The organism is Streptomyces monomycini (assembly GCF_022271435.1).
Classification (GTDB): domain Bacteria; phylum Actinomycetota; class Actinomycetes; order Streptomycetales; family Streptomycetaceae; genus Streptomyces; species Streptomyces monomycini.
Genome location: NZ_JAFIQY010000058.1, coordinates 1 through 44,373 on the forward strand (window position 1 = coordinate 1; position 44,373 = coordinate 44,373).

General features: G+C 71.9%; 34 protein-coding genes and 1 pseudogene. 19 read left to right on the forward strand and 16 right to left on the reverse strand.

The features are described from left to right. A partial coding sequence (locus JXZ78_RS37260) for a LamG-like jellyroll fold domain-containing protein (protein WP_238783642.1) occupies positions 1–2,426 on the reverse strand: 2,426 nt, incomplete at its 3' end. A 327-nt stretch (positions 2,427–2,753) separates the two neighbouring features. On the opposite strand from JXZ78_RS37260, the gene JXZ78_RS37265 reads away from it, so the two are divergent. Continuing rightward, entirely contained in the window at positions 2,754–2,999 is a 246-nt protein-coding gene (locus JXZ78_RS37265) for a hypothetical protein (protein WP_157851513.1), read from the forward strand. 50 nt (positions 3,000–3,049) lie between these two features. Here the strand turns inward: JXZ78_RS37265 and JXZ78_RS37270 are convergent. After that, a protein-coding gene (locus tag JXZ78_RS37270; protein ID WP_106968726.1) for an IS5 family transposase occupies positions 3,050–3,870 on the reverse strand; the annotation gives its coding sequence in 2 pieces (ribosomal slippage) (positions 3,050–3,408 and positions 3,408–3,870; 822 coding nt in all). A gap of 247 nt (positions 3,871–4,117) precedes the next feature. On the opposite strand from JXZ78_RS37270, the pseudogene JXZ78_RS37275 reads away from it, so the two are divergent. Then, positions 4,118–4,462 (forward strand): annotated as a pseudogene (locus JXZ78_RS37275) (pyridine nucleotide-disulfide oxidoreductase); the annotation flags it as partial. A gap of 36 nt (positions 4,463–4,498) precedes the next feature. Here JXZ78_RS37275 and JXZ78_RS37280 read toward each other — a convergent pair. Next, on the reverse strand, positions 4,499–4,906 hold the full coding sequence (locus JXZ78_RS37280; protein ID WP_078624103.1) for a hypothetical protein: 408 nt from the start codon (positions 4,904–4,906) through the stop codon (positions 4,499–4,501). Between the two features lie 122 nt (positions 4,907–5,028). Between JXZ78_RS37280 and sigJ the strand changes: the two genes are divergently transcribed. Beyond that, positions 5,029–5,994, forward strand: coding sequence for an RNA polymerase sigma factor SigJ (gene sigJ / locus JXZ78_RS37285; RefSeq protein ID WP_050502270.1), 966 nt, complete (start codon positions 5,029–5,031; stop codon positions 5,992–5,994). Here sigJ and JXZ78_RS37290 read toward each other — a convergent pair. Continuing rightward, positions 5,989–7,125 (reverse strand): FAD-dependent oxidoreductase, encoded by a 1,137-nt coding sequence (locus JXZ78_RS37290; RefSeq protein WP_030019092.1) that lies wholly within the window; start codon positions 7,123–7,125, stop codon positions 5,989–5,991. The two genes, sigJ and JXZ78_RS37290, sit on opposite strands and share 6 nt — an antisense overlap. 418 nt (positions 7,126–7,543) lie before the next feature. Between JXZ78_RS37290 and JXZ78_RS37295 the strand changes: the two genes are divergently transcribed. Continuing rightward, the gene (locus JXZ78_RS37295) at positions 7,544–10,729 is read left to right on the forward strand and encodes an ATP-binding protein (protein ID WP_078624102.1); all 3,186 of its coding nucleotides are present in this window, start codon (positions 7,544–7,546) and stop codon (positions 10,727–10,729) included. Between the two features lie 66 nt (positions 10,730–10,795). Here the strand turns inward: JXZ78_RS37295 and JXZ78_RS37300 are convergent, their stop codons facing one another. The 4 genes from JXZ78_RS37300 to JXZ78_RS37315 all read right to left on the reverse strand — a co-directional run bounded on the left by JXZ78_RS37300 (position 10,796) and on the right by JXZ78_RS37315 (position 16,003). After that, complete coding sequence (locus JXZ78_RS37300; RefSeq protein ID WP_030019090.1) at positions 10,796–12,457, reverse strand: PLL family lectin; 1,662 nt, start codon at positions 12,455–12,457, stop codon at positions 10,796–10,798. 129 nt (positions 12,458–12,586) lie between these two features. Then, positions 12,587–13,156, reverse strand: coding sequence for a DinB family protein (locus tag JXZ78_RS37305; protein WP_078624109.1), 570 nt, complete (start codon positions 13,154–13,156; stop codon positions 12,587–12,589). A 97-nt stretch (positions 13,157–13,253) separates the two neighbouring features. Further along, positions 13,254–13,823 (reverse strand): GNAT family N-acetyltransferase, encoded by a 570-nt coding sequence (locus tag JXZ78_RS37310; RefSeq protein ID WP_078624101.1) that lies wholly within the window; start codon positions 13,821–13,823, stop codon positions 13,254–13,256. A 566-nt stretch (positions 13,824–14,389) separates the two neighbouring features. Beyond that, positions 14,390–16,003 (reverse strand): amidase, encoded by a 1,614-nt coding sequence (locus JXZ78_RS37315; protein ID WP_030019087.1) that lies wholly within the window; start codon positions 16,001–16,003, stop codon positions 14,390–14,392. A 271-nt stretch (positions 16,004–16,274) separates the two neighbouring features. On the opposite strand from JXZ78_RS37315, the gene JXZ78_RS37320 reads away from it, so the two are divergent. Continuing rightward, a complete protein-coding gene (locus JXZ78_RS37320) occupies positions 16,275–17,462 on the forward strand; it encodes a serine hydrolase domain-containing protein (RefSeq protein WP_275128607.1) in 1,188 nt (395 codons plus the stop codon). Further along, positions 17,459–19,060, forward strand: coding sequence for an alpha/beta hydrolase (locus tag JXZ78_RS37325; RefSeq protein ID WP_078624099.1), 1,602 nt, complete (start codon positions 17,459–17,461; stop codon positions 19,058–19,060). Before JXZ78_RS37320 ends, JXZ78_RS37325 begins: the two co-directional genes overlap by 4 nt. 16 nt (positions 19,061–19,076) lie before the next feature. On the opposite strand, the gene JXZ78_RS37330 is transcribed toward JXZ78_RS37325, so the two are convergent. Further along, positions 19,077–19,703: a LysE family transporter gene (locus tag JXZ78_RS37330; protein WP_030019084.1), complete on the reverse strand. Its 627-nt coding sequence runs from the start codon at positions 19,701–19,703 to the stop codon at positions 19,077–19,079. A 109-nt stretch (positions 19,704–19,812) separates the two neighbouring features. On the opposite strand from JXZ78_RS37330, the gene JXZ78_RS37335 reads away from it, so the two are divergent. Beyond that, positions 19,813–20,211, forward strand: a complete 399-nt coding sequence (locus tag JXZ78_RS37335) for a hypothetical protein (RefSeq protein WP_030019083.1) — start codon at positions 19,813–19,815, stop codon at positions 20,209–20,211. 271 nt (positions 20,212–20,482) lie between these two features. Then, positions 20,483–21,046, forward strand: coding sequence for a GNAT family N-acetyltransferase (locus JXZ78_RS37340; RefSeq protein WP_030019082.1), 564 nt, complete (start codon positions 20,483–20,485; stop codon positions 21,044–21,046). 72 nt (positions 21,047–21,118) lie between these two features. Here the strand turns inward: JXZ78_RS37340 and JXZ78_RS37345 are convergent, their stop codons facing one another. Next, positions 21,119–22,156, reverse strand: a complete 1,038-nt coding sequence (locus tag JXZ78_RS37345) for a D-alanine--D-alanine ligase family protein (RefSeq protein ID WP_030019081.1) — start codon at positions 22,154–22,156, stop codon at positions 21,119–21,121. A gap of 232 nt (positions 22,157–22,388) precedes the next feature. Further along, on the reverse strand, positions 22,389–23,072 hold the full coding sequence (locus JXZ78_RS37350; RefSeq protein WP_030019080.1) for a hypothetical protein: 684 nt from the start codon (positions 23,070–23,072) through the stop codon (positions 22,389–22,391). Positions 23,073–23,409: 337 nt separating this feature from the next. On the opposite strand from JXZ78_RS37350, the gene JXZ78_RS37355 reads away from it, so the two are divergent. From JXZ78_RS37355 to JXZ78_RS37370, 4 genes are all read left to right on the forward strand, one after another. Then, positions 23,410–24,126, forward strand: a complete 717-nt coding sequence (locus tag JXZ78_RS37355) for a DUF4142 domain-containing protein (protein ID WP_050502269.1) — start codon at positions 23,410–23,412, stop codon at positions 24,124–24,126. A gap of 14 nt (positions 24,127–24,140) precedes the next feature. Continuing rightward, positions 24,141–25,583, forward strand: coding sequence for a DUF1996 domain-containing protein (locus JXZ78_RS37360; RefSeq protein WP_030019078.1), 1,443 nt, complete (start codon positions 24,141–24,143; stop codon positions 25,581–25,583). 17 nt (positions 25,584–25,600) lie between these two features. Continuing rightward, positions 25,601–26,065, forward strand: a complete 465-nt coding sequence (locus tag JXZ78_RS37365; protein WP_238783643.1) for a hypothetical protein — start codon at positions 25,601–25,603, stop codon at positions 26,063–26,065. A 257-nt stretch (positions 26,066–26,322) separates the two neighbouring features. Continuing rightward, positions 26,323–27,366 carry a methyltransferase gene (locus JXZ78_RS37370; RefSeq protein WP_078623969.1) on the forward strand — a complete coding sequence of 348 codons (1,044 nt, stop codon included), beginning with the start codon at positions 26,323–26,325 and terminating at the stop codon, positions 27,364–27,366. A gap of 91 nt (positions 27,367–27,457) precedes the next feature. On the opposite strand, the gene JXZ78_RS37375 is transcribed toward JXZ78_RS37370, so the two are convergent. Beyond that, positions 27,458–28,774 carry an MFS transporter gene (locus JXZ78_RS37375; protein ID WP_030017915.1) on the reverse strand — a complete coding sequence of 439 codons (1,317 nt, stop codon included), beginning with the start codon at positions 28,772–28,774 and terminating at the stop codon, positions 27,458–27,460. A gap of 123 nt (positions 28,775–28,897) precedes the next feature. Here JXZ78_RS37375 and JXZ78_RS37380 point away from each other — a divergent pair, with 123 nt between their 5' ends. The 4 genes from JXZ78_RS37380 (at position 28,898) to lacZ (ending at position 35,116) form a co-directional block, all read left to right on the forward strand. Beyond that, positions 28,898–29,704 carry a (Fe-S)-binding protein gene (locus JXZ78_RS37380; protein ID WP_050502062.1) on the forward strand — a complete coding sequence of 269 codons (807 nt, stop codon included), beginning with the start codon at positions 28,898–28,900 and terminating at the stop codon, positions 29,702–29,704. Then, complete coding sequence (locus JXZ78_RS37385) at positions 29,701–31,176, forward strand: lactate utilization protein B (RefSeq protein WP_030017912.1); 1,476 nt, start codon at positions 29,701–29,703, stop codon at positions 31,174–31,176. The genes JXZ78_RS37380 and JXZ78_RS37385 overlap by 4 nt, the downstream gene beginning before the upstream one ends. Beyond that, positions 31,173–31,820 carry a LutC/YkgG family protein gene (locus JXZ78_RS37390; protein WP_030017911.1) on the forward strand — a complete coding sequence of 216 codons (648 nt, stop codon included), beginning with the start codon at positions 31,173–31,175 and terminating at the stop codon, positions 31,818–31,820. Before JXZ78_RS37385 ends, JXZ78_RS37390 begins: the two co-directional genes overlap by 4 nt. Before the next feature lie 110 nt (positions 31,821–31,930). Then, entirely contained in the window at positions 31,931–35,116 is a 3,186-nt protein-coding gene (gene lacZ / locus JXZ78_RS37395) for a beta-galactosidase, LacZ type (RefSeq protein ID WP_030017910.1), read from the forward strand. A 66-nt stretch (positions 35,117–35,182) separates the two neighbouring features. Here lacZ and JXZ78_RS37400 read toward each other — a convergent pair whose 3' ends face one another. Beyond that, entirely contained in the window at positions 35,183–36,172 is a 990-nt protein-coding gene (locus JXZ78_RS37400) for a hypothetical protein (protein WP_063726020.1), read from the reverse strand. 302 nt (positions 36,173–36,474) lie between these two features. Between JXZ78_RS37400 and JXZ78_RS37405 the strand changes: the two genes are divergently transcribed. Continuing rightward, on the forward strand, positions 36,475–37,650 hold the full coding sequence (locus tag JXZ78_RS37405) for an SGNH/GDSL hydrolase family protein (protein WP_033037093.1): 1,176 nt from the start codon (positions 36,475–36,477) through the stop codon (positions 37,648–37,650). A gap of 27 nt (positions 37,651–37,677) precedes the next feature. On the opposite strand, the gene JXZ78_RS37410 is transcribed toward JXZ78_RS37405, so the two are convergent. From JXZ78_RS37410 to JXZ78_RS37420, 3 genes are all read right to left on the reverse strand, one after another. Then, positions 37,678–38,100: an ASCH domain-containing protein gene (locus tag JXZ78_RS37410; RefSeq protein ID WP_030017906.1), complete on the reverse strand. Its 423-nt coding sequence runs from the start codon at positions 38,098–38,100 to the stop codon at positions 37,678–37,680. 44 nt (positions 38,101–38,144) lie between these two features. Then, entirely contained in the window at positions 38,145–38,504 is a 360-nt protein-coding gene (locus JXZ78_RS37415; protein WP_030017904.1) for a DoxX family protein, read from the reverse strand. Positions 38,505–38,634: 130 nt separating this feature from the next. After that, complete coding sequence (locus JXZ78_RS37420; protein ID WP_030017903.1) at positions 38,635–40,491, reverse strand: ABC transporter ATP-binding protein; 1,857 nt, start codon at positions 40,489–40,491, stop codon at positions 38,635–38,637. 94 nt (positions 40,492–40,585) lie between these two features. Between JXZ78_RS37420 and JXZ78_RS37425 the strand changes: the two genes are divergently transcribed. Then, complete coding sequence (locus tag JXZ78_RS37425; RefSeq protein WP_078623968.1) at positions 40,586–41,161, forward strand: MarR family transcriptional regulator; 576 nt, start codon at positions 40,586–40,588, stop codon at positions 41,159–41,161. A 67-nt stretch (positions 41,162–41,228) separates the two neighbouring features. Then, the gene (locus tag JXZ78_RS37430; RefSeq protein ID WP_030017900.1) at positions 41,229–44,180 is read left to right on the forward strand and encodes an FAD-binding and (Fe-S)-binding domain-containing protein; all 2,952 of its coding nucleotides are present in this window, start codon (positions 41,229–41,231) and stop codon (positions 44,178–44,180) included. The last annotated feature ends 193 nt before the right edge of the window (positions 44,181–44,373 follow it).

Sequence of the window (44,373 nt, forward strand, 5' to 3'; positions counted from 1 at the left end):
GCCATGGCCACCACATCGCCCTCGGCCACCGGCGACTGCAGCGTCCGCACCTCATCAATCAGACCGTGCGCATACTCCTGCCAGGCTCCCTTGTAAAAGAGCCGGCCCAACTGCAGCCCGCCCTTGGCCCGCCACGGCGCCGTGAACTTCACCGACTCCTGCAACGTGCCGTTCACGAACAACGACAGCGTCTGAAGATCCGCGTCGTACGAACCCGCCAGATGCGTCCACTCACCCGCCTTCGCCACATCCTTGCTCACCGCACGGACAATCTTCGTGTCATCCGCATCAGAAGCATGACGGTTGAAGACCCACTTGTCATAAGCCTTCGAGTAATACACCTGAAAACCACTGGCACGGTCACCGGCCTGCGACAAGAACGTATAATTCCTGTCCTTGTCCTCCAGCCTGACCCACGCCGACACCGAAAACGACTTCGTCGTATCCACCACCGGACCGGCCGTCGCCGCAAACCCCGACGACCCGTTCAGACGCAGCGCAGAACCGGACTTCCCCGCGGCACCCAACTCGGCACCGCCACCCAACTCCGCGACGAACTCCCCCGGAACACCCCCCGACACTCGCCCCGAACCCACACCCTCATCCAAAGAGAAGGAAGCGAGCTCCTTGAGGTAGGTGGGCATTTCGCCGCGGGACATGGCCGCCACCTCGGTCTCGGCCACCGGCGACTGCAGCGTGCGCACCTCATCAATCAGACCGTGCGCGTACTCCTGCCAGGCTCCCTTGTAAAAGAGCCGGCCCAACTGCAGCCCGCCCTTGGCCCGCCACGGCGCCGTGAACTTCACCGACTCCTGCAACGTGCCGTTCACGAACAACGACAGCGTCTGAAGATCCGCGTCGTACGAACCCGCCAGATGCGTCCACTCACCCGCCTTCGCCACATCCTTGCTCACCGCACGGACAATCTTCGTGTCATCCGCATCAGAAGCATGACGGTTGAAGACCCACTTGTCGTAGCGCTGCGAGTAGTAGATCTGGAAACCGCTGGCGTGGTCACCGGCCTGCGACAGAAACGTGTAATTGCTGTCCTTGTTGTCCAGCTTGACCCACGCCGAGACCGAAAACGACTTCGTCGTGTCCACCACCGGGCCGGCCGTCGCCGCAAACCCCGACGCCCCGTTCAGACGCAGCGCGGAACCGGACTTCCCCGCGGCACCCAACTCGGCACCGCCGCCCAACTCCGCCACGAACTCCCTGGAAGCGCCTCCCGACACACGCCGCGAACCAGCTCTCTCATCCAGGCTGAACCGGTCCTTGCGGCTGGAGACACCCGCGTCGAGCCATTCGGTGATGTTGTCGGTCCGAGCCGCGGTCGCGGTGCTTCCCTCGCCGGGCTGCCCCAGGCAGCCTGCTTGGCCGGCACGGCTCTGCACTGCTGTGATGCGACCGCTGCCATCGACGACCGGCCCACCGGCGTCACCCTTGCACATGCGGCCGCCGGTCAGCTCCACCTCGGTGTCGGTGACCTTGGCCTGCGTCGTCTTGCTCGCGTGGGGGCCACGGGGTACCCAGGTGGTGTCGGAGCGGCCGTACCCAGCGGCCTCCAGTGCGGCCCCGTCAGCGGGAGCACTGCTGGTGAGCGTGGCGGGGGTGATGCCGGTGACAGGGGTGGCCAATCGGGCCAGCACGACATCGCGGTCGTCGCGCGGCACCAGGTAGTTGACCTTCACCGGAGCCTTTCCGGCGAAGGCCGCCGTGACGCTGTCCTTCGGCGCCCCTTCGCCCAGGGGCGACTTCGCGGCGGGTCCACCGATACAGCTGGCTGCTGTGAGAATCCAACTGCTGTCGACCAGGGCCGCGCTGCAGCTCCGACCGTCCTTGTGCCCCGGCTGGTTCACCGTGACGCGGGCCAGCCACGGGCGTGCGGAATCACCGGACAGGGCCGGGCCGGGCTTCCCCTGACCGACGTTGAGTTCCAGCAGGGTGGCGGAAAGTTTGGGATCGAGTCCCTCACCGACGGACTTCCACTTGCCGGGTTCCAGGTCGACCTTCTCGACCTTCGAGCCATTGGTTCGGGGGTCTTCGGTGCGAACAGTCGCCACGACATCGCCGTCATCGGACTTGGCGAGGTAGGCCCGCTCGATCTCCATGGACAGATAACCCGTGGCTCCGGAGACGGCAAAGCACACGTCCCCGCTGGTGCGGCTGTTGATACGCACCAGGCTGCCGTCACTTTTGCAGTCGGCCAGCGTGATATTGCCGTCACCCGATACCAGCTTCAGGCCCTTCTCGGCCAGCAGCTTGTCCCGGTCAGGGTAGGCGAAATCCTCCACGAGCGAATCCGAGCCATCCGCAGGCGCTGCCTGCGCCATTGCGGCCATCGGCCCGCCGATCCAGACAGACATCGCAACCGACGCTGCCAGCGTCACGGTTACCGGCCGGCCAAAGGTGTCACGCCATTTCATACACGAACTCCCAACGGTCAGACATGCCCGCACCACAATGGTTTCGAGCATGCTGAGGCTGGGCGCACGTCACGGCGTACTTGTGCCGATCCCCCCTGCCACGGCCCCCAATGCCATCGGCGCGCACCGAACATATATTCCCTTTGGCAATGGAGTGTCAAGTCTGCTTAAAGGCCACCCCAAGTCGATCTTCGGATCGGCGCGGCTCGGCCTTCCACCGAGGTACTCCGTCCGGCGGGGTGGGGTTCGCGCGGGCGGTCGACGCGGGACATCGCTCGATGAGCGACGTCCGCCTACGGCGGTCGTCGTCATGAGCGTCGGCGGAACATGCCCGACCCGGGCATGCAAAGGGCCCCTTACCTGCGCCGCGACTACCGGGACGCTCACCTCGCTCATGGAGGAGGGAAATACGTCATCGGCTCAGGTGAAGTCGCTGCCGACAACGGCGGCATCATGCAGGTCGACAACTCCGCAAAAACGGCGGGAGATTGGGCCGCACCGGAGCGTTTCTCGGGCGGCTGGAGTCCGCACGAGCGCCACTCCACCGAGCAGCCCCTCACCAAGAGAGGGTGAAAGCAGTATCTGGTACAGGCAGTTGACTAACAGTCAGCTAAGGCGTCATTTCATCTGGCCAGGCGGCGGTGGCATATGAGGGTCGCGGCGATGGCGGTGAAGGCTGCGAAGTGTTCCGGCTTGCGTGCGTAGCGGCGGTGCAGACGGCGGCAGCCGGACAACCAGGACACGGTCCGCTCTACGACCCAGCGGTGCCGGCCCAGGTGCCGGGATGACTCGATGCCTTTGCGGGCGAGGCGATGCCGGATGCCGCGGGAAGCGAGCCATCGGCGCAGGTGGCGGTTGTCGTAGCCCTTGTCCCCGTGCAGTTTGCCGGGCCGCCGACGTCGTGGGCCGCGACGGGAGCCTATGGGCGGGATGCCGCGGGCCAGCGGGACGAGGGCTTGGCTGTCGTGAAGGTTGGCAGCGGGATGCCGATCGACAGGGGCAGGCCCTGGCGGTCGACGATGAGGTGGATCTTCGATCCCTTCTTGCCACGGTCGGTCGGATTCGGTCCCGTCATCTGCCCCCCTTCGAGGGCCCGGACACTGACGGAGTCGATCGCGCACCGCGACCAGTCCAGCTCGCCCCGGGCACCGAGTTCGCCCAGGACCAGGCGATGGAGCTTGGCCCACACTCTGGCCTCGCTCCACTCGGTGAACCACCGGAAGGCGGACTCACCCGACAAGCCGAAGCCCGGCGGCAGTTGATTCCAGGTGCAGCCCGAGGTGGCCACGAAGATGATCGCGGCCAGCACTTCGCGGTTCCCACGCCGACGTCGGCCACCGCCCTGCGGTCGTTCCGGCGCCGGCGGCACCACGCGCTCGAACAGCTCCCACAGGCTGTCCGGCACCATCCGCTCGACAAGCTCGACAAGAGGGGCAGTCACCATCCCAGACTGCCGCAAGATCACACCAAACGAACTGGCGTCTTAGTTGTTGTGTGACTTCTGCTGCTGGTGCGTCAGTTCCTTGTCGGGGCCCGAAGCTGGAGCCGTTGCTGCTCTGCGATGAGGAGCGGGCGGTGTTGGAGCGGTGACCGCGCCGTGCGACATCAGCCCAGGCGGTGGCCCTGCGGGCCCGGATTGTTCTGGCGTGCGCGGGTGAGGATGTACCGCCGATTGTCGGGGGCCCCGGGACCTGCCGATGACCGAGGCCATGCGGCAGGCGCGCGAGCGCGGGGTGCTGGAGCGGCTGCCGCTGTTCGACCGCCTCACCGAGACCGGCGCGGTCTGGTCCGACGGCCGCACCGTCGAGGCCGACACCATTCTGTACGCCACCGGGTTCCGCGCCGCCATCGACCATCTGGCACCTCTCGGACTTCGCGAGCCCGGCGGCGGCATCCGCCTGGACGGAACCCGCGCCGTCCGGGACCCCCGTGTCCACCTCGTCGGCTACGGCCCCTCCGCCAGTACCATCGGCGCCAACCGCGCCGGACGCGCGGCCGTACGCGACATCCGGCAGCTCCTGCGGACGGACGACAGCGATCAGGTGCGACGGCCCGGCTCCGGCCGTCAGACTTCAGCGCCGGGCCAGCGCCAGCACGCTCAGGCCGAACATCAGGACGCCCAGCGGGAGATGGACCGACGAGACGTGCGCGATGCCGAGCACGACCTGGGCCGAGGCGAGTACGAGAAAGCCTGACGCGTGCCATACCGGCCGGGCCGGGCCGCCGCCCGGCTTCCACGCCAGTACCGCCGCGAGGACGTGGAGCATCGACGCCCCGTACATCACGCGGGCGCCGGCGCTGTGCAGCATCGCTCCGAAGGGTGAGGTCAGCAGCAGTCCGGCGGAGACTGCCTGGAGGAAGACGGTCAGGGTCTGAAGGGCTATCGCGACCCGCAGGAAGGAGGAGTGGCGCGATGTGTTCGCCGTTTCCGCTGTCGCTGCCGCTGTCTTCGTCTTCTTCGTCGTCGACTGAGTGGTCATGTCACAGTCCTCTTTCCCGTCCGCGGGCAGCAGGACCCCGTCCGCGGGCAGCAGGTCGATAAGGTCTCATCAGCTCGACGACGCGGGCTTGCGGAAGGTAAGGCGAGGGGGCGGCCGGGAGCATGGGGACTGCCGGGGCGGTCGGGGCCGGGGCGGACGGGGCGGTTGGCGAACGACGTCAACTGATCAATGTCGCCTACCGGTTGCTGGGTTCGGTGACCGAGGCCGAGGACGCCGTACAGGACGCCTACGGACGCTGGTACGGGCTGCCGCGGAACCGGCGGGAGGAGATCCGGTCCCCCGGTGCCTGGCTGACGACGGTGACCAGCCGCATCTGCCTGGACGTGCTCAGCTCCGCGCGGGCCCGTCGTGAACGCTATGTCGGCGCGTGGCTGCCCGAGCCGCTGCCCGACCGCGCCGAGTGGGGTCAGGCGGAGGGTGCCGGCACCGGCGGCGCGGACCCCGCCGACCAGATCGTGCTGGACGAGTCGGTGGCCATGGCCTTTCTCGTCGTCCTGGAGTCGATGACGCCCGCCGAGCGGGTGGCGTTCGTCCTGCACGACGTCTTCCGGTACCCGTTCGCCGAGATCGCCGGCGTTCTCGGCCGGACCCCCGCGGCCTGCAAGCAGCTGGCGGCCTCCGCCCGGCGGCGGGTGGGCGACGCGCGCACCGCGGGGCCCTCGGCGACCGGCCGGGCGGACGTGCTGAGGCGGGTCAAGGAGGCGTGGGAGGCCAAGGACATCGCGGCGCTCGTCGGTCTTCTCGATCCGGCTGCCGTGCTGACCGCCGACGGCGGCGGTCTGGCCGGCGCCGTCCCGCGCCCGGTCGAGGGCGGGGCGCGCATCGCCCGGTACCTGGCCGCCGTCGCGGACCAGGCTCCCGGGCTGGAACTCCTGGAGCGGTCGGTCAACGGGATGCCGGGCCTGGTGGCCCGGCGGGCCGGCGTCGTCGTGACCGTGGCCGCGTTCGACGTCCACGGCGGGCGCGTCACCCGGATCTGGGCGGTCCGCAACCCGGAGAAGCTACGGCCTTGGGCCCTGGAGAGCGGGCCGTGGACGGCCGCGCCCCGTGCACCTGGCGGCTCATGAGGCCTGCTGCTCGTCTTCCATGAACGCGGTGACGAGGCTGTGGGGCGCGTTGTCGCCGAAGAGGTATGCGTGGAGTCGGATGCCGTCGGCGGCGGCTTCGGCGGCGCGGGGGAACATGGCCTGCTCGTACGCGGTGAGGGCGGTCTCGACGGCGCCGGGGTGCGCGGCGAGGGCCGTGCCGAGTTCGGCGCCGTCGTACATGGCCAGGTTGGCGCCCTCGCCGTTCGGAGCCGAGAGGTGGGCGGCGTCGCCGAGCAGGGTCACTCCCGGGACCCGGTCCCACCGGTGGCCGATCGGCAGGGCGTGGACGGGGCGCAGGGTCGGCGCGGTGTCGCCGTCGGTGATCAGCGCGGTGACTTCCGGGGCCCAGCCGGCGAATTCCTGCGCGATCCGCGCGGCGGCCGCGGCGGGGTCGGTGAAATCGACGGCGGCGAACCAGTCCAGCGGCTCGGTGAGCACCACATAGGTGTGCAGGGTGCCGCCCCGCTCCCGGTGAGCCTGGATGCCCTTGCCCGGCGCGAGCACGAACAGCGACCCGCCGCCGACCGCCTTCGCGGTGGCCGGGTGCCGGTTGTCGCTGTCGAACAGACAGGTCTCGACGAAGGCCCTGCCGGTGTACTCGGGGGTGGCGTCGGAGAGCAGCGGCCGGACGCGTGACCAGGCGCCGTCCGCGCCGACCAGCAGGCTCGTGGTGACGGTGGTGCCGTCGGCGAAGGTCACCTCGTGGCGGCCCGCACCGAGTGCGCGGGCGCCGCTGACCTTGTGGCCCCAACGGACCGTGCCGGCCGGCAGCGAGTCGAGCAGGATCTGCCGCAGTTCGCCGCGCTGCACCTCGGGGCGCCCGCCCGTACCGTCGTCGGCCTTGTCGAACAGGGTGCTGCCGTCCCGGTCGAGGATCCGTATCGCCTGGCGGCCTTCCAGGACGAGTTCGCGGAACTCGTCGATCAGGCCCGCGGCCCGGAGGGCCGGTTGCCCGTTGTAGTCGTGGATGTCGAGCATGCCGCCCTGCGCGCGGGCCGTCGGGGACGGCTCCGCCTCGTAGACCGTGGCCGGGATGCCGTGGACGTGCAGGACGCGGGCCAGGGTGAGGCCGCCGAGGCCGGCGCCGATGATCGTGACATGAGTGGTCATGGGGCGTGTTCCTTGCGTGTCGCGTGGCTGCCGGACGGGCGCCCGGCGGGATCTCTGGAAGGGTGCCGGGCCCCGCTGACGGGGCGGGGACATCGGGCCGACAGCCCTGACAGGTGACCGACAACGGGCAGTGCACCGCCCTCTCCGGAAGCGCACCTGGAACCCCGTGCACTCGGGAAGGTGACTTCGGCCCGTAACACCGCGCGCCTTCCCGGCCTGCGGCTATCAAGGCAGTGACGGCATGGCACGGCATCCGGCTGTCCGGACACGGACGTACCGGGGGCCGGGAAGCCCGGGAGCCCGCTGGCCCGGAAGCCCGGGTCCGCAGGCCCGCAGGCCCGCAGGCCCGCAGGCCACGAGCTACGAGCCACGCACCGCCGTCCACGATCCGCGAACCCGCGCCCGGAAGGACGGCCCCATGGAAACCGCGCTGATCGGCCGGGAACACAGCGTGCGCATGCTGCGATCCCGTCTGGAGCGGGCGCGGGCCAGTCACGGTGGGCTGGTACTGGTCACGGGTGAGGCAGGCATCGGCAAGACGGCCTTGGTGCGCAGCGCGGTGGACGAGGCGCGGGAGCACGGCGACATGCTGGTGGTGCACGGGGCCTGCTGGGACTTTGACGGCACACCCGGCTTCTGGCCGTGGACGCAGGCGGTGCGGAGCTTGCGGCGCGGCGCGGCCGCCGGGGATTGGGAGGCCGCGGCGACGGCCGCCGGAGGAGCCCTGTCCGTGCTGCTGGGCGAAGGGGCGGGCGCCGGGGACGCGGTGCGCTTCGAGCTGTTCGACGCGGTGACCACCCTGCTGACCGTCATCTCACGGAGTCGTCCGGTGACCGTGGTGCTGGAGGATCTGCACTGGGCGGACACCGCGTCGCTGCGCCTGCTGGAGTTCACGGCACAGCACGCCTGGTTCGAGCGGCTGCTCGTGATCGGCACGTTCCGCGACGTGGAGGTGCAGCGGCCCGATCACCCGCTGCGGCCGCTGCTGCCCCGGCTGGCGGCGAAAGCCACCACCGTCGCGTTGGCGGGCCTGGCCCCGCCGCAGGTCGAGGAGCTGGTGGCGCGTACGGCCGGCAGCCGGCCCGACGCGGCCACGGCCGCCGAGGTGTGCGCGCGCACCGGCGGCAACCCGTACTTCGTGGAGGAGACAGCTCGCCTGTGGGCCGCCGGCCAGTCCGTGGCCGCCGTCGCCCCCGGGGTCCGTGCCGTGGTGCACCGGCGGCTGTCGCTGCTCGGCGGGCCCACGGTACGGCTGCTCGGTGCCGCCGCCGTGCTGGGCCGCCGCTTCGAGCCGGGAACGCTGGCCCGTACGGCCGGAACGCCGGAGCCCGACGCCGCCGTACTCCTCGGGGAGACGGTCGCGGCCGGGCTGCTGGAGCCGTCGGCGGCCGATACGTACGTCTTCACCCACGACCTGGTACGGGAGGCCCTGTACGACGGGCTGGCGGAGGACCGGCGCCGCCACCTGCACGCCGCCGCCGTCCGTGCGCTGCGGGACACAGCCGGCGCCGGGGACCGGGCGCGGCCGACCGACCTCGCCCGGCACGCCTACTTCGCCGGCCCGGACCTCGACGCCGGCGAGGCGGTCGACATCCTGGCGGCCGCGGCCCGGCACGCGGTGAGCAGGCTGGCCAGCGAAGAGGCGGTGGGGCACTACCGGCGCGCGCTGGAACGGCTCGGAACCGGCGATCCACGCCGCCACGTGCTGCTCGCCCTCGATCTCGGCGCCGAACTCCAACTCCTCGGCGAGCACGAGCGTTCCTGGCTGGTGTACGAAGGCGCCGCGACGCTGGCGTCCGGCACAGGCGACGCCGCGCTCGTGGGCCGCGTGGCGCTCACGCTGCACAGCGCGGACGGCCGGGGCGACGGGACCGGGCTCAAGTCCCGGGTGCTGCGGGAGGCACACCGCGTGCTGGTTAGCGGTACTCGTCCTGAGGGCGGCGGGGCCGGAGTCCCCGGGGCTCCTGGCGGTGCCGGGCCCGTGGAGGAGGTGGCCTGCCGTGTCGTGGCGGCCGCCCGCGCCGCCGGGGACGACGATGCCCTGCACCTGGGGCTGTGGGCGCGCCTGCACGCGGTGTGGGAGCCGCGCACGGCGGCACAGCGGGTCGCCGTCGCCGGGGAGTTGATGGAGGTGTCCCGCCGCCGGGCCGACGTCTGGATGGAGCACCTGGCGGCCTCCATGCGCTGGGTCGCCCTCCTCGAACTGGACGACCCCGCGTTCCTCCGGCAGTTCTACGCCATGGTGGCCGGCGCGGACGCCTGCGGGCTGCCCCGGACCAGCATGATCTCGGTCATCGACCGCAGCGTCGTCTACGCGTTCATGGGGCGCTTCCCCGAGGCCGACGCCCTGCTCGCCCGGACCTTGTCCCTCAGCGGCACCCACGCCAACTACTACCAGTACTTCATCGGCCACCACCGCTGGGCGCTCTCCCTCCTCCAGGGCAGCTTCCCGGAAGCGGAACGGGCCCACCACGCGACGCCGGGACATGACCCCCTGTACACCCACCTGCTGGCGGGCATCACCGCACTGGAGCGGGGCAGTGCCTCGGCCGGAGCGGTGCCCTGGCCCGGGGACGGCCCGCCCGGCGACAGCGTGCTGGAACGCGGTATCGCCCCGCTGCGGGTCCGGTTGCTGGCGCAGAGCGCGGCCGCGTCCCGGGACCCGGCGCGCTGCCGACAGGCGCACGCCGCGTTGGAGCCGTACCGAGGGCAGTGGCTGGTCTCCCTGTTCGGCTGGGACATCAGCGGCCCGGCCGCACTGTGGTCGGGGCTGCTGCACGCTGCGGAGGAGCGATGGGAAGCAGCGGTACGGGACCTCACCGCTGCCCGGCAGTCCGCCGACCGGCTCCATGGCCGCCCCTGGTCGGTACGCGCCCGTACGGAACTGGCCCGCGCCCTGCTCGCCCGCGCGGGTCCCGACGACGAGGACCGGGCCACCGCGCTGCTCCGCGACGCCGAGTGCGAGGCCCGCGAACTGGGCATGCCGCACATCGCCGACCGCTCCCGCAGCCTCCGCCCCGCGCCCACACCTACCCCGCCAACACAACCCGCTGCCCCAACAAAGGAGTTCGCGCGCAACGGCGCCGTGTGGCGTCTTCGCTACGCAGGCCGCACCGCCCACGTACCCGACGCCAAAGGACTGGCGGACCTGCACACGCTGCTCGGCCGTCCGGGCCAGGACGTCCCGGCCATGCGCCTGCTGTACCCGGACAGTGCGCCCATGGCTGCGGCTGCGGGCGCCCTCGGAAGCGACGCGGTCCTGGACGACGAGGCGAAGGCCCGCTACCGGCGTCGCCTGGAAGTTCTGGACGACGAGATCGACAGGGCAGCTGCCTGCGGCGACGACCGCACGGCCGCGGCATACGACCGCGAGCGGGAAGCCCTCCTCGCCGAACTCCGCAACGCCGCCGGGCTCGCCGGACGCCCCCGCCGCCTGGGTGACGAGACCGACCGCGCCCGCAAGAACGTGACCGCCCGCATCCGCGACAGCCTGCGCCGCCTGGCGGCCCACCACCCCGAACTCGCAGCTCACCTCCAGGCGTCCGTGTCGACCGGCGCGATGTGCCGCTACGCGCCGGCCGAGGAGGCCCGCTGGCACCTGTGAAGCCGCCGTACGGCCGCCCCGCACCCCCGTGTGCGCGGGACGGCCGTACGGCGGAGTCGGCGACGTCTATCCGGACGTCAGGGTGGGGAAGGGGGCGGTACCGAAGGCACCACCGGTTTCGGTCTCGGCGTGGGTCTCCATCTCAGCTCCGGCCCCGGCTGCGGCTCCGGTCCCGGCTGCGGCTCCGGCCTCCGCTGGGTCGTCGGACAGGTCGCCTTCCATGTCGACCCAGGTGTCGTTCCAGGCATAACCCTGTTCCGGCCCCCGCTGCCACGTGTGTGTGACACGGCCGTCCGGCCCCCGCCCGAAGACGGAGAGAGAACCGTGCGGGTTGAGCACGACGGCCGGATCGTTCACGAGGTGACCGTGCAAGGGGGCCCAGCCGGACCAAGGACCTCCGACACCGGTCTGCCAGCGGTGATGCATCCCATCGTCGGCACCCCGCGCGAACAGCACCATCCCACCGTCACGCCCCACCAGAACCGTGGGACGCCCGCGCACCGACCCCTCCATGTCCACCCACCCATCGTTCCACGCATGACCATGCTCCGGGCCACGCTGCCAGGTATGGGTGACGCGCCCACCGGGATCGCGAGCGAACACCGACAGCGCACCATGCGGACTCAGGATCACCGCCGGGTCACTCGCCAGACGCCCCTGCAACGGCGTCCACGCCGACCACGGCCCCCCCACACCCGTCTGCCAGCGGTGCTGCAACCCATCGTCGGCACCCCGCGCGAACAGCACCATCCCACCGTCACGCCCCACCAGAACAACAGGCCGCCCACGGACCGAACCCTCCATGTCCACCCATGTGTCATTCCAGGCGAACCCCTGCTCCGGCCCCCGCTGCCACGTGTGCGTCACCCGGCCCCCCGCGTCACGGGCGAACACCGACAACGCGCCATTCGGACTCAGCACCACCGCCGGATCGCTTGCCGGACGCCCGCCCAGCGCCACCCAGTCAGACGCCCACTCCCCCGCCTCCGACTGCCAGGTGTGCCACAGCGCGCCGTCCTCCCCCCGCACGAAGACGACCAACTTGCCGTAACGCCCCACCAGCGCCCACGGCCGCCCCACCGCCCGGCTCCCCGGACGCCCCAGCCCGGTCCATCCCGACCACGCGCCCCCGGGAGCGGTCTGCCACCGATGCGTGACCCCGCCCGACGCATCCACTCCGAAGATCACCATGCCCGAACCCGTGTCCACCACCGACGGAATTCCCACGCTCACCCGGACGGCCGCCCGGGGGGCCGCGCCCGTCCACCAGGTCGTCTCCTTGCGGGCACCGGGCCAGGAGAAGCTGAAGTGGATGTGGTTGGTGTGGGGGTTGCTGCCCCGGTACGGCTGCCAGCCGGCGTCGGGGCGGTTCGCCATCCAGATGCGGCGGTTCCAGATCATGTACATGATGCCGAAGCGGCGGGTCAGCGCGTGGGGGTTGCCGTGCCGGTCGGTGGCGTGCAGCCAGTTGATCAAGTCGTCGGCGAGGTGGGCCTGTCCGTTGACCTCGACGCCCCAGTCCCAGGCCCGGCCTTCCTTGTGTTCGCTCTGTCCCCCGCTGCCGCAGGACCGGCTGATGCCCAGGTCCCTGGTGCCCGCGTAGGCGGCGAGGACCAGGTCGCGGAAGCCGGTGACGCCGGGTTTGGCCGTGGGGTCGCAGTCGCGCTGCGGATCGTACGGTGCGTACGGGTCGATGCGGGGGCCGAAGTCGGGTGCGGTCGGTGCCATGGGGGCTCCCCGGGTCCGGCCGCCTCCCGGTGAGGCGGCTCTGCCCTGAAGGCGCGTGACGGGAACCGGCGGATGCCAGAAGCGATCACGCAGCTCGGGGAGGAACGGTGTTCCGGCAGGGCGCGGGCGTTACTGGCCCACCCTTCCGTCGATGCGCTCCCGCAACAGGTCGGCGTGGCCGCAGTGGCGGGCGTACTCCTCGATCCGGTGCACCAGCAGCTCCCGGACGGAGACGCGCTCCCTGCCCAGGCGCTCGCCGAGATCCGGATGGCCGGCCAGCGCGGCGTCGGTATCGGCCTGTTCGCGCTCCAGGTCGCGGTACGCGGCGTCGACCACGGACTGCTCGGCGACAGCCTGGTCGAAGTCCGCGTCCCGCGCGCCGTACAGCTTCGGCAGTGGGTCGCCGTCGCTGATCCAGTTGCGCCAGTCCCGTTCCGCCTCGGCGAGGTGCCGGACCAGGCCGAACAGGGACATGGCCGACGGCGGTACCGACCGGCGGGCCAGTTGCTCCGCGTCCAGGCCCTCGCACTTCATGCGGAGGGTGAGGCGGTAGCTCGTCAGGAAGTCCAGCAATGTCGCCGACTCGCCCTCCGGGCCGGCGCCTTCGGAGTCGCGGGGGTCGTCGTCCGGGTCGACCCACATGTCGGGACAGGTGGTTGCCCGGCTCCAGCGTGCGGGGTGGTCGCTCATGGGTGCCATGGTCGACCGCACGGGCCGGGCTCGCCAGTACGTGGTCGATCAGATCTCCGGTAGGCACACCGGCCATTGCTCGGTCGAGGGACCGTCGGGGAACCGCCTACAGAGGAAGGCTCATGAACAGCGCCGTCTCGCCCTCGGACGCGGTACCGCTGTACAGCGTCGTGTCCAGGCCGCAGAAACCGAACCCCATCCGCTGATAGGCACGGACGGCCGGACCGTTGATGTTCGTGACCTCCAGCCACACGTGCCCGGCACCGCACTCCCGGGCCCGTTCGACGGCGTATCGCATCAGCGTGCGGCCGATGCCCCGCCCCTGGTACGGCCCGGCCACCTCGATGTCATCGATGGTCAGGCGCCGGTTCCAGGGGTCGTACGCGGTGTCCACATAGCCGCACACGTGATCGCCGTCCAGCGCGACGAACCGGCGCTCGTCGCCCGTGACCTCGTCGCTGTCCGGCTCGTCGTCAGGAAACACTTTGTGCACCGGCGGGTCCAGCGGCACTGGCCGAAGAGTGAACCCGTACTCGGAGCGGACCACTTCGACAACAGTGTCCGAGGTGAACTCGCCCTTGATGACGGCAGACCGGTCACGCTCGCTCTCCGCCGCCCGATAGGTGATGGCCTCCGCCGCCTCACCCCTTGCTGACCTGCTGTGTGTCGACGCCACGTGCCCACCGTATCGTTCCGGCACCGCCCCACGTCCGAGGGTGGCCTGCCCCGCTCTTCCGGCCACCGCCAGATGAGCGTTAGCTGCCCGTTAGGTCGACATCAGGCCAGGCCAGAATCGATGCCGAAGCTTCTGATCGGCTTCGCCGACGCGAGAGCGCGAGGGGGGAGGCCGAACCGGTGCGCAGGCTGCTGCGGGCGATGGACGAGGGGCCGCCGTTTTCGGAGGCCCGGGTTGTCTGGTGATCGGCCGCCTCGGTCCGGGGCCTCAGCTCTTGGGCACCTCTGGGGGGCCGCAGGTTGCGCAGTACGGCGAGGATGGCCTGGCGCCGTTCCTGCCACGGGCCGAACCGCCACCAGAGGCGCCATGCCAGTACGCGCGTCGTCCGGCGTTCTTCAGCCAGGGCGCGCGTCGATCGTTCAGTTGCCGGTACGCGCGTCCGCCGTCCTCTCGCCGGTTCGTGGAACACCGCCGTCGCCGCCCCGGCGAGAGGTGCGCGGGCTACCCGTACGTCCGACCGGTCCTGACGGTCGTGCCCGGGTGGCGCGGGAAGCGAGAGCGCCAGGTCACCGGGAGCTGCCCTCGCCCAGTGTCGGCAGATAGCGCGGTGCCCGCCAGGCGTCCAGACGGTGCTCCACCCCCGCTCCCAGGGCCAGCAGCTCGGCGTCCTGGTGGTTTCCGGCCGTCAGGAGTACGCCGACGGGCAGTTCGCCCACGAATCCGGCGGGGACGGAGAGCGACGGGTAGCCGGCCACGGCCGCGGGGGTGGACGACGGGATCACGTCGTTGTCGCCCCGTGCGCAGTCCGTCGTCCACGCGGGCGGGTTCGTCGGAGCGGCGATGGCGTCCAGGCGGTGGGCGGCCAAGGTCTCGTCGATGGACCGCTGGGAGAGGTCCTTCAGTTCGGCGCGCATCGCCCGGTATCCCGGATCGGTGGTGGGCGGCGCGGCGAGCGCCTGCTCGAACAGTTCCTGACCGGCGAAGCAGGTGCGTTCGGCCGGGTGGGTGCGGTTGAACTCGATCAGTTCGGCGAGGTTCCGCGGGCCCTCGCGGGTGGCGAGGTAGGCGTCGATGTCCCGGTGGAACTCGCTCAGCAGGGCGGGGAACTCCAGCTCGGCGAGGCGCTTCTGATAGGGCGGCGTCACCTCGACCACCTGCGCCCCGGCCTTGCGCAGCTGAGCCGCCGTACGGGACATCACGGCGTCCACCTCGGCGCCGAGCGACGGCAGCCGCCACAAGCCGATCCGCTTGCCGCGCAGCGACCCGGGGTGCCGCTGCGCCGCTTCCGCGAGGGCGCGGGCGGCGTCCTGCTGGCGTCCGGTGGCGCCGCCGCTGAGCACCGAGAGGGTGAGCGCGGCGTCGGTGACGTTACGGGCCATGGGCCCCGCGGTGTCCTGCTCGGCGGAGATCGGTACGACGCCGGAGCCGCTGACCAGGCCGAGGCTGGGTTTGTGGCCGACCACTCCGGTCATCCCCGCCGGGCACACGATGGAGCCGTCCGTCTCGGTGCCGATCGCCACCTGCGCCAGCGAGGCGGCGAGGGCGGCGGCCGATCCGGAGGACGAGCCGCACGGGTTGCGGTCCAGTACGTACGGGTTGTGGGTCTGTCCGCCGACCGCCGACCAGCCGGATGTCGGCTTCGTCGCGCGGAAGTTCGCCCATTCCGACAGATTCGTCTTGCCGAGGATCACCGCGCCCGCTTCCCGGAGCCGCGTCACGAGGGCGGCGTCGGTGTCCGGCGGGCTGCCGGCCAGGGCCAGCGATCCGGCCGTGGTGGGCATGTCGCGGGTGTCGATGTTGTCCTTGAGCAGGACGGGGATGCCGTCCAGCGGTCCCAGGGTGTCGCCGCGCCGGTGTCTGGCGTCGCTGGCGGCGGCCTGGCGCAGGGCGGTGGGGTCGGTGCGCAGGACCGCGTGGATCCTGGGGTCGACGGTCTTGATCCGGCGCAGATAGGCCCGGGTCAGCGCCGAGGAGGTCAGCGAGCCGTCCGTCATCCGCTTCTGCAATTCCGGGATCGTCACGGTGTCGAGATCGATGCCCGGCAGCGTGGACGACCCGGCGGACGGCGACGTACCGCCGACGCCGGGCTCGGCGGCTTCGGCGCGGGGGTTCGGTACGCCCGTGGCCAGGGAGCCGGTGACCAGGAAGGCGATCAGTGTGGCAATTCTCCGCTTCACCATGAGAGACAGCCGACTACACGGGGCACTCGCGGCGCAAGGGCATAGCCCGGCTTCATCGGGGCGGTCACGTCGGTCGCGTCGGTCACGTGCTGGCGGGGTCGCACGGCAACCACACGTTGGCTGAGGGGGGTTGGGTACACCTGCAACGGGGTGCTTACTACAGTGCGCACGGACTGCCGTGGCTCTAGCGTCTGTCGATGTGAGACACACACTGAACCTTGCGAAGAGACCACCTGCCGGTACGCGCCGACCGGGCCGGTATGCGGCGGCGTTGGCGACGGCATCGGTCGTCCTGGCCCTCGTGGCCCCCGCCGCGGAAGCGGCCGGGGCGGGCGCGGCGGACAGCGCCGGACGCCCGGCCGGATCCGACGGCTGTGCGGCAGCACGCGGCGCGCTCGCCGCCTCCCTGGACACGCTCGTCACCCGCCATGGGATACCGGGCACCGCCGCCGAACTGTCCGACCCGCGCTGCGGCCGGTGGGACGCCGCCCGTGGTGTCGCCGACCGGAAGACCGGGCGCCCGATGCGTGCCGAGGACCGGTTCAGGATCGGGAGCGTGACCAAAACGTTCACCGCGACGGTCGTCCTGCAGCTCGCCGCGGAGGGCCGGGTCGCGCTGGACGCGCCGGTCGAGCGCTACCTCCCCGGGCTGATCCGCGGCAACGGCTACGACGGCCGCACGATCACCGTACGGCAGTTGCTCCAGCACACCAGCGGCCTTCCCGACTACACCGCGGCCCTCGTCCAGCTGCCCGTGGAACAGTGGCGGTTCCGCCACGCCGAGCCCCGCGAACTGATCGCCACCGCGCTGAAGCTGCCGCATCCCGCGAAGAAGTGGCATTACTCGACCACCAACTATCTCCTCGCGGGCCTCATCGTCGAGAAGGCCACCGGGCACGGCGTCGAGTCGGAAGTGACCCGTCGGATCCTGCGGCCGCTCGGCCTGCACGACACCTACTGGCCCGGCGACAGTACACGCATCCGCGGGGCGCACTCGCACAGTTACTTCCCCGCCACCGACGAACCGGACGCGCCGCTGGCCGACGGCACCGCGTGGAACATGACGTTCGGTGGCGCCGGCGGCGCGCTGGTCTCCACGCCCGCCGACGTGAACCGGTTCTTCCGCGGCCTGTTCGGCGGGAAGCTGCTGCCCGCGCGCTGGCTCGCCGAGATGAAGCGCAGCGTGCCCGCCGACCCGGACCGGCTGTGGCCCGGCGCCCGGTACGGACTGGGCCTGATCGCCTCGCCGCTGGAGTGCGGCGGCTGGTGGTGGGGGCACGGCGGGACGGTGCCCGGGGGACACCGCGCGCTGGGGGCTGTCGGGCCCGGCGGTCGGAGCATCGCGCTCGCCCTGACCGCGGTGCCCGGCACCGAACAGGCAGAAGCCGACTACCGTGCCGCCGCCGAGACCGCCTTCTGCGCTCCCGCCGGCGACCAGAAGCGGGAGCAGACCTCATGACCAGTCACAGCCCGGGAACCGCGCCCAGTCCGGTGACCGCCTCCCGCCCGGTGACCGCCTCCCGCCCGGTCGTACGCCGCGCCGCGGCAGCCGGTCTGGCCCTGGCGGCCTGCCTCACCGTCTCCCCCGGCCTGGCCCATGCCACCGCGCCTGCCCCCGGCTCCGGACTCAGCCCCTACTACCAGCAGCACCTCGATTGGGGCAGTTGCGCCAAGGGCCCCGACGACGCGATGGGCCGCGACCTGGACCGGGCCGGCGTGCAGTGTACGGACGTGACCGTTCCGCTCGACTACGCCGCTCCCCAGGGCCGTACGATCACCATCGCCGTCTCCCGGCTCAAGGCCACCGACACCCGCCACCGTATCGGTGCGATCCTGCTCAACAACGGAGGGCCCGGCGGCCCCGCCCTCTCGTCCCCTCCGGACATCCGCACAGCGATGAAGAAGGTCGGACCGCGTTACGACATCATCGGATTCGATCCGCGCTTCGTCGGCCGCAGCACTCCGCTGAACTGCGGCTGGCCCGTGGGCACCCACTTCTTCTCGGCCGGCCTGAGCCGCGCGAGCTTCGAGCGTCAGGTCGCCTTCCAGAAGAGCCTGGCCGACAAGTGCCGGGCCGCCGCGCCGACGGTTCTGCCCCACATCAGCACCCGCAACACGGCCCGCGACATGGACGTCCTCCGAGGCGCGCTCGGCGAACGGAAGATCTCCTACCTGGGGTACTCGTACGGCAGCTACCTGGGCACCGTCTACACCCAGATGTTCCCCGGCCGTTTCGACCGGGTGGTGCTCGACGGGGCGCTCGCTCCCGACGACTACACTCCCCGGCAACTGCAGTACGCCATCAAGGAGAACGACCGGGCCCTCGCCGCCTGGGCCGACTGGGCGGCCCGCCGCGACTCCGCCTACCACCTCGGCCGCACGCGCGCCCAGGTGCTCGCCACCATCGGCCGGATCCTCGAAGCGTCCGCGCGGCAGCCGCTGACCATCGGCACCGCGCCGGAACGCTACCGTATCGACGACACGCAGGTGCCGCCCCTGCTCTTCGCCTCGATAGCCGACGACACCGACCGGACACGGGCCGGGCTCGGCGAGCAGCTCTCCGTACTCGCCAAGGCCATGGCTGGGCAACCGACCCGGCTGTCCCCGGAGTTCATCGCCGCCCTGCGGTTCCTCCAGACCGACGATGAGCCCGGCGGCGTACAGACCGCGATCCTCTGCGGGGACAAGGCCGCCCCGCGCGACCCCGAGGTCTACTGGCGGGACATCCAGCGCGGCCGTGCCGAGCATCCGCTGCTCGGAGCCATGGCCGACAACATCAGCCCGTGCGCCTTCTGGGACCGGCCGCGCGAGAAGCCCACCCAGGTACGGCGCGACGCCCCGGTCCTGCTCGTGGCCGCCACCGGTGACCCGCGGACCACGTACCGGAGCAGCGTGGCACTGCACGGCCTGCTGCCGAGCTCCAAGCTCCTCACGCTCAAGGGCGCCACCCGCCACGCTCTGTACGGTGAGTACGGCAACGCCTGCGTGGACGCCAAGGTCAACCGGTACCTGGCCACCGGGAAACTGCCGGCCGCCGACGAAACCTGCGTCAAGTAGCCGGCAGGGCCCCCTTTCAGGCCATGGCCGTCCAACCGAGACGGACCGCGAGCAGCAGGATCACGCTGTTGCCGAGGACGGCCATGGTCAGCCGGCCCCGGGCACCGGTGAGCAGGCGGCCGAGCAGGGCGCCGCCCGAGGCCAGCAGGGTCTGCCAGCTCACCGAGGCGGCAAAGGCGGCGGTCACGAAGACCGCGCTGACGGTGAGCGTGGGGGCGGCTGCCCGGCGGCCGACGACCAGGGCGCCGAAGTAGACGATGGTGACCGGGTTGAGGAGTGTCAGCCCGACCATTCCGGTGTACGTACGCGACAGCGACGTGCGGAAAGCCGGCGACCGGTCCGCCCGGACCTGGTGAGCGCGCGCAGCGGTCACCAGGCCGCGCGAAGCGATGAGGAGGAGTACGGCCGCGCTGACGAGTTGCAGCTGACGGGCGACAGCGGCGATCGCCGCCGCGAACGCCGCGCCACCGATGACGGCGACGAGCGCGTACAACCCGTCGGCAGTGGCGACCCCGAGCGCGGCCGCCAGACCGTGGCGCAACGAGACCTGCGCGGACAGCGTGACGATGAGAACCGACATGGCACCGACCGGCATGGCGATGCCGTAGCCGGCGAGCAGTCCGGTCAGAAGCGCTTCGGTCATCTCGGGCCATCGGGTGCGGGGAGGGCGCGGGGGCGGGTAAGGGACGGGGGAGGGACAAGCCATTGTCGCCGCGGAACGGGCGCCCGTCGCGGTACGCGACAATACGGAAGTGAACTTTCGCTATTTCAACCAGACCGGCTGGACCGCCATCTTCAACGGCACGGATTCCAGGACCGGGCGCACGGTGAAGGTAGAGGCCTGGGACCCGGCGACCGGTGCGGCGCTCGTGGTCGACACCGAGCGCGGCGCCCTGCGCCCGGTCATGGACTACGAGGACTTCTCCCACCTCGAACAGGCCGACCAGGTGGTGGCCGCGGTGCCCGGTGACGGGTGGCGCGTGCACTGGACGGACCAGGGCCCCGGCGGAAGTCCGCTGACGGAACAGGTGCTGGCGTGGCTGATCACGTCACAGGGGAAGGCGACCGCCATCACGGTCGACGCCCAGGGATACGTCGACGATGCCGACGGCGCCGACGCCTTCGTCCCGCCGGGCGAGCCGATCCCGTAAGCGGTGCACCGGCCCAATACACCCACGGACGCACGGCCGCACGGCCTCGCCGGTGCTCCGGTGGCGACGGCCTGGCTCTCGGCGGCATGAACACCTCCCGCACCGGTGGCGGGCTACCCGGTATCGGGGCAAGGGCTCTCGCTGCCGCAGTGCGCGGCGATCGCCAGGGTCGTCGTGGCCAGTGCCGGAGCGGTACGTACGGGGAGGCGCCGAGCCGTCGCGTCGGCCCTCGGCCGTCCCGAACGCGAGTGCTACCGCCTATGATCGGCCGGTGCATACCTCCGTCTTACTCACGGCCGCCGCGACGCCGGCCGGCCCCGCGCTCACCCTGCGCCCCTGGAACGGCGGTGACGCCGCCGCACTGATCGAGGCGTACCGGGATCCTCAGCTGTACCGCTGGGAAAGCACTCCGATGGAGAGCGAGGCCGACGGACTGCGCTGGATCGCGGTCCAGGAGGAGGGCTGGGCTGCGGGCGACCGGCTCGCTTTCGCCGTGCTGGAAGCCGTCCCCGATGCGCCACCGCGGCTGGTGGGCAATGCGGTGCTCAAGGGCGCCGTGCCCGGCAAGCCCGTCGCCGAGGTCGGCTACTGGACCGCGGCGTGGGCCCGGGGGCGAGGTGTGGCTCCCCGGGCCCTTCAAGCCCTGACCACCTGGTCCTTCGACACGTTCCGGGCCGACGGCCTGGAATGCCTCGAACTCCTGCACCAGGCGGACAACCTGGCGTCCTGCCGTGTCGCGGAGAAGTGCGGCTACGGGTTCGACCGGATCCTGCCGGCGTCGCCGCCGCTCTACCCGCTCGACGGCCATCTGCATCTCCTGCGCGCGGCCGCCTGACCCCACACTGCGGCCCCCTCTGCGGCACCGGCTACGGCACCCGCTGCGGCACCGGCCCGGCGGGCTGCCCGCTCAGCGCGTCGCGAGGTCCACGATGCGCTGGATCAGGTCGGGGTAGGTCCAGCCGGCCCCGGACGCCGCGAGCGGCACCAGGCTCGTCGCCGTCAGGCCCGGGAGCGCGTTCACTTCGAGGCACATCGGCTCGCCGGCCGCGTCGCAGCGGAAGTCGGTACGCGAGTACGTGCCGCTGCCGAACCCCAGGGACCGGTGCGCCCGCAGGGCCTGCTCCTGGAGCCGGGACGCGAAGTCGTCCGGGACGCGCGCCGGGCAGACCTCGGCGGCCGCCCCGGGCTGGTACTTGGCCGTGTAGTCGAACACCGGCGTCGTCAGCTCGATCTCGACCACGGGAAGCACTTGGTCACCGACCACCGCCACGGTGAACTCCCGCCCGGGCAGGAACGGTTCCACCATCAATTCCACGTCCTCGGAGCGCAGCTCGGCGGCGATCTGCGCCAGGTGCGACAACGAGTCGACGCGGTGGACCGACACACTCGAACCGTCCGCGACCGGCTTGGCCACCACCGGCCCGGCCGCCACCAGCCGCTCGACGGCCGGCGGCACGTCGGACACCGCGGGCCGCCACAGCGCCCGCTCGGCCACCCGCAGTCCCGCCGCGCCCAGCACCGCCTGCGTCCGGCCCTTGTGCCACGCCGCCGCGCAGGTCGCGCTGTCCGCGCCGGTGAACGGTACGCCGGCCATCTCCAGCACGGCCTGTACGTGCCCGTCCTCGCCCCAACCGCCGTGCAGGGCCAGGAACACCAGGTCGGCGCCGCGCAGCAGCTCCAGGACCGGGCCGCCGGTCAGGGCGGCGTGCATGCGGGACCGCAGCCGATGGCGCTCCGCGCGGGACGGCGGCTCCTTGCCGACCGCGGCTTCCTCGACCGTGTCCCCGGGACGCAGCGGCCCGGCCAGGACCGGCGCCGCGGCGGCCGGGTCGACCAGTGTCACCTCGTGTCCCCGTGCCAGCAGGGCCCGGGCGGCCGACCAGCCCGAGGCCAGGGAGACGTCTCGCTCCGAACTCTCTCCACCGCTCAAGATCACAACACGCATACCGGGATTCTGCCGCATCCGGGCGGCCGGGGCCCGTAGCTGCGCCGTACCGCCGTCGAACTGCGTCCCGTATGTCGGGTGGTGGGGCGCCGATCCCGCCAACGGGCTTCGGGCGTAGGGCGGCCGGGGCGGGTCCCGTCTCCCGTGGTGTCCCGTGCGTGGCGCGCGGGATGCGGGGTCCGCCCCGGCCGGTGATCAGTGGGCGCGGCCGGTGTTCAGCGCACGCGGCCGGTCACTGCTGCACGTCGAGCGTCGTCCGGGCCGGGCGGAGGGTGTTGGTCGGGTGGGGCATGTGGACGTCGGCGGTGCCGGTGCCCTCGAAGAGCCGGTCGCCCGCCTTGACCGGGGCGGTGCCGAAGGCGCTCTTGAAGGACGCGGCGCCCTGGCTGGTCAGGGTGAAGGTGATGCGTGCCGTGACCTTGCCGGAGGAGACCCGGACGTTCTTCCGGTCCAGGGTGAACGCCAGGAATGCCGTCCGCGCGGGCCGGGCGCCCCGGACGTCCCCGGAGATCCGGCCGGTGGCGAAGTCCGCCTTCAGGTGGTTGACGCGCAGATAGCGGCCGCCGCGGGTGAACTCGAAGCCTCCGTCGAAGCGCAGTTCGCCCTTGGAGAGGCTGCGGTCGAACGTCCCGCCGGTGATCGGTGCGCTGACGCACCGCCGCTCACGGGTGCCGGTCAGCCGGGCCGGGCGGACGGCGTTCATCCGTACATGGGCCTTGGCGAGGGCGCGGCCGGCTCCCGGTGCCAGGCAGAACTCCCCGCTGCCCTTGCCCACCCGGGTCAGGTCCCCCTGGGGCGCGGGCACCGGGCGCGGGCCCTCCGGGGTGGCGGCCGCCGAGAGGCCGCCGCCGAGTGGCGCGGTGAGGGCGAGCGCGGTCACACAGGCCGTGGTCAGCAGGCGGCGCGGTGCGGACATGGGGACGTCTCCTTCATGTACGGCTGCGGTCGGCCGCGGCTGACCGGCAGCGTTGCTGTGTTTGCTGAAGGTATTGACGCTGTGCTGCCGTTGGTGACGCAGACGGCACCGAATCACCCGATTGCTCCACATCGAGCGGCGTGTCGCCCTGGGCTTCACCGGCGGTGAGGGCGTAAAGGGGTACGGGTGGGCATTCCCGCGCCGGCCGGCGCGGCCGGGCACTGTAGCAAGCGAGGGGCGCCGTGGCGGTTCTTTGTCCGGTTGGCGCCAACACGGCGGTGGCGGCCCGGCTCCGCATTAGCGTCCTCTTTCCCGTCACCCGGAGAAGGAGGGCACCTTGCGAAGCGTCGGACGACGGCGTTCGGTGACCGTCGGTGCGCGGTCGCGGTTCTCGGTGGGCACCGGGCTGGTCGTCGCCGGTCTTTCCCTGACGGCCGTGGCCATTCTGCTGCCGGTGCAGTTGTTCGCGAGCAGCGGCAGTGCCGCGGACAATTCCGTTCCCGCCGCGCGGAACGACGGGCTCGGGGTGTGGAACACACCGTCGGGCCCTTTGACACCGCTCGACCGGGAATTCGTCACCAAGGTACGGCAGGCCGGGCTGTGGGAACTTCCCGCCGGCCGGCAGGCACTGCAACGCGGAAAGCGGCAGGCCGTGCAGCACGCCGGCCGGCATTTGGCGGAGGGGCACACCGATCTCAATCAGCGGGCCGCCGACGCGGCCCGAGCGCTGGCCGTCACGCTCCCCGGGCAGCCGACTCCGGAGCAGCAGGGCTGGCTCGCCCAACTCGACACGGCCGAAGGCGATACGTACGAGCGGCTATTCGTGAATCTGGCGCGTCGCGCGCACGGAAAGGTGTTCTCCCTCGTCGCCCAAGTACGGGCGAACACCCGTAATGCGGTGATCCGGGACCTGGCCACACGTGCCAATACCGTCGTCCTCGATCACATCACGGCCCTGGAACAGACCGGACTGGTCGATTTCGGAGCACTCGACGGCGGGCCGGCCTCCGGCGGGCCCGGCACGGCTACGGTGGCGCCGCCACCCGCGAAGTGAAGCGAAGTGATGTCATGAAACGGCAGCAGAAGATACCGGCGCGGGCGGTGCGTCCGCGCCGGAGGACGACACGTCAGCACAAGAGAGCACGTCTGTCGAAGCGGAGCGGAGCGCTGATCGTCACGGCGCTGGCGGCTTGCGGGGGTACGGCGGTGATCGCCGCCCAGGCGCTGGCGGGCACCGGAGCGGGCGGGCCGGGAACAGGTGGGCCGGTAGCGGACGGGTCGGGACACAGGGCTTCGGTGGCCGGGCAAACGATCAGCTGCCCGGACGTGGGCCAGCGGCTGCGCAGTCTTCCGGTGCAGGCAGCGCCCGAGGTGAACCGGAATCTCGGGCAGTTGGAGAGCCAGGTCGCCAGGGCGTTCCAGCGCTGGTCGGCCGACCCCGGCGCGCGGGACCGGGTGCTGACCGAGCTGGAGCGGGACCGCGGCGCCGCCATCGGACGCATCACGGAGGCTCTGCGTCGGGCCGGCGAGCAGCCCGGTGCGCTCGACCGGCTGAGCGCGTGCCGCACGACGGGGAAGACCGCCACCGTACAGAGCGCTCCCCGGGGCGCGCGGGATGGGAACAGCGCGGACAACGGCCCGTTCCGCAGCGATTTCGTCGACATCACCACCGTACGGCCGAACACCAGCGGCGGGGGGTCCCGGGACGGGCGGGGCGGTTCCTTCCGCTCGGAATGCGGGCGCAACGAGAACGGTCACAACAATCCCGACAACCTGATCGTGGCGCCGGGGGTGCGCAACGGCGCCCACCACCTGCACGACTACGTCGGAAATCTCGCGACGGACGCGTTCTCCTCCGACAACGAACTGGCCGGGGCCGGCACGACGTGCGGCAACGGGGACAGGTCCACCTATTACTGGCCGGTGCTGCGACTGCGGGACAACGGACGGGAAAAGGACGCCGACGCGCCCGGCGGGGGTCAGGACGGCAATGTGGGCACGATCGTACGACCCGCGGAAGTCTCACTGACCTTCGACGGGAGCGGGGCGGAAAAGGTCACCGCCATGCCGCCTTTCCTGCGCAATCTCACCGGTGACGCGAAAGCGCTGACCAACGGCCCGGCCAACGCCAACGCCTCGTGGAGCTGCACCGGTTTCGAGGACCGGCGGCTGAGGAACAAGTACCCGATCTGTCCGCGAGGCAGCGACGTCGTACGGTCACTCGTGTTTCCCAGCTGCTGGGACGGGCGCAACGTCGACAGCGCCAATCACCGTACGCACCTGGTCTTCCCGGGCCGGAACGGGCAGTGCCGTGACGGATTCCGGGCCGTTCCGCGACTGGTGCAGCGGCTGACCTATGCCATTCCGCCCAACACGCTGTACGCGGTGGACAGTTTCCCCGACCAACTGCACAACCCGGTCACGGATCACGGCGACTTCATCAACCTGATGCCACAGCGGCTGATGCGTACGGCCGTGGACTGCATCAATTCCGGCCGCGACTGCCGCTGAAGAGAACGGATCCCCCCATGAGATTACCGTCGGGGCCCGCCCTTCCCCTCCTGGCGGCGGGCGGCCTGGCCTGCGCGATCGTCGTGACGGGCTTCGCGAACGGCACCCCCGCCCCGGCTCCCCGCCCCGCCCAGCACGCCATGCCCACCAACCCCACCACCCCCTCCCCCGGCCCGGCCGGCCCGCCCGCCTCCATGGCACGGATCGCCGCCGCTCTCGGCTGTCGGGCCGACATCTTCCTCGACGCGCAGGAACTGCGGGAAGGCGGTTGCACCACCGGCGCCGGTGTCTTCCGTATCCTGACCTTCAGCAGCGACGACAAGAAGCGCGCCTGGCTCACCGAGGCTCAGGCGTACGGGGGCACCTACCTCGTCGGCACCCGCTGGTCTGTCACCGGCCCTTCCCGTGACGCGCTGCTGCCACTGCGGGACAGCCTGGGAGGCACCGTCGAGTCGGGCGCCGGACACGGCCACTCCCCCTGACGCGCCGCGGCGCGGCCCAGCGCTCCCCAGCCGCCCCGCCCCCATCAACGAACGGTGCCGTCCCGCCCGCGCCAGGGCGGAACGGCGCCGTTCGTTCCGCTTCCCGGGCACCGCCTTCGGTGCCCATTTTCCGTGTGTGACAGCCTCCCGGCGGTGGTAGTGATCACGGACACGGACGTATGTTCGCGTCCGTGAACTTCCGTGCGATCCCCCGCACGTCCCCGTACCACTCCCGTATCGATTGCTGGAGGCATCCCATGGCATCCCCGCACCCCGTCGCGCCGACTGCGTCCCCGCTGCCGCTGATGCAGTTAGCCACCGGGTTCTGGGCGTTCAAGACGCTGGCGACCGCCGACGAGCTGGGTCTGTTCGGGGTGCTCGACCGGCTGGGCGGCGGCACGGTCGAGGAGTGCGCCGAGGAGCTGGAGATCGGTGTACGGCCGGCGGGGATGCTGCTGACCGGCTGCGCGGCGCTGGACCTGCTGGAGCGCCGGGGGGACGGCCGCTTCGTCAACTCGGCGCTGACCGACGCCTATCTGGTGCCGGGCCGCCCGTACCACTTCAGCGGCTGGCTGCGGATGCTGGACCAGCGGCTGTATCCCGGCTGGGGCCGGCTCGGCGAGGCCGTGCGCACCAACCGGCCCACCACCTGGGACCCCGACCAGCAGCCGCATCTGTTCGCCACCGAGGACCCGGGCCTGCTGGCCGTCTTCTGGGAGGCGATGCACGCGCTGTCGTCGTGGACCGCGCAGCGGCTCGGCGAGGTGGTGGACCTCACCGCCGGGGCGCGGCTGCTGGACGTGGGCGGCGGCTCCGGCGCGTACGCCATCGAGCTGTGCCGACGGCACCCGGGGCTGAAGGCGACGGTCTACGACCTGCCGAAGGTGTGCCCGGTCGCGGAACGCAACGTCGCCGACGCCGGGCTGGACGACCGGATCGGCACCCACCCCGGCGACTTCCTCGCCGAGCCGGACCTGCCCGGCGGGCACGACATCATCGTGCTGTCGATGATCCTGCACGACTGGGACGAGGCCACCAACCGCATGCTGCTGGACAAGTGCTGTGCGGCGCTGCCGCCCGGCGGCACGCTGGTGATCAGCGAGCTGATGGTCGACGACGACCTGACCGGGCCCGCCCCGGCCGCCCTGATGAGCCTGAACATGCTGGTCGAGACCGAGGGCGGGCGTAACTACACGGCGGCGGAATACAGCTCCTGGCTGGCCGACGCCGGGTTCTCGGAGGTCCGCAAGGTGCCGTTCGAGGCCCCCGGCGCCAACGCGGCGATCGTCGCCCGCAAGTGACGCTCCCGGGGTGACGTACCCGGCCCCCGGCGGTGTGCGGGCCGTTCGCGGTGTGCGGGCGGACCGTGAACGGCCCGCCCGCACATCCCTCTCAGGTGTCCAGCTTCTGCTTGGCGGTCTCCGGCAGGGTCAGGTACACGACGAAGGAGACCAGGCAGAGGGCGGAGACGTACCAGGGGAAGAGGTCCGCGTTCCCGGCCTGCTTGAACCAGGTGCCCACGTACGGCGCGGTGCCGCCGAAGAGCGCCACGGTCAGCGAGTACGGAAAGCCGATGCCCGCGGCCCGTACCCGGGCCGGGAAGACCTCGGCGTTCACGGCGGCGGCGACCGCGGTGTACCCGGTCAGCAGCACCATGCCCGCGCACTGCACGAGCAGCAGCGACCAGAACGCGTCGGTCACCAGGTGCAGCAGCGGTACGGCGAGCACCGCGAAGCCCAGCGCGAAGCCGAGCAGCAGCGGCTTGCGGCCGATACGGTCCGACAGCAGGCCGCCGAGCGGCTGGAGCAGGGCGAAGAACAGCAGCGACAGGGTGCCGACGGTGAGCGCCTCGCTCTTGTCGAAACCGGCGTTCACCTGCGCGTACGTGGGCAGGTAGGTGGTCCAGGTGTAGTACGCGAGAGTGCCGCCCGCGGTGATGCCGCAGATCAGCAGGGACTGGCGCGGGTAGCGGCGCAGCGCCTCGAAGATGCCGGGGCGGGCGGCGGCCTGCTGCTCCTCGCTGCGCGTCTCGCGCGCTCCGCTGCGGATCCACAGACCGAGCAGGCTGAACACCGCGCCGATCAGGAACACCAGCCGCCAGCCCCACTGCCCCATCTGGCCGTCGGTCAGTACGCCCGCCAGCAGTGCGGCGGTGCCGGACGCCAGCAGCTGGCCCGCGGTGGTGGAGACGTACTGGAAGCTGGAGAACAGCCCGCGCCGGCCGGGCCCGGCCGACTCGACGAGGAAGGTCGTGGAGGCGGCGAACTCGCCGCCCACCGAGAGCCCCTGCACCAGCCGGGCGACGACCAGCACGATCGGCGCGAGCACGCCGGTGGCCGCGTAGGTGGGGGTGACGGCGACGAGCAGGCTGCCGCCGCCCATCAGCAGGATCGTCAGGGTCAGCGCGGCCCGGCGGCCCCGGCGGTCGGCGACCGCGCCCATCAGCAGTCCGCCGACCGGCCGCATGAAGAAGCCCACCGCGAACACCGCGAAGGTGGACAGCAGCGGCACCAGGGAGTTGCCGGTGCCCTGGGGGAAGACCCGGTCGGCGATGTAGACGGCCAGGAAGGAGTACGCGTACCAGTCGTACCATTCCACGGCGTTGCCGACCGACGCCGCGGCCAGCTGCCGCAGCTGCGACACCTGCCGCGGCGCGCCGTCCGGCGCCCCCTCCTCCGTTCCGGCCTCGGCCTGCTCCGCACGTGTCATGGTCCTCCGCTCCGGGTCCTTCTCCTTCGCCCGCCGCTGGGGCAGGATGAGCCGACAGGTGATCATGTACCGGTGAGGCGGCCCGCCGCCAGCGGTCGACGGCAGCCGAAAGGAGATGGCAACGTGCGCGTAGCACTGTTCGTCACCTGCATCAACGACACGCTCTACCCGGACACCGGCCGGGCAGTGATCACGCTGCTGGAACGCCTCGGGGTCGAGGTGGGATTCCCGGTGGAGCAGAGTTGCTGCGGCCAGCCCCAGTTCAACACCGGTTACCGGCATCTGACGGAGCCGCTGGTGCACCGCTTCGACCGCGCCTTCGCCGACTACGACTACGTGATCACGCCCTCCGGGTCGTGCGCGGCGATGGTGCGGGACAACTATCCGCGGATCGCGGCGAGGGCCCGGGACGAGGGGCGCGCCGGGCGGGAGCTGGCGCGGGCCGCGGCGAGCGCCGTGCCCAAGACGTACGAGCTGACCGAGTTCCTGGTCGACGTGCTGAAGGTGACGGACGTGGGCGCGTACTACCCGCACACCGTCACCTACCACCCCACCTGCCACGGCCTGCGGATGCTGGGCCTGGGCGACCGGCCGCGCCGGCTGCTGGAGCACGTACGGGGGCTGGAGCTGCGGGAACTGCCGGGTGCCGAGGAGTGCTGCGGCTTCGGCGGCACCTTCGCGGTGAAGAATCCGGCGGTGTCGGCCGCGATGGGCGCCGACAAGGCGCGGGCGGTCCGGGAGACGGGCGCGGAGGCGGTCTGCACGGTCGACAACTCCTGCCTGATGCACATCGGCGGCACGCTCCGGCGGCAGGGCGCGGCGGCCCGGCCCGTGCACATCGCGGAGATCCTGGCCGCCACGGAGGCCGACGCGCGGGAAGACGCGCGGGAACCGGCCCGCGCCCGCGCCACGGAAGGGAGCCGGCGGTGAGCGGTACGTATCTCGGCATGCCCGCGTTCCCCGCGGCCGCCGCGTCCTCCACGCAGGACGCCCGGCTGCGCGGCAATCTGCGCCACGCCACCCACACCATCCGCGACAAGCGGGCCAGGGCGGTGGCGGAGCTGGACGACTGGGCGCGGCTGCGGGCCGCGGGCGCCGCCGTCAAGGACCGTACGCTGCGCCACCTCGACCACTACCTGGAACAGCTGGAGGAGTCGGTGACGGCCGCCGGCGGGCAGGTGCACTGGGCGGCGGACGCCGCCGAGGCCAACGCCCTCGTCGCCCGGCTGGTGCGGGAGACGGGTGAGCGCGAGGTCGTCAAGGTCAAGTCGATGGCGACACAGGAGACCGAGCTGAACCGGGCGCTGGCCGAGGCGGGCATCAGCGCCTACGAGACGGATCTGGCGGAGCTGATCGTGCAGCTCGGCGACGATCTGCCGTCGCACATCCTGGTGCCCGCGATCCACCGCAACCGGGGCGAGATCCGGGACATCTTCCGGGAACAGATGGCCCGTTGGGGCCGTCCGGCGCCGGAGAACCTGTCGGACGCGCCGGCCGAGCTGGCGGAGGCGGCGCGGCTGCATCTGCGCGAGAAGTTCCTGACCGCGAAGGTCGGCGTCTCGGGTGCCAACTTCATGGTGGCCGACACCGGGACGCTGGTGGTCGTGGAGTCCGAGGGCAACGGCCGGATGTGCCTGACGCTGCCGGAGACGCTGATCTCGGTCGTCGGCATCGAGAAGGTGGTGCCGACCTGGCAGGATCTGGAGATTTTCCTTCAGTTGCTGCCGCGCTCCTCGACCGCCGAGCGGATGAACCCGTACACCTCGACGTGGACCGGCACGACGGACGGCGACGGGCCGCGCACCTTCCACCTCGTGCTGCTCGACAACGGGCGCACCGACACCCTCGCCGACACGGTGGGCCGCCAGGCGCTGCGCTGCATCCGCTGCTCGGCCTGTCTGAACGTGTGCCCGGTGTACGAGCGGGCCGGCGGGCACGCGTACGGCTCGGCGTACCCGGGACCGATCGGCGCGATCCTCACCCCGCAGCTGCGCGGTACGGCGAGCGAGCTGGACGCCTCGCTGCCGTACGCGTCGTCGCTGTGCGGCGCCTGCTACGAGGTGTGTCCGGTGGCCATCGACATCCCGGAGGTGCTGGTGCATCTGCGGGAGCGGGTGGTGCAAGGTGGGCGGGTGACGCGGCGCGGGGTGAAGACCGTCCTCAAACCGGCCAAGGGACACGCCGCTGAGCGGGCTGCGATGCGTGCGGCGGGCTTCGCGTTCGACCACCCCGGGGTGCTGCGTACGGGGCAGCGGCTGGCGGCCCGTACCCGGCGGCTGCATCCGCGCCGGCTGCCGGGCCCGGGGCGCGCCTGGACGGACACCCGGGATCTGCCGCCGGTGCCGGCCGAGTCCTTCCGGGACTGGTGGCGGCGTACGCGTGGAGAGGAGCGGACGACATGAGCAGCCGGGACGTGGTGCTGGCGCGGGTGCGCCGGGCGCTGGCGGACGTACCGCGCGGTGAGGGGTACGAGGACCCGCCGGTCCCCCGCGACTACCTGCGCGTCCACGGTTCCCGTACGCCGGAGGAGCGGGTGGCGCTGCTGGCCGAGCACCTCGCGGAGTACCGGGCGGTGGTGCACCACTGTGCCGAGAGCGATGTGCACCTGCTGATCGAGCGCCTGCTTGCCCAGCACGGCTCGCAGACGGTGCTCGTGCCGCCCGGGCTGGACCCGCGCTGGACGGCCGCCGCCGGTCCCACCCGTGTCCATGACCGGGCGGCGAGCACCGCGCGCGAGCTCGACTCGGTGGGCAGTGTCGTCACCGGCTGCGCGGTGGCGATCGCCGAGACCGGCACCATCGTGCTGGACGGCTCGCCCGACCAGGGCCGTCGCCGGATCTCGCTCATTCCGGACCATCACATCTGCGTGGTCCGGGTACCCGACCAGGTGGTCGACTCGGTGCCGCAGGCACTCGAACGGTTGGATCCGGCGCGCCCGTTGACGTGGATCTCCGGCCCGTCGGCGACCAGCGACATCGAACTGGACCGGGTCGAAGGGGTGCACGGGCCGCGGAAGCTGGAGGTCGTGCTGTTGTCGGAGGGGTGAGGGGCACGTCCGGGGTCCGGCGGCGGGAAGTGGCGTGCGGATGCCTTGTCATGTTCGGCGCCAGTGTTCGACCCTGACGCTTCCTGTTGCCTTACGTTCGGAGCCCTCTCATGAACGTACGCCGCATCGACCGCAGGTCGTTCCTCGCCACCGGCGCCGCGCTGGCCGGATGGGCCGCGTTCGCCGCGCAGAAACGCTCCTTCGCCGCCACGGCCGGAACATCCGTCCCCGCCGAGTGGGACGCCGCCCCGGAGACCTTCCAGGTCAACCGCGAACCGGCCCGCGCCCGCCTCGTCCCGTACGGGGACGTCCGGGCGGCACGTACCGGGACGTACCGCACCTCCCCGTACTACCGCTCACTCAACGGCAGCTGGCGCTTCCGCTGGTCGAAGAACCCCGACGAGCGCCCCCGCGACTTCTTCGCGCCGCGGTACGACGACAGCGGCTGGGACCGCATCACCGTGCCCTCCAACTGGGAGATCGAGGGCTACCCCGAACCGATCTACCTCAACGTCAAGTACCCGTGGATCGGCTACGAGGACCCGCAGCCGCCGCACGTCCCGCACGGTTTCAACCCCGTCGGCTCCTACCGGCGCACCTTCACCGTGCCCGGCGCCTGGGACGGCCGCCGCACCCTGATCTCCTTCCAGGGCGTGAAGTCGGCGTTCTTCGTGTGGGTCAACGGCGAGCGGATCGGCTACAGCGAGGACAGCTACACACCGGCCGAGTTCGACATCACCGAACGGCTGCGTCCCGGCACGAACGTGCTGGCCGTGGAGGTCTACCGGTGGTCCGACGGCAGCTGGCTGGAGGACCAGGACATGATCGACCTGTCCGGGATCTTCCGCGACGTGTACCTGTACTCCCTCGCACCCGTGCACCTTCAGGACCTGCACGTGCACACCACCCTGGACGCCGCCCACCGCGACGCCGAACTGACCGTGGCCGCGACGGTACGCGACCGGGGCGCGGCAGCGGCGGGCGAACACCGGCTCAGAGCAGAGCTGTACGACGGGCACGGGCGGCCGGCGCTGCCGAGTCCGCTGACCGCGCCGGTCCGTTTCACCGGCGGGCAGGACGCCACGGTCACCCCGAAGACCACCGTCCGCGCCCCCGACCTGTGGTCCGCCGAAGCCCCGCACCTCTACACGCTCGTGCTGACCCTCACCGATCCGGCGGGCCGCACCGTCGACGTGCAGAGCACCCGGGTCGGCTTCCGCTCCGTCGCGTACGGGCCGGGCAAGCTCACCGTCAACGGTCAGCCTGTCGTCTTCCGCGGCGTCAACCGGCACGAGACCGACCCCGACCACGGGCAGGCCGTCCCCGAGGAGCGGATGCTCCAGGACATCCGCATCATGAAGCAGCACAACATCAACGCCGTCCGCACCTCCCACTACCCGGCCGATCCGCGCTGGCTGGAGCTGTGCGACGAGTACGGCCTGTACGTGATCGGCGAGGCCAACCTGGAGTCGCACGGGGTCCGCGACTGGCTGCCCGGCAGCCTCCCGGCGTGGACGCAGGCATGTCTCGACCGGATGCGGTCGATGGTCGAGCGGGACAAGAACCACCCGTGCGTCGTCGTGTGGTCGCTGGGCAACGAGGCGGGCCAGGGGCTCAACTTCGCGACGATGGCCGACTGGACGCGCCGCCGCGACCCGTCCCGGCCCGTGCACTACGAGGGCATGAACGCGGTCGCCGACATCGAGAGCCGCATGTACAGCAAGCCCGACGAGGTCGAGGAGTACGGCAGATCCGGCAACCCGAAACCCTTCATCCTGTGCGAGTACGCGCACTCCATGGGCAACAGCACCGGCAACTTCCAGGAGTATTGGGACGTCTTCGAGCGCTACCCCAACCTGCACGGCGGCTTCATCTGGGACTTCGTCGACCAGGCCATCCGCCTGCCCGTCCCCGGCGACCCGAAGCGCACGTACCTGTCCTACGGCGGCGACTGGCACCCCGGCTACCCCACCGACTGGAACTTCAGCTGCAACGGCATCGTCGCCGCCGACCGCGCGCCGCACCCCGCCATCCACGAGGTCAAGAAGGTCTACCAAGCCGTCCGGATGACCGCCGCCGACCTCGCCACAGGCACCGTACGGATCACCAACCGGCAGCTGTTCCTCGGCCTGGACGCCTACGAGCTGCGCTGGGAAGTCACCCGGGACGGCGAACGCGTCCAGCACGGCACCCTTCCCGCGCCGGAGGCCGCACCGGGCCGGGACACGACCGTACGCATTCCGTTCAGCCGACCCGAACGGCCCGCCCCCGGCGCCGAGTACTGGCTGAATCTCTCCTTCGTGCTACGGCACGCCACCACCTGGGCCGACGCGGGCCACAGCGTCGCCGCCGAACAACTCGCGCTGCCCTGGCACACCCCCGCGCCCGCCGAGCCCTCCCCCTCCGGGCTGCCGCCCCTGCGCCTCACCGAGTCGGACCGCGCCGTCACCGTGAGCGGGCGCGACCTCGAACTCGTCCTCGACAAGGCGAGCGGCACCCTGTCGGCCTACCGGCACCGCGGACAGGCCCTGCTGACCGCCGGTCCGGTGCCCAACTTCTGGCGCGGCCCCACGGACAACGACATCGGCCGGGGCGCGCAGAACACGCTGCGCACCTGGCGCGAGGCGGGCGCCAAGCGCACGGTGACGCGGGTGAAGCCTGCCCAGCCGTCCGCCTCCGAAGTGACCATCGACGTCTCGGCCACCCTGCCGACCTCCCCTGCCGCCTCGCGGTGGGACACCGTCTTCACCGTGCGCGGCGACGGCGAGGTGCGCGTCCGGCACACCCTGACGCCCGGCGCCGGGCTGCCCGACCTGCCCGTGGTGGGCGCGCTGCTGACCGTACCGGCCGGGCTGGAGACCTTCAGCTGGTACGGGCGCGGGCCGCACGAGAACTACTGGGACCGGCGCACGGCGGCCTTCGTCGGCCGGTACCGCAGCAGTGTCGACGCCCAGCTCGGCAACTACGTCCGGCCGCAGCAGACCGGCAACGTGACCGACGTCCGCAGCGCCTCGCTCACCGGCCGCGACGGCACGGGGCTCACCGTACGCGCGGAACCCGGCGACGGCGCGCCGCTGCTGGAACTGAGCGCCCTGCACCACGCGCCCTCCGACCTGGAGAGCGAGCGACACGAGCATCCGTACGAGCTGAAGCGGCGCCCCGAGACGGTCCTCGGCGTCAACCACCGGCAGACGGGTGTCGGCGGAAACGATTCGTGGGGCGCGCCGCCGCTGGACACGTACCTGCTGCACGCCGACCGGCCCTACAGCTACGCGTACCGGCTGCGGCCTGCGTGAAGCCGGTGCCCCCGCTCCGGGTGTCGGTCGCGGAGCGGGGGCACGGGCACGCGGGCCGGCGCGCCGTCACTCGTACATGACGTACTCGGGCTGCGGGCGCAGCGCCAGGACCTCCTTGTGGGTCATCAGGCGGCTGCCTTCGGTGTCCTCGTCGTAGAAGAGCTTGAAGCCGGTGTGCATCCCGCGGGGCAGGTTTCTGACCAGGTCGTTCCAGGTGCCGCGCTTCAGTCCCGGCGAGCCGATGCCGTCGGCGCACTTGATGGCGGCGACGCCGGGCTGCGGCCGGAACGCGTGCTGCTCCTCGACCACCGAGGTCGCCACCTGGTGGAAGACGAACGCCTTCTCCGGCAGGTCGTGCTCGCGGACCAGGCCGGAGAGGTAGCGGGCGATCTCGGTGAGTTCGCCGCCGTCGGTGCTCCCGTAGGAGTCGCCCGGTTTCTCGCCCGGGCCCATCTCCCACTCGGGGTCCAGCGCGACCCCCACGTCCGGGTGCACCAGCCACTCGCGCAGCGCCTTGACCTCGCCGAGCGCCGAGGCGCGGCCCGGCTGGATGTTCAGGAGCAGCAGCGCACGGTGCTCGCGGGCCGCTTCGTGGAAGCGGCGGACGGTGCCGGCGGAGGTGCGGGTGCGGTAGGTGCCGTCCGGGCCGGCGCTGGAGTTGGCGACCACGGCGAGGAGTTCCAGGACGGGCAGTGGTTCGCGGTCGGTGGCGTAGGTCTGCGCGAGCTTCTCGATCTCGCGGGCGCGCTGGTCCAGGTCACCGGTGCCGAGGCGGCCGAGGGCGGCGGCCCCGGGCAGGCCGCAGTAACCGGCGAGCCGGTGACGGGGGAACAGTTCGCGGCCGCCGCGCGGCAGCTGGGGCCGCTTCCTGGCCGGCTTGGGTGTGGGGCTGCTCGTCCGGCTGCCGGGGGTGCCCGAGGCCCGGGGCGGTGGCGCGCCGCGTGGTGACGCGTCGCTGTCCGCCGTACCGGCGCAGGCCGTGAGAAGGCTGAGGCCCGCCGCGGCGGTGACGGCCAGGGCGCTCCGGCGGCCCGGCTCGGCTGTGCTGTCGAGCACGTCGCCTCCTTGTGTGCGTTCGTGTCCGTCGGGGTTTCGGGGAATCAGGGTGATGTCCCGTGGGGTGTGTGCCGTTCGCCTTGCCGGGTGTGATCGGGTGAAACTCCACTCGGCACGCTTCCTGACGCCTCACGATCAAGATTGCGCCACCTTCGACCGCCGGGCGGGACGGCCGCCCCCGCAGGGTGTCCCTCCCGCTGGTAGGCACCGGATGCGTACGCAGCGCAGAGGTCTGGGTGTCCCACCGCCCGCTCGCCAGACTCGTGATCACCGCAACGACGACGGAAGAGCGAGTGAGCACCATGAGCGACACCACCGTGTGGAACGCCGGCTGGACCACCTCCGTACAGCGCCCCAGCACCGGCTTCGACAAGAACTGGTCCGAGGAGGGCTTCGCGGACCAGACGGTACGTCAGGTCGTCCGGGTCACCGGCTCCGGCACAGCGGCCCGCGTCCGCCTCTCCAACCGCTTCGGCAGCGCTCCCCTGGAGGTCGGCGGCGCCACCCTCGCCCGTACGGCCCAGGGCGCGGCCGTCCGGACCGACACGGCACGCCGGCTGACCTTCTCGGGCACCGGATCGGTCCGCATCCCGGCGGGCGGCGAGGTCTGGAGCGACGCGGCCGCACTCCCCGTGGCCCCCTTCGGCCAGCTCACGGTGAGCCTGTACTTCCCTCGCCCGACCGGCCCCACCACCTTCCACGCCCAGGCGTTCACCACCGCCTACCGCGCCGAGGGCGACCAGCTGACCGCCGCCGACCCGGCCGTCTTCACCGAGACCTCGGTGTCCTGGTACGTCCTCGCCGACGTCGAATTGGCGGGCGGCCCGGCCCGGCGGGACACCGTGGTGACGTTCGGCGACTCGCTCACCGACGGCTTCGCCTCCACCACCGACGCCGACCACCGCTACCCGGACGCCCTCGCCGAACGGCTGGCCGCCGCGGGCCTGGGCCGCCCGGTGCTCAACGCCGGCATCGGCGGAAACCTGCTGCTCAACGACGCGCCCTGGTTCGGCGAACGGGCCGGCGCACGCTTCCGGCGGGACGTCCTGGACAAGCCAGGGGTACGGACGGTGATCGTCCTCGCCAGCCTGAACGACATCGGATTCAGCGAGGTGGACGAGACGGATTTCCCGACGTACCGCCCGAACCCGGACCTGTCCGCCGCACAGCTCATCGAGGGCTACCGCGACCTGATCGCGGCGGCCCACGCGGCCGGGGTCCGCGTCATCGGCGGAACGATCACCCCGTTCCAGGGCTCCGAGTACCACACACCGCACGCCGAGGCCAAGCGCCGGCAGATCAACACCTGGATCCGCGCTTCCGGCGCCTTCGACGCGGTCGCCGACTTCGCGACGGCGTTGGCGGACCCGTCGAATCCGCTGGCACTGCTGCCCGCTTACGACAGCGGCGATCGCAAGCATCCTGGGGATGCCGGGTATCGGGCGATGGCGGAGGTGGTTGATGCGGCGTGGCTCTGAGCCCGCCGCAGCGTCTCCGCCCCGCCCCTACAGGCGCTCGACGACCCGAAACCGCTCGGCCACCACCTGGGTGTCGTCGTCGACATGGAACTCCGGGTCGCCGAGGGCCTCGCGCATTTCGGGGCTGTGCCAGAAGCTTTCGTGGTCGGCTCGCCAGTCGGCCACCGTCTCGTTGCCCTCGCCCTCGTCCACGGCGTGTCGCAGGTCCACGTCGGCCAGGCGCAGTACCCGTACTTCCGTCACCTCGATGACGGCTACGGGGCGGCCGTCGGAGTCGGGGACCTGGTAGCGGTCGCCGGCGCGCGGCAGTGGGTCGTTTTCGCGCTCGTAGTCCGCCAGCAGGCCCGACGTGGTGGTCTTGGCACCGGAGAGGACGGCGGCGACGAGGCGGTCGCGCAGGGGGCCGGGGAAGGCGAATTCGAGGGGCGGCAGGGCTTCGTGGGCAGGCATGCGGCTCACCCTAGGGGGAGGGCGGTGCGGCCCGCCCCTGCATTTCAGGGGCGGGCGTCCTGGTGGCCGGCGGCTCGTGCCGTGTGCAGGGCCCAGGCCACCATGGGCAGTTGCAGCGGAAGGCGGCCGTAGGCGACGGCCTTGAGGGGCGCCGGGCGGTGGCGCCAGTCGCGGGCCATCTTGATGTTGGCGGGGAAGACGGCGGCGAACAGACCGGCGGCGGCCAGCGCGCCGGCCCGGCGGGTGCGCGGCAGGGCGACCGCGGCGGCCACGGCGAGTTCCGCGGCGCCGCTGACGTAGGTCCAGGTGCGCGGGGAGCCCGGCAGGGCGCGGGGCACGATCGCGTCGAACGGCTTGGGGGCGAGGAAGTGGAGCGCCCCCATGCCACCGAGCATCCGGGCCATCGTCAGGGCGGATCGGCCTGTGGAACGGCCGGCGGATCGGTCTGCGGAACGGTCTGCGGAACGGTCTGCGGTGCGGTCGGTGGCTGCCACGGGCGCTCCTGAGGTCGGTCCGGTGCGGTCGGGGCCGACCTTACCCGTGGGTCAGGTCGGCGGACAGGGGGCGATCACCGTTGGGGGCGAGGTGTGCGTCACGCTTGACCAGGGCCGCGTAACGGCCGTCGGCGGCGAGGAGTTCGCCGTGGGTGCCGCGTTCGGCGATCCGGCCCGCGTCGAGGACGACGATCTGGTCGGCGTCGCGGACGGTGGACAGGCGGTGCGCGATGGTGATCGTCGTACGGCCCTTGGAGAGGGCGTCGATGGCCTGCTGCACCGCGTGTTCGGTCCGGGTGTCCAGCGCGCTGGTGGCCTCGTCGAGGACGAGGACGGGCGGGTCGCGCAGGATCGTCCGGGCGATGGCCAGGCGCTGCTTCTCGCCGCCGGAGAAGCGGTGGCCGCGTTCGCCCACGAGGGTGTCGTAGCCGTCCGGGAGGCCCGCGATGTGGTCGTGTATCTGGGCCGCGCGGGCGGCGCGTTCGATCTCCTCGTCGGTGGCGTCCGGCTTGGCGAAGCGGAGGTTGTCGGCGACGGAGGCGTGGAAGAGGTACGTCTCCTGGGAGACCACGCCGACGGCGCGGGCGAGGGAGTCGAAGTCCAGGTCGCGGACGTCGGTACCGTCCAGGGTGACCCGGCCGTCCGTCACGTCGTACAGCCGCGGCACCAGGTAGCTCAGGGTGCTCTTGCCGCTGCCGGTCGGCCCGACGACGGCCAGGCTGCTGCCGGCCGGGACGTCCAGGTCGATGTCGCACAGGGTCGCCGGGGCGGGCGCGGCGCCGTCCGCGCGCTCCGGGTCGTCGTACGCGAACGTGACGTGTTCGAAGCGGACCTCGCCGCGCGGTTCGGCCAGGCGTACCGGGTGCGCCGGTTCGGTGATGGTCACCGGCAGGTCGAGGTATTCGAAGATGCGCTGGAAGAGCGCGACCGAGGTCTGCATCTGCACGCCGGTGGACAGCAGCGAGACGGTGGGGCGCAGCAGGCCCTGCTGGAGGGTGACGAAGGCGACGAGGGTGCCGATGGAGAAGGCCGGGCCGCCGAGCTGGAGGACGAGTCCGGCCGACCAGTAGATGACGGCGGGCATGGCGGCCATGACGATGCCGATGGTGGCCATCCGCCAGCGCCCGGCCATGTTGGCGCGGACCTCCAGGCCGACCAGCCGCTCGGACTCGGTGGCGAAGTTCGCCGTGAGGGAGTCGGCGCGGCCCATGGTGCGGCCGAGCAGGATGCCGCTGACCGACAGCGACTCGGTGACCATCGCGGACATCGCGGCCATCTGCTTCTGCCGGGCGGTGGTGATCCGCTTGCGTTCGTTGCCGACCCGGCGGCTGATCCAGACGAAGAGCGGGAGCAGCAGCAGGGAGACCAGGGTCAGCCGCCAGTCGAGGGCGAGCATGGCGACGACGGTGGCGACGACGGACGTGAGGTTGGAGACCAGGGAGGTCGCGGTGGAGGTGACGGTGGCCTGCATGCCGCCGATGTCGTTGGCGATGCGGGACTGCACCTCGCCGGTGCGGGTGCGGGTGAAGAACGCCAGCGGCATCCGCTGGAGCTTGGCGTAGACCGCGGTGCGCAGGTCGTGCATGACGCGCTGGCCGACGGTGGTCGAGATCAGGGTCTGCAGGACGCCGAAGACGCTGGTCAGTACAGCGGTGACGATCATGCCGGCGGCGAGCAGGGTCAGCAGGCCGGTGCGGCCCTGGGGGATCGCCACGTCCAGGACGGCGCGGAGCAGGAAGGGGGAGGCGACCGAGACCAGGGAGGAGGCGGCCACCAGCAGGCCCACCGTGGCCAGCCGGCCGCGGTAGGGGCGGAAGAGGGCGAGGATGCGCCGCACCTGGGCCGGCTGGGCCGGGTCTCTGGGCGGCGGGGTCCACTCGGGTCCGTCGGGGCGCATGGGCTCCTTCGTAGGGGTACGGATGCGGGTCCCGCCGAGCATAACCAATGGTTACCTATACTCACAATGAGCATGGTCCTGATATCCTCCGGCCATGTCCTCCTCCCCCGATCCGGGCACCACCGATCCGGCCACCACCGATCCCGCTTCCGGTCCCGCTCCCGGTCCCGGCCTCGCCGATCCCGATCCCGATTCCGGTCCCACCGGTCCCGCCGACCCCGGCCCAGCCCTCGCCGACCCCGACCTGGCGGAGCAGCTCGTACGGCTCACCCGCCGGATGCACCGCGCGCAGAAGCGGCACATGGCGACGCTCGACATCGCGCTGACCCCCGCGCAGACCCGGCTGCTGCGCATCGTGGACCACTACCGTGACGGGACACCGCCCCGGATGGCCGACCTGGCCGCGCGCCTGGAGGTCGTACCGCGGGCCGTGACGACGCTGGTCGACGCCCTGGAGGCGAAGGACGCGGTCCGCCGGGTACCGGACCCCGCCAACCGCCGCGTGATACGGATCGAGCTGACCGAAACCGGCCGTTCGACGCTGCACGCGTTGCGCGACGCGCGCCGGGACGCCGCGCGCGACATCCTGGCGCCACTGACCGCGGAACAGCGGGAGGTGCTCGGCGGCCTGCTGTCCACCCTGGTGGACGTTCCGGCCGCACGCTGCTGAAACACTGGGCCGGGCGGTCGCGCCGGACGCCGGAGCGCCGCCGGAACCAGACCGGAGGAGAGTCGTCATGCCCCTGCTGGAACCGAAGCCCGGGACCCTGCGGCCGGCCACCACCGAAGGCCCGTACCCCGACCGGGTGCCCGACCGGCAGGCGTCCGGCACACCGGAGCGGCTGCGCGACGAGCTGACGGCGCTGCTCGGCCCGGACAAGGTGCTGCACACGATCTCCGACCTGGTGCGGTACGCCTCCGACGCGAGCCCCTACCGGTTCGTCCCGCAGGTCGTCGTTCTGGCCGAGGACGTCGACGACATCTCCGCGGTGTTCTCCTACGCGCACGGCAAGGGCCGCGACGTCGTGTTCCGTGCCGCCGGCACCTCGCTCAACGGGCAGGCGCAGGGCGAGGACATCCTCGTCGACGTACGCCGGCACTGGGCGGGCGTCGAGGTGCTGGACGACGGTGCCCGGGCCCGTATCCGGCCCGGCACCACGGTCGTACGGGCCAACGCCGCGCTCGCCCGGTACGGCCGCCTGCTCGGCCCGGACCCCGCCAGCGCCATCGCCTGCACGCTCGGCGGCGTGGTCGCCAACAACGCGTCCGGCATGACGGCGGGCACCACCCGCAACTCCTACCGGACACTCGCCTCGGTCACCCTCGTCCTGCCCTCCGGCACGATCGTGGACACCGGCGACCCGGCGGCCGACGAGGAGCTGGCGCACGCCGAGCCCGCCCTGTGCGAGGGACTGCTGGCGCTGAAGGCGGAGATCGAGGCGGACCCGGAGCTGGTGGCCCGGATCCGCGCCAAGTACGAGATCAAGAACACCAACGGCTACCGCCTGGACGCCTTCCTGGACGGCGCCACCCCCGTCGAGATCCTGCGCGGACTGACGGTCGGCTCCGAGGGCACCCTCGGTTTCATCGCCGAGACCGTCTTCGAGACGCTGCCCCTGGACCGGTACACCTCCACCGCCCTGCTGTTCTTCCCGACCCTGAGCGCCGCGGCCGCCGCCGTGCCGCTGTTCAACGAGGCGGGCGCGATCGCCGTCGAGCTGATGGACGGCAACACGCTGCGCGCCTCGGTGAGCGTGTCCGGCGTACCGGCCGACTGGGCGGAGCTGCCGAAGACGACCACCGCGCTGCTGGTCGAGTTCCGTGCGCCCGACGAAGCGGCGCGGGAGGCGCAGGAGGAGGCCGCGCGCGAGGTGCTGGCGGGACTGGAGCTGGTCGCGCCCGTCGCGTCCGTCACCAATGAATTCACCCGCGACGCCGGGGTCGTCGCCGGATACTGGAAGGCCCGCAAGGCCTTCGTCACCGCGGTCGGCGGCTCCCGTCCGTCCGGTACGACGCTGATCACCGAGGACTTCGCCGTACCGCCGTCCCGGCTCGCCGAAGCCTGCACCGCGCTGCTCGAACTCCAGGCCCGGCACGGCTTCGACGCGGCGGTGGCAGGCCACGCCGCCCACGGCAACCTGCACTTCCTGCTCGCCTTCGACGCCGCCCGGCCCGCGGACGTGGAGCGCTACGCCGCCTTCATGGACGAGTTCTGCACGCTGGCCGTCGAGCGCTTCGACGGCTCCCTGAAGGCCGAGCACGCCACCGGCCGCAACATCGCCCCGTTCCTGGAGCTCGAATGGGGCCCGCGCGCGACGGAGTTGATGTGGCGCGTCAAGCAGACCGTGGACCCGCACGGCATCCTGGCCCCGCGCGTCCTGCTCGACCGCGACCCGAAGGCGCATCTGCGCGGCCTGAAGACCATTCCGCAGGTCGAGGCGGTCGCCGACCCCTGCATCGAATGCGGCTTCTGCGAACCGACCTGCCCCAGCCAGGACCTCACCACGACGCCGCGCCAGCGCATCGTGCTGCGCCGCGAGATGATGCGCCAGACCCCGGTCTCACCGATCACCGGCGCGCTGCTGGACTCCTACGGGTACGACGCGGTGGACACCTGCGCGGGCGACTCCACCTGCAAGCTGGCCTGCCCGGTCGGTATCGACACCGGCGCGATGATGAAGCAGTTCCGGCACCGGCGCCACTCCCCCAGGGAGGAACGCGCCGCGGCCCTGACCGCCCGGCACTTCAAGACGGTCGAACGGTCGGCACGGCTGGCGGTGGCCGCCGCCGCGAAGATCGGCGACCGGATCGGGGACGGGCGCGCCGACCGGCTGTTGCAGTCCCTGACCGGCGCGGCACGCAAGGCCGTACGCCCCGACCTCGTACCGGAGTGGCTGCCGCAGCTCCCCGGCGCGGCGGCCCGCCGGCTGCCCGCGACCCGGCGCGTGGGCGCCGCCGCGGTCTACTACCCGGCCTGCGTGAACCGTATCTTCGGCGAACCGGACGGCTTCGACGGCCCGTCGCTGCCCGAGGCCGTCGTGGCGATGTCCGCGCGTGCGGGCAGGCCGGTGTGGATTCCCGACGACGTGACCGGCACCTGCTGCGCCACCATCTGGCACTCCAAGGGCTACGACGAGGGGAACGCGGTGATGGCCAACCGCATCGTCGAGGCCGCGTGGGGCTGGACGGCGGGCGGACGGCTGCCGCTGGTCGTGGACGCGTCCTCGTGCACGCTGGGCATCGCGCACGAGGTCGTCCCGTACCTCACCCCGGACAACCGGGAACTGCACGCCGAACTGACCGTCGTGGACTCGGTGGTGTGGGCGGCGGAGGAGTTGCTGCCGCACCTGGAGGTGCTGCGGACGGTCGGCTCCGCCGTGCTCCACCCGACGTGCTCCATGCGGCACCTGGGCGACGAGGCACAGCTGCGCGCGGTCGCCGAGGCGTGTGCGACGGAGGTGGTCGTCCCGGACGACGCGGGCTGCTGCGCGTTCGCGGGCGACCGCGGCATGCTCCACAAGGAGCTGACGGAGGCGGCGACCGCCAAGGAGGCGGCGGAGGTGACGTCCCGGCACTTCGACGCGCACCTGTCGGCGAACCGGATGTGCGAGGTGGGGATGGATCACGCTACGGGCGGCCGGGGGTACTACTCGGCGCTGCTTGCTCTGGAGTGGGTTACGCGGGGGTGATGTAGGGGCGGGAGGGGTCGGGCCGGGGGCGGGAGGGGGGGGCCGGGCCAGGGGCGGAAGAAGGTAGGGGCGGGGGCGTGGGTGTGAGCGGGGGGCGACACGGGGCGGAGAGGTGGGGGTGTGAGCGGGGGGGCGGCGCAGGCCGGAGGGATGCGGCCGGCCGGCGTGGCCGTGGTGGGGACGCGGCCCGGAG

What these genes read in the sequence shown, in the direction of transcription:
- JXZ78_RS37265 (WP_157851513.1), top strand. Translation starts at nt 2,754, where the DNA reads ATGCCCGACCCGGGCATGCAAAGGGCCCCTTACCTGCGCCGCGACTAC.
- JXZ78_RS37280 (WP_078624103.1), bottom strand. Translation starts at nt 4,906, where the DNA reads ATGACCACTCAGTCGACGACGAAGAAGACGAAGACAGCGGCAGCGACA.
- sigJ (WP_050502270.1), top strand. Translation starts at nt 5,029, where the DNA reads ATGGGGACTGCCGGGGCGGTCGGGGCCGGGGCGGACGGGGCGGTTGGC.
- JXZ78_RS37290 (WP_030019092.1), bottom strand. Translation starts at nt 7,125, where the DNA reads ATGACCACTCATGTCACGATCATCGGCGCCGGCCTCGGCGGCCTCACC.
- JXZ78_RS37295 (WP_078624102.1), top strand. Translation starts at nt 7,544, where the DNA reads ATGGAAACCGCGCTGATCGGCCGGGAACACAGCGTGCGCATGCTGCGA.
- JXZ78_RS37300 (WP_030019090.1), bottom strand. Translation starts at nt 12,457, where the DNA reads ATGGCACCGACCGCACCCGACTTCGGCCCCCGCATCGACCCGTACGCA.
- JXZ78_RS37305 (WP_078624109.1), bottom strand. Translation starts at nt 13,156, where the DNA reads ATGGCACCCATGAGCGACCACCCCGCACGCTGGAGCCGGGCAACCACC.
- JXZ78_RS37315 (WP_030019087.1), bottom strand. Translation starts at nt 16,003, where the DNA reads ATGGTGAAGCGGAGAATTGCCACACTGATCGCCTTCCTGGTCACCGGC.
- JXZ78_RS37325 (WP_078624099.1), top strand. Translation starts at nt 17,459, where the DNA reads ATGACCAGTCACAGCCCGGGAACCGCGCCCAGTCCGGTGACCGCCTCC.
- JXZ78_RS37330 (WP_030019084.1), bottom strand. Translation starts at nt 19,703, where the DNA reads ATGACCGAAGCGCTTCTGACCGGACTGCTCGCCGGCTACGGCATCGCC.
- JXZ78_RS37345 (WP_030019081.1), bottom strand. Translation starts at nt 22,156, where the DNA reads ATGCGTGTTGTGATCTTGAGCGGTGGAGAGAGTTCGGAGCGAGACGTC.
- JXZ78_RS37350 (WP_030019080.1), bottom strand. Translation starts at nt 23,072, where the DNA reads ATGTCCGCACCGCGCCGCCTGCTGACCACGGCCTGTGTGACCGCGCTC.
- JXZ78_RS37360 (WP_030019078.1), top strand. Translation starts at nt 24,141, where the DNA reads ATGAAACGGCAGCAGAAGATACCGGCGCGGGCGGTGCGTCCGCGCCGG.
- JXZ78_RS37365 (WP_238783643.1), top strand. Translation starts at nt 25,601, where the DNA reads ATGAGATTACCGTCGGGGCCCGCCCTTCCCCTCCTGGCGGCGGGCGGC.
- JXZ78_RS37370 (WP_078623969.1), top strand. Translation starts at nt 26,323, where the DNA reads ATGGCATCCCCGCACCCCGTCGCGCCGACTGCGTCCCCGCTGCCGCTG.
- JXZ78_RS37375 (WP_030017915.1), bottom strand. Translation starts at nt 28,774, where the DNA reads ATGACACGTGCGGAGCAGGCCGAGGCCGGAACGGAGGAGGGGGCGCCG.
- JXZ78_RS37390 (WP_030017911.1), top strand. Translation starts at nt 31,173, where the DNA reads ATGAGCAGCCGGGACGTGGTGCTGGCGCGGGTGCGCCGGGCGCTGGCG.
- lacZ (WP_030017910.1), top strand. Translation starts at nt 31,931, where the DNA reads ATGAACGTACGCCGCATCGACCGCAGGTCGTTCCTCGCCACCGGCGCC.
- JXZ78_RS37405 (WP_033037093.1), top strand. Translation starts at nt 36,475, where the DNA reads ATGAGCGACACCACCGTGTGGAACGCCGGCTGGACCACCTCCGTACAG.
- JXZ78_RS37410 (WP_030017906.1), bottom strand. Translation starts at nt 38,100, where the DNA reads ATGCCTGCCCACGAAGCCCTGCCGCCCCTCGAATTCGCCTTCCCCGGC.
- JXZ78_RS37415 (WP_030017904.1), bottom strand. Translation starts at nt 38,504, where the DNA reads ATGGCCCGGATGCTCGGTGGCATGGGGGCGCTCCACTTCCTCGCCCCC.
- JXZ78_RS37420 (WP_030017903.1), bottom strand. Translation starts at nt 40,491, where the DNA reads ATGCGCCCCGACGGACCCGAGTGGACCCCGCCGCCCAGAGACCCGGCC.
- JXZ78_RS37425 (WP_078623968.1), top strand. Translation starts at nt 40,586, where the DNA reads ATGTCCTCCTCCCCCGATCCGGGCACCACCGATCCGGCCACCACCGAT.
- JXZ78_RS37430 (WP_030017900.1), top strand. Translation starts at nt 41,229, where the DNA reads ATGCCCCTGCTGGAACCGAAGCCCGGGACCCTGCGGCCGGCCACCACC.